The organism is Streptomyces sp. NPDC048383 (assembly GCF_040651775.1).
Taxonomy (GTDB): domain Bacteria; phylum Actinomycetota; class Actinomycetes; order Streptomycetales; family Streptomycetaceae; genus Streptomyces.
This window is the reverse complement of the sequence record NZ_JBEZKS010000030.1, coordinates 14,720-70,166: the sequence shown is the minus strand read 5'-3', so window position 1 is coordinate 70,166 and position 55,447 is coordinate 14,720. Positions and strand designations below refer to the sequence as shown.

The following is a 55,447-nucleotide window of genomic DNA, read 5'->3' as shown; positions in this document are numbered from 1 at the left end:
GGATGGTCGAGGAATGGTGCGGCGACAGCGGCGGCCGGCTCATCCCGCTGTGCATCATCCCGCTCTGGGACATCGACCTCGCCGTCGCCGAGATCCACCGCAACGCCGCCCGCGGAGTGCGCGCCGTCACCTTCTCCGAGATCCCCACCCACCTGGGCCTGCCGTCCATCCACTCCGGCTACTGGGACCCCTTCTTCGCCGCCTGCCAGGACACCGGCACCGTCGTCAACATGCACATCGGGTCCTCGTCCCAGATGCCCGCCGCCTCCCCCGACGCGCCGCCCGCCGTCCAGGCCTCCCTCAGCTTCAACAACGCCATGGCCTCGATGATGGACTTCCTCTTCAGCGGCGTCCTCGTCAAGTTCCCCACCCTCACGCTCGCCTACAGCGAAGGCCAGATGGGCTGGATCCCGTACGCCCTGGAACGCGCCGACGACGTCTGGCGCGAACACCGCGCCTGGGGCGGCGTCAAGGACCTCATCCCCGAGCCGCCGTCCACGTACTACTACCGGCAGATCTACTGCTGCTTCTTCCGCGACAAGCACGGCATCGCCTCGCTCGACGTCGTCGGCCGCGACAACGCCACCTTCGAGACCGACTACCCGCACGTCGACTCGACCTTCCCGCACACCAAGGAGGTCGCCCTCGACCACGTCCGGGGACTCGACGACGAGACCGTCTGGAAGCTGATGCGCGGCAACGCCATCCGCATGCTCGGCCTGCCCCTGGACCTCGACCGGCCCCGCCAGGGCCGCTGATGGACCTCACCCACACCGAAGAGGAACAGGACTTCCGGGCCCGCCTGCGCGAATGGCTCGGCAAGACCCTGCCCGAACTCCCCGCCAAACCCTCCCCGGACGACTGGCCCGCCCGCCGCGCCTACGACCTGGGCTGGCAGCGCCGGCTGTACGACGCCGGCTGGGCGGGCCTGCACTGGCCCGTCGACGCCGGCGGCCGCGGCGCCACCCCCACCCAGCACCTGATCTTCCTGGAGGAGACCGAACGAGCCGGCGCCCCGTACGTCGGCGCCAACTTCGTCGGACTCCTCCACGCCGGCCCCACCATCGCCGCCGAGGGCACCCCCGAACAACGCGCCCGCTGGCTGCCGCCCGTCCTGCGCGGCGACGAGGTCTGGTGCCAGGGCTTCAGCGAACCCGACGCCGGATCCGACCTCGCCGCCCTGCGCACCCGGGCCGTCCGCGACGGCGACGAGTACGTCATCACCGGCTCCAAGATCTGGACCTCGCACGCCGAGGTCGCCGACTGGTGCGAACTCCTCGTCCGCACCGACCCCCGGGCCCCCAAACACCGCGGGATCAGCTGGCTCGCCCTGCCGATGGACACCCCCGGCGTGAGCGTCCGCCCGCTGCGCACCCTCGCCGGATCGACGGAGTTCGCGGAGGTCTTCCTCGACGAGGTCCGAGTCCCCGTCGGCAACCGGGTCGGCGCCGAGAACGACGGCTGGCGCGTCACCATGGTCACCCTGTCCTTCGAACGCGGCACGGCCTTCGTCGGCGAGGTCGTCGCCTGCCGCCGCACCCTCGGCCGGCTCGCCCGCACCGCCAAGGCCAACGGACGCTGGGACGACCCCGTGCTGCGCCGCACCCTGGGCCGGCTGCACGGCGAGTTCGGCGCCCTGTGGCGGCTCACCCAGTGGAACGTCGGCGAGGCGCAGCGCTCCGGCGGCGTCCCCGGCGTCGGCGGCAGCGTCTTCAAGCTCGCCTACTCGCACGCCCGCCAGGAGCTGTACGAGGCCGCCGCGCAGGTCCTCGGACCGGACTCCCTCGTCCTGGACGAGGAATGGGTCCTGGACCGGCTCTCGTCCCTCTCGTACACGATCGCGGCGGGCACCTCGCAGATCCAGCGCAACATCGTCGCCGAGCGGATCCTCGGCCTCCCGAAGGGACCGTGAACGGCCGTGGACTTCCAGCCGACCGAAGACCAACGGGACCTCAAGGCGACCCTGCGCGACCTGCTCGCCCGCCGCTGGGGACGCGAGGCGCTGCGGACCTCACTGGACTCCGGGACCGCCCTCGACCGGAACCTGTGGCGGGAGCTGGGCGAGGCCGGCTTCTTCGCGCTGCGCCTGCCCGAGGCCGACGGCGGGGTCGGCCTCGGCCTCCCCGAGGCCGTGCTCCTGTTCGAGGAAGCCGGCCGGGCCCTGCTGCCCGGCCCGCTGGTCGCCACCCACCTGGCGGCCGGCACCGTACCGGGGGCCGCCGCGGGCACCACCGTCGTCACCGCCTTCGACCTGGGCGGCGACCTGATCAGCCACCTCGCGGAGGCCGACGCCGTCCTCGGCGCCCCGTCGCCGCCGCCGGGCGAACCGGTCCGCTCGGCGGACCCGCTGACCCCCCTGCACCGGGCCCGGCCCGGCGCCGGGACCCCGGCCGGCGACCTCGCCCCGTACCGGGACGCGGGAGCGCTGCTCACGGCGGCCCTCCAGCTCGGCAGCGCGCTGCGGACGCTGGAACTGGCCGTGCGGTACGCGGCCGAGCGCGAGCAGTTCGGCAGGCCGATCGGCGCCTTCCAGGCCGTCAAACACCTGTGCGCGGGCATGCTGGTCCGCGCCGAGCTGGCCCGTACGGCCGTGTACGCGGCGGCGGTGACGGCCGCCGGGGCCGAGGGCCCCGGCGGGATCGCCGCCGCCAAGCTCCTCGCGGACGCCGCGGCCGTGGCCAACGCCCGGGACTGCCTCCAGGTCCACGGCGGCATGGGCTTCACCTGGGAGGCGGACGTCCACCTCCACCTGAAGCGGGCCTGGGTGCGCGCGGAGCAGTGGCGCACGGCGGGGGAGGCGGAGGAACTGCTGGCCGCGGAACTGCTGGCCGCGGAACCGGCGGCTGCGGAAGTTGGACTTGGCGGCGCCGTAACGGGGTAGGAGCGTGTGGCGGTCGCTCACCGTGACCGCGGGGCACGGGAGGAACGGGGCGGGACGCATGTCCGATTACGGAGAGTTGATATCGGTTTGTGTCCTGGGCCCAGCCCGATCCGGGCCGAAGGCGGGGGTGTGCTCCGGTACGCTCCCACGAATGCGAGCGGTTGAGCGGCGCGAGCGTCGCACAGTATGCACCACGCCTACTCCTTCGCGCTGGAATATGCCCGAAGCGCTTGTTGTGGTGACTGTATGTCAACCATGCTGCACAGCACGGGGATCACATTCCGTGATCCCATCCTGTCGCGAGGCGAAGTGTCCGCCGGTTCGGATGGTGTGAGCGGTGCAGGTGCTTCAGGTACAGCTGGAGGTAGGACCGGACCCCGCCGAGGTCGGGCGGGCGCGCCGCTGGGCGCGGTCCCGGATGGCGGGGTGCGGTGTGCGGGACGACGAGCCGCTCGCCGAGACGTTGATCCTGCTGATCTCGGAACTGGTCACGAACGCGGTCGTGCACACGGGCTGTCCGGCCGTGCTGCGGATGCTGTTCGGCGGGCCGGGGGTGCGGGTCGAGGTCGCCGACTCGAGCGACCGGGCGCCGGCCCCCCGGCAGGCCGCCGGGGACGACACCGGCGGGCGCGGCCTGGAACTCGTCGACGGGCTCGCCGACCGGTGGGGCTGGCAGCGCGAGGGCGCGGGCAAGCGCATCTGGTGCGAGATCGACCGGGATGAGCCGAGCGGGACCGCACCCGACGAAAACTTTGCCCACCATCGGGAACCGCGCGTGTACCTCTAACGAGGTGTTGACGGATTGTCACCTGTTGATCACCCTGGTGGTGAGCGATTCGTGGCGAGGGGACGCCAAGGGCCCTGCCTTGACGAGTGCGGGTCGCGGGGTGGCGGCTGCCGTGCCGCGCTCGGGGTGTGCACGGACACACGCCGCCACCCGCTGGTCTTGAGGGGTTGCGTGCGGGGGCGGGGCGGGGGCGCCGGGGTGGCGCCGGTCAGCTGCCGGCTCCGCCGGGCGCCTTGGGGGTACGGGTGCGGCCGGGGGGCGCGATGACCCGTACGTCGCCCCCGCGGGACCGGAGCCAGTCCTCCAGCGCGGACCCGACGAGCGGGTGACGGCTGCCGTCCGGTGCGATCAGGCCGGCCGGGCCGAACACCGTCCCGGTCAGCCCCGTCACGCGGGTGCTGTCGTCCAGCAGCACCTCGAAGGAGTTCTCCCGCACCCGCGCCCCGCTGAGGTCCGCCCCGCGCAGGTCGGTGTCCAGGAGTGCGGCGCCCAGGACGCGGGCGCCGCGCAGGCTCGCGCCGCGGGCGTCGGCGCCGTAGAGCTCCGCGCGGACCAGGTCGGCGCCGTCGAGGACGGTCCCGCGCAGGTCGGCGCCGTCGAGGACGGCCCGTACGAAGCGGGCGCCGGTGGCGTCGGCGCCGCAGAGGTCGGCGCGCTGGAGGTCGCAGCGGTAGAAATCCGTCCCGACGAGCCGGGCGCCGGCGAGGCGGGTTTCGGTGAACAGGGTCTGCGAGAAGTCGGCGCCGGACAGGACCGCCCCGCCGAGGTCGAGGCCCGTCAGGTCGGCCGCGGCCGGGAAGCCGGCCCTCACCCACTCCCACAACCAGCGCGCGCCCTCCGGGTCTGCGGGCGGCAGCACCCGCCACGGCAGCACGACGGGTCGCCGACGCCGGTACCAGGGGGCGGGGGTCGGGCGGGCGGCGCCGTCCGAGCCGGTGCTGCTCGGGCCCGCGCCGTTCTCCGCGCCGTCCTCCGTGCCGTTCTCCGTGCCGATCTCCGCGCCGTCGTCGTCCACCGTCACGGCCCGGAAGCGGGCGTCCAGCGCCGCCAGTTCGGGGTCTTCCGCGAGGTCGGCGAGCTCGTCGCGGGAGGTCAGGACGTCCCGGTACAGGTCGAGTCCGTACCAGCGGACGGGCGGCCAGTCGGCCTCCATGCGGCAGATGAGGTCCGCCCACCGCCACAGCCGCGGGTCGGTGCCGGCGGGGGCGAGCGGCAGGCCGGCCACGACCTCGGGCAGCCCCTGCACCGGGGCGTGCGGGAACGCCGCCACCCCGGCCTGGGTGGCCAGTACCAGGCAGCCGGTCTCGTCGCCGTCCGGCTCCTCGATCCGGGCGAAGGTGGCGCCGCCGGTGGGGGTGAACACGCGCTCGATGTCGGGCCGGCCCCCGTCCAGCAGTACGGTCGTCCCCAACTCCCGGGCCAGGGACCGTCCGAGGGCCCCGGGGGTCGGTGGCTCCGTGACGGCGGGTACGGCGTAGATGGAGAGCGCGCAGGCCAGGTCGCCCCGGTCGAGGTACGCGTACCCGCAGGTGATCGGAGCGTCCCAGTTCCGTCCCTCGGCCTCGTGCTCGGGTCCGACGTCGACCCCCCGCGCACCCACCCCGAAGGCCTCGCCGAGGACCCGTACGAGGTCTGCCGGCGCGGGCCGTGCGGCGGTCAGGAACCCGTACGCGTGCCCACGCATCCCGCGCCGCCCCCTTCCCTGGTGTCCCGGCCCAGGATGCCGGACCGGCGGCGCGGGTGGGTGCCCCCGGCCCGGGGGGTGGGGGCCGGGGGCGGCTGGGGAGGCGTCAGGAGGAGCGGGTCAGCAGGGGCGGATGTGGTAGACGGGGGTCCAGTAGGCGGTGCCGGTGGACTTGGCGACGTTCGACCAGCGTTCGCTGCCGTTGTCGTTGTAGAACCGGGCCCGGGTGCCCGAGGTCTGGTTGTTGTGGAACGTGCCGTCGCCGATGCCCCAGAAGTCGTAGTAGCCGCACCGGTAGAAGTCGTAGGTGTCGCCCCGGCCGTCGGTGATGCACAGGTGGCCGTGCCCGCAGGCGAGCGCGGTGTTCGGGGAGGCCAGGTCGCGGGCCTCCGGCCGGCCCGGGACGGCGAGGGTCAGGGCGCCGCCGGCGGTGGTCATCCGGTTCGCGGAGACCTGGCGGGCCGCCGGGTCCTTCGCGAGGATGGCGTCGACCCGCTGCTGGAGGGCGGCCGCCTGCGGGGCGCTCAACCCCGCGTCGCGGGCCTGCCCGAGGTGGGCGGACCGGGCGGACGTCGAGTCGGTGGCGGTGGAGCCGGTGGAACCGGTGGCGTCGGAGGCGTGGGCGGTCAGGACGGGGCCTGCGATCAGGGCCGCGGTCGCGGTCATCATCGCCAGGATCTTGCGCGGTGACATGGTGGAACCCCTCTGATTCGGCGTCCGGGAAGCCGCGCGCCCGTGACGGCGGCCTGAAGACGCGTGACCATCCTTTCGAAGGTCACCCGGGGTCGAGAAGGGCGAAATCGGCCTCGCTGCGGCTCTTGTGGGCATACCTCAGGGTTCCCCGAGCCCCAGCAGCCCCGCCCGCAGTCCCACCGCACCCGGCCGGAACCCACGGGTGCGGCCCCCGCCCCCTTGCCCGGCCCGGGCTCCCCGCCCCACCGCCCGCCCCGCGGGCCCACCGCCGCGCCGGTGGCGCGAAGGGCGCGGAGCGCGGGCGGGGGCGACGGAACCGTACGGAACGCCGCGCCGCCGCGTCCGGGCGCGGGCCCCGGGAGGGGGTGGGTCAGAAGACGGCGATCGGGGCCACCGGGGTGCCCGTGCCGCCGACGAAGGGTTCCGGCATGGCGGAGAGGAGGAAGGAGTAGCGGGCCTCTTCCGCACAGGCTGTGGACAACTCCTCCAGGTTCCAGTTCTGACCCTGGTGCATGCCCATCTCGACCAGGTCCAGGGCGTGCACCGGCAGCCACAGGTTGTCGATCTCCGGCGGGAAGATCTCGAAGGTCAGGGTGTCGTTGGCGACGGCCGCGACGTCCCGGGCGTGGAACCACTGGGGGGTGCGGACGGACAGGCCGGGTGAGGGGAAGCCGTAGCCGTGCTTGTCGCCCGCCAGGTAGACCTGGATCTGGCCGGTGCGGACGAGGACGATGTCGCCGGCGCGGACCGTGACCCCACCGAACTCCTCCGCCTCCACGAGGTCCTCGGGGGTCACCGCGTGGCCGCCCGCCAGCCGGTCCACGCCCTTCGCGCGGGCCACGTCCAGCAGGACGCCGCGCGAGACGATGTGCCGGGCCTTGTCGATGCCGCTGAACGCGGCGCGGGAGTGCGCGGTGACGGAGGAGGCCGGGCGGCCGTTGTAGATCTTCCCCGAGTGCGAGACGTGCGTCAGGGCGTCCCAGTGGGTGGCCGCCTGGAGTCCCATCGTCACGGCGTCGTCGCTGCACGCCACCGTGCCCGGGCCGAAGATCTCCTGGTTGATCTGCACCATCGTGTGCAGCGGGTTGATCCGGCCCGGGATCATGCCGACCTGGACGCCGTCCTCTTCCAGCGGGAGCGCGAGCGGGACCCGGCGGCCCCTGCGGACGCCTGCGGCCGCGGCCCGGACGACCGGGTCGGTGATCAGGTTCAGGGTGCCGATCTCGTCGTCGGCGCCCCAGCGGCCCCAGTTGTTGACGCGCTTGGCGATGTCGTGGAACTCGGGGGGCAGGGACATGGGCCTCATCAGCTCCTGGTGAAGGTGGCGGCGACCGGGTCTTGTGCTGGTGCGTCGGGCTGCCCCTAGAATCTAACGGTCCGTCAGAAAACGCGGGAAGGGGCCGGCATGGGGAACTTCTTGGCAGGCAAGGTCGTCGCCGTCACGGGCGCGGGCCGGGGCATCGGGCGGGCCGTGGCGCTCGCCGCGGCCGCCGAGGGAGCCTCGGTCGTCGTCAACGACTACGGCGTCGGCATCGAGGGCGGGGAGCCGACCAGCGAGGTCGCCGCTTCGGTCGTGAAGGAGATCACCGCCGCGGGCGGGGAGGCCGTCGCCGTGGCCGACGACATCTCCACCATGGCCGGCGGCCAACGCGTCATCGACACGGCCCTCGCCCGGTACGGGCGCGTCGACGGGGTGGTGTGCGTCGCCGGCATCCTGCGCGAACGGATGCTCTTCAACATGTCCGAGGAGGAATGGGACCCGGTCCTCGCCACCCACCTCAAGGGCACCTTCACCGTCTTCCGCGCCGCCTCCGCCGTCATGCGCAAGCAGGGCACGGGCACGCTCATCGGCTTCACCAGCGGCAACCACCAGGGCTCCGTCGCCCAGGCCAACTACAGCGCGGCCAAGGGCGGAATCATCTCCCTCGTCCGCAGCGCCGCCCTCGGCCTCCACAAGTACGGGGTCACCGCCAACGCCGTAGCCCCCGTCGCCCGCACCCGGATGTCCGCGGGCGTCCCGATGGAGCTGAAGGAGATCGGGGAGCCCGAGGACGTCGCCGCCCTCGTCACCTACCTGCTCAGCGACCGGGCCCGCGCCGAGAACATCACCGGGCAGGTGTACACGATCGCCGGCCCGAAGATCGCCGTGTGGGCCCAGCCGCGCGAACTGCGCGCCGGGTACGCCGAAGGCTCCTGGACCCCCGAGAAGATCGCCGACTTCCTGCCCGGGACCGTCGGCACCGACCCGATGCCGATGCTCGCGCAACTGGAGGCGATGGCCCGGGCCGCCGCCGCCAAGGACCGGCCCAACGCGTGACCCGCGGCCCGGGGAGGGGCGGGGGCGGCCGAAGCACGGACGACCCCGGCCGTCGCACCACCGATCGCCGTCCCGCCGACGCCTGACAGGGAGACCGCATGGACTTCAGCCTCGGAGCCGGCGACGAGGAGCTGCGCGCCCGCGCCCGGACCTGGCTCACCGCCCGCCTCGACGGACCGTACGCGGACCTGCGCGGCCTCGGCGGGCCGGGCGCCGAGCACGAGGGGACGCAGCAGCGGCGCGACTGGGAACGGGAGTTGGGCCGCGGCGGCTGGATCGGGCAGGGCTGGGACGTCCCCGCCGGCGCGTACGGGCAGCAGCGGCTCTCCCTCACCGGCCAGGTCGTCTGGGCGGAGGAGTACGCGGCGCTGCGCGCGCCCGGCCGGGTCGGCCACATCGGGGAGAACCTCCTCGCGCCGACCCTGATCGCCCACGGCACCCCCGAGCAGCAGGCCCGGTTCCTGCCCGGCATCGCCCGCGGCGAGGAACTGTGGTGCCAGGGGTACAGCGAACCGGACGCCGGGTCGGACCTGGCGGGCATCCGTACCGTCGCCGTGCGCGACCCCGCGGACGGGCTGCCGCGCGTCACCGGGCAGAAGATCTGGACCTCCCTCGCCCAGGACGCCGACTGGTGCTTCGTCCTCGCCCGCACCGAGGCCGGCTCCCGCCGGCACCGGGGCCTGTCGTTCCTGCTGGTGCCCATGGACCAGCCGGGCCGCGTCGAGGTCCGCCCGATCCGGCAGATGTCGGGCACCGCCGAGTTCAACGAGGTGTTCTTCGACGGGGCGGTCGCCACCGAGACCGTCGGCGGGGAGGGCAACGGCTGGAGCGTCGCCATGGGCCTGCTCGCCCTGGAACGCGGCGTCTCCACCCTCGTCCAACAGATCGGCTTCGCCGCCGAACTGGAACGCGTCCTGGCCGACCACCTCGCCGCCGGCGCCCCGGACCCGGTCCTGCGCGAACGCCTCGTCCGGCAGTGGGCCGAACTGCGCACCATGCGCTGGAACGCGCTGCGCACGCTCGGCTGCGCCGGTGACCCGGGGGCGCCGAGCGTGGCGAAGCTGCTGTGGGCCGGCTGGCACCGGCGGCTCGGAGAGCTGGCGGTCGAGGTCCGGGGGGCGGCGGCGACGGCCGGGCCGGTGCCCTGGGCGCCCGACGTCCCGTACGAGCGGGGACTCGACGAGGCACAGCGGCTCTTGCTGTTCACCCGGGCCGACACGATCTACGGCGGCTCGGACGAGATCCAGCGGAACATCATCGCCGAGCGGGTGCTCGGCCTGCCTAAGGAGCCCAGGTGAGAGGCGTCGTGTTCGACGGCAAGCAGGCCCAAGTGGTCGACGATCTGGAGATCCGCGACCCGGGACCGGGGGAGGTGCTCGTCGCCGTCAAGGCGGCCGGGCTGTGTCACAGCGACCTGTCGGTGATCGACGGGACGATCCCGTTCCCGCCGCCGGTGGTGCTCGGGCACGAGGGCGCCGGGGTGGTCGAGGCGGTCGGCGCGGGCGTCACGCACGTGGCGGCGGGCGACCACGTCTCGCTGTCCACGCTCGCGAACTGCGGGGCGTGCCCGGACTGCGACCGGGGGCGTCCGACAATGTGCCGCAAGGCGATCGGGATGCCCGGTCAGCCCTTCCGTCGGGGCGGGAAGCCGCTGTTCCAGTTCGCCTCCAACTCGGCTTTCGCGGAGCGGACGATCGTCAAGGCCGTGCAGGCCGTGAAGATCCCCCGGGACGTGCCGCTGACCTCGGCGGCGCTCATCGGCTGCGGGGTGCTGACGGGCGTCGGGGCGGTGCTGAACCGGGCGAAGGTCGACCGGGGGGAGAGCGTCGTCGTCATCGGCACCGGCGGGATCGGCCTGAACGTCCTCCAGGGCGCCCGGATAGCCGGCGCGACGACGATCGTCGCCGTCGACGCGAACCCGGCGAAGGAGGCGGTGGCCCGGCGGTTCGGGGCCACCCACTTCATCGACGCGTCGGCCGCCGGGGACTCCTCGGCCGCCGTACGCGAGATCCTGCCGACGGGCGCGGACCACGCCTTCGAGTGCGTGGGCAACGTGAGGTTGATCCGGCAGGCCGTCGACCTGCTGGACCGGCACGGGCAGGCGATCCTGCTCGGGGTGCCGGGGTTCAAGGAGGAGGCGTCGTTCCTCGTCTCGTCCATGTACCTGGACAAGACGATCATGGGTTGCCGGTACGGGTCGTCCCGCCCCCAGCGCGACATCGCCCTGTACGCGGAGTTGTACCGGCAGGGCCGGCTGCTGCTCGACGAGCTGGTGACGGAGGTCTACCCGATCGAGGACTTCGCCAAGGCGGCCGACGACGCCCACCACGGGCGGGTGGCGCGCGGGGTGCTCACCTTCTGAGCGGGGGGTACGGGTCCGGCCCCGCGCCCCGGGAGGGGGCGGCGGGGCCGGGGTGCGGGGTGGGGTGCGGACCGGGGTGTGGGGTGGGGTGCCGTGAGGTGGCGTCGTCCTCCGTCAGGGGGCGAAGCGGCCGAAGCGGCCCTGGTGGAAGAGGAGCGGGTCGCCCTCGCCCTCGGCGCCCATGGCCGCGACGCGGCCGACGACGATGAGGTGGTCCCCGCCGGTGTGCACGGCCTGGATGCGGCAGTCGATCCAGGCGGGCACGTCGTCGAGCTGCGGCGAGCCGGTGACGGGCGCCGGCCGGTGGCCGACCCCGGCGAACTTGTCGGCTCCGCTGACGGCGAACCCCCGGCACAGCGCGCCCTGTTCGGCGCCCAGGATGTTGACGCAGAACACCCCGGCGCGGGCGATCCGCGGCCAGGTGGTCGACGTACGGGCCACCATGAAGGTGACCAGCGGCGGGTCGAGGGAGAGCGAGGCGAAGGACTGGCAGGCGAAGCCCGCCGGGCCGTCCTCGCCCTCGCCCGGCGGCGCGGTGATGACCGTGACCCCGCTGGCGAACCGGCCCAGTACGGCCCGGAACTCCGCGGGACCGACGGGCGCGCGCTCGTCCCGACCGACGGCCCGCAGCGCGGGCCGGGGCAGAGCGTCGACGGACTCCGGGGCCGCGGATGCGGGGGCGCCGGCTGACCTGAGGTATCGGACGACGGTGGCCGCCATCCCTGCGTGTCCCATCACACCCCCGATTGAAGCTGACGGGTCGTCAGATGGGAAGGGTCGCGTTGAGGTCGCGCGGGGGGTGCGGGGTCGTGCGGGGGTCCCGGCCGGTGGTGGTGCGGGTGGGGGGTAGGGTGCGGGCAGCAAGTGATTGAACTTGTTCAAAACTGGATGCGGGGGCGACGCCATGACGCACGACGAAACGGTCCGCCCGGCCACGTTCCTGGGCCGGGAACTTCCCGCGGCGGCGGCCATCTCCGCCGGACAGCCCCTCCTGCTCCTCGCCGCGGCCTTCGTCCTCACTGGTCTCGCGGGCCCGTACGACCACGACCGGGGCGAGGGGGCGTTCGGAGCCGTCCTCCTGACGGGGTTCCTCCTCCTCTCCCCGCTGCTGCTCCCCGTGCTCGGCCTGCTGCACGCGGCCCTGTTCGCCCTGCCCGTCACGGGTTCCGCGCACGCCCTGGGCCGGCGCGGCCGCGTACCGGCCGGCGTCTGGGCCGTACTGCTGACCGCCGCGCTCGCCGCGCTCTACGCGGCCGCCGGCCGGTGGCGGTTCGACCTCCCCTACGGGCCGACCTGGGCGTGGGTGGCGGGGACCGGGCTGCTCCCGGTGGCCGCCGCCCGCTACGCCCGCGCCCGCGACGTCCGCCCGTGGGGCATGATCCGCCGGGCCGCGGGCGTGACGGGTGCGGGCCTGCTGCTCCTCGGAGGCGGCCACGCCGCGGGCCTGGCCGGGCTCCTGCCGGAGTACCGGCCGCCCCGCCTCGCGGCGTCCGAGTACGCCGGGACGTGGACCGGCGACGGGGGCGCCCGCCTGGTGCTCCACCGGGACGGCACGATGAGCGCCGAAGCGCTGCCCGTGGTGGCCCGCGACGGTGGGATCGACCGGTGCACGGGCGACGGGACGTGGAGCTTCGACCCCGAGGCGGTGCCGGCGAACCGGGACGGGGTGTGGCTCGACATCCGGTCCTGTACCGGATCCGTACCCGCCTGGCGGATCTCGGGCACGACCGAGCGGCCCGAGCTGTTCACGTGGCTGTACGGCCCGGACGCCGACGTGCTGAAGGTCCTCCGGTCGGACGCGGACGCGGACGGGGCTCGGGCGTTCGGGTGAACCGGGGGCGTGCGGGGCGGCTCGTGCGGGGGCGCTCCGGCGGGCGGGGGCATCGTGGCCCGGGACCGTGCAGCGCCGTACGCCCTCAAGGAGGAACCCCATGCTCGGCACCGACTTCCGTACCGGCTCGCCCAACTGGCTCGACCTCGGCAGCCCCGACACCGCGGCGGCCGCCGCGTTCTACGGGGCGGCGCTCGGCTGGGACTTCGCCTCGGCCGGGCCCGAGGCGGGCGGGTACGGCTTCTTCCAGGTGGACGGGAAGACCGTCGCCGCGCTCGGCCCGCTCACCGAGGAGGGGGCGACGTCCGCGTGGATGCTCCACTTCATGACCTCCGACATCCAGGCCACCACCGATGCCGTGCGGGCCGGCGGCGGGGCGGTGCGGATGGAACCCGGCGACGTCATGGGCGAGGGGTGGCTCGCCCAGTTCACCGACCCGCAGGGCGCCGAGTTCGCGTGCTGGCAGCCCGGGGGGACGGGCGGGCTCGACCTCACCTCCGCCGAGAAGAGCCTGGTGTGGGCGGAGCTGCACGTCCCGGACCCGCTCGCGGCCCTCTCCTTCTACGGCGGGGTGTTCGGGTGGCGGCACTCCGAGATGGGGATGGCCGGGATGACGTACCGGGTGCTGTCCATCGCCGACGGGGAGCAGCAGGAGGGCACCTTCGGCGGGGTCGCTCCGCTGGGTGACGAGGGCGGGCGGATCCCGCGGTGGGTGCCGTACTTCAACGTCCCGGACGTCGACGGGGTCGCCGCGGCGGCGTTGGGGGCGGGTGGGTCGGTGCCCATGCCGGCCGAGGACATCGCCGGGGTCGGGCGGATCGCCTGGGTCGCCGACCCGGCGGGGGCGGTGTTCGCGCTGCTGAAGCCCGACCCACGGGGCTGATCGCGGGCCCCTCCTGGTCAGCGGCCCAGGTACTTGGGGGTGCGGCGCTCCACGAAGCCGGCCACGCCCTCGTTCGCGTCGGCGGTGGTCATGTTGAGTTCCTGGGCGGTGGCTTCGGCGGCGAGCGCGGTGGCCCGGTCACCGTCCAGGGAGGCGTTGACCAGCTGCTTCGTGAGGGCGAGGGCGCGGGTGGGGCCCTGGGCGAGGCGCTCGGCCCAGGCGCGGGCGGTTTCCTCCAGCTCGTCGGCCGGCACCACCTTGTTGACGAGGCCGAGGCGGGCGGCGTCCTCGGCGGGGACGGCGTCGCCGAAGAACAGCAGCTCCTTCGCCTTCTGCGGGCCGAGGAGGCGGGGCAGCAGGTACGCGCCGGCGCCGTCCGGGACGAGGCCGCGGCGGACGAACACCTCGATGAAGCGCGCCGGTTCGGCGGCTAGGACGAGGTCGCAGGCGAGGGCGAGGTGGGCGCCGATGCCGGCGGCGGTGCCGTTGACCGCGGCGATGACGGGTTTTTCGCAGTCCAGGACCGCGGTGATGAGGCGTTGGGCGCCGAGGCGGATCATGCGGGTGACGTCGCCGGCGATGCGGTTGCCTCCGGCGGTTGCGGGGGTGGGGCCGCTGCTGCGGAGGTCGGCGCCGGCGCAGAAGCCCTTGCCGGTGGCGGTGATGACGACCGCCCGGACGGCGGGGTCGGCGGAGGCGTCGGTGAGCAGGGCGATGACGCGTTCGCGTTGGTCCCGGGTGAGGGCGTTCATGGCCTCGGGGCGGTTGAGGGTGATCCAGGAGACGCTGTTCTCGATCCTGTGGCGGATCTCGTCCGAGGGGGTGAGGGTCACGGGTGCCTCCTGGGGGGCGGGGTGGGGTGGGGGTCCGGTTCGGGTTCGGGGTCCGGGGCGGAGCCCCGGCTGCGAGTCCCCGCCGGGCGGTCCGGGTCGGGCGTCCGGTTGTGCCGGGGAGTGGCCCCGTACCGACCGGCCAGGTCAGCGGCAGATGGCGAGGGCGTCCAGGGCCACCGCGCCCTGGCCCCGGGGGAGGACCATCAGGGGGTTGATGTCCAGTTCGGAGAGTTCGTCGCCCAGTTCGAGGGCCATCCGCTGGACGCGGAGGATGACTTCCACGAGCGCGTCGACGTCGGCCGGGGGTGCGCCCCGTACGCCCTCCAGGAGCGGGTGGCCGCGCAGTTCGGTGAGCATCGTGCGGGCCTGGTCCTCGCCGAACGGCGGCACGCGGACCGCCGCGTCCCGCAGGACTTCGACCAGGACCCCGCCGAGGCCGACGGTGACGGTCGGGCCGAAGAGGTCGTCCTGGGTGACGCCGACGACCATCTCGACGCCGCGTTCCACCATTTGGCAGACGAGGATCCCGTCCAGGGGGATGTTCTCGTAGCGGGCTATGTCGGTGAGTTCGCGGTACGCGTCGCGGATCTGGCTCGCCGAGGTGAGGGCGACCTTGACCAGGCCGAGTTCGGTCTTGTGGCCGAGTTGGGGGCCGGAGGCCTTCATGACGACCGGGTAGCCGACGAGTCCGGCCGCCCGTACGGCGGCCGCCGCGCTCGTCACCAGTTGCTCGCGCGGTACGCGGATGCCGTACGCGCGCAGGAGCTGCTTGGCGGAGTGTTCGCTGAGCTGCTGGCCGGGCCGCATCAGGGCCTGGGCCTTGCGGTACGAGGGGGAGGGGGTGCGGGGTGCCTCGTCGAAGGGGGAGCGGTAGGACGCGGTGAAGCGGTGGTGGGAGAGGTAGGCGCGGACGGCGGTGATGCAGTTGCCGAAGGTGCGGAAGGTGGCCACGCGGGAGGAGCCGAGGAGGGTGGTGCGGTAGGCCTCCTCGGTGCCGACCGGGGAGCCCCAGATCACGCAGATGAGCTTGTCGGTCTGCTCGGCGGCGTCCACCAGGTCCTGGGCGAGCTTGTCGCTCATCGGGGGGAACGGCCCGGTGATGGGACAGATCAGGACGCCGACGGACGGGTCCGCCAGGATCGCGTCGATGATCTTGCGGCCGCGCCAGTCGCCGACGGGGTGGCCGCCGTTGTCGACCGGATTGGAGACGCCGAGGTACGGCGGGATCCACTGGTGGAGTTCCGCCTGTTTGGCCTCGGAGAGGGTGGGGAGCGTGAGGCCCGCTTCGGTGGCCAGGTCGGAGAAGTGGGCGCCGGTGCCGCCGGAGATGGAGTAGACGACGACGCCGTCCGCCCGGGGCGGCCGGGCCCGGGCGAGGAGGGCGGCGGTGTCCTGGAGTTCGTCGAGTCCGTCGACGCGGATGACGCCGAACTGCCGCATGGCGGCGTCCACGACGGTGTCGGCGCCGGTCAGCTTGCCGGTGTGCGAGGCGGCCATCCGGGCGCCGGTCTCGGTGCGGCCGACCTTCACGGCGACGACGGGGACCCCGTTGCGGGCGGCCCGGTCGGCGGCGAGGAGGAAGGAACGGCCGTCCTTGAGGCCCTCCACGTAGCAGGCGATGGCCCCGACCTCGGGTTGTTCGGCGAGGTAGGAGATGAAGTCGGCGGTCTCCAGGTCGGCCTCGTTGCCGGTGGGAGCCCAGTGGGAGAGCCGGATGCCGAGTTCCTGGAGGGTGTAGACGGGCCGGCCCTGGTGCCCGGACTGGGTGATGAGGGCGATGGCCGGCCCGTCGAGGTCCTGGCGGAACTCCTCGAAGGCGTTGAGGTTGGTGTTCGGGCCGAGCAGGCGCAGCCCGGAGCGCCGTACGGCGGCGGCGAGCCGCGCCTGGGCGGCGGCGCCGGCCTCGCCGGTCTCCGCGAAGCCGGACGCGAAGGCGACGGCGAACCTGACCTTGGCCTCGGCCAGTTCCTCGACGACGGGCAGCGGATCGGCGACGAGGATCACCGCGAGGTCGACCTGTTCGGGCAGGTCGGCGACGGCGGCCAGGCAGGGCAGGCCGAAGACGCTCGGACGGGTGGGGTGCACGGGGTACACCCGGGCGCCGACGCGCTCGGCCCAGGCGAGGAGTTGGCGGGTGATGCCGGTGTTGGGTCTGCCGTCGGCGTCGGAGGCACCGATGACGGCCACGGACTCGGGCCGGAAGAACCGGTCCAGGTCGGGCACATCGGAGTGCAGGGGCCGTCCGCTGACGTCCAGGGCGATCGCGCCCTCGGAGGAGGGCGCGGCCGTGGAGTGGACGGCCGTCCTGGGGGTCTCCCCGCAGGCCTCGACACGTGCGCGGAAGTCGGTGGTGAGGGTGCCGTGAGTAGATCCAAGCATCGTTCCGCCCGCTCCTGCTCGATGAACCTCGATGGACCTCGGTGTACTTCGGTGGAACGCGAAGCAGTCCATAGCTGACGCGTAGTCAGATTACTGAACTGACGCGCCGTCAGGAACAGGGATGCGCAGGAAAGGTGGTGGAGGTGGTGTGTGTGCCCGAAGTTCGAACGGTGGCAGATCCGTTCGGGGGTGGTCCAGAGCGGTTTCGGCCTACCGACGCTTGCGGCGGGACAGGGACTTCGCGATCTTTTCGGCGTCCAGGGCCAGTTCGCGCAGCATGCCGCTGATCGGGTTCGTGTAGCCGGTGAAGTACAGGTCCGGAGCGCCCTGCGGGCTGCGTCCGCCGTGTACGAGGGGTCGACCGCGCCCGTCGAGGACGTCGAGGTGGCCGACCAGGTCCTCCAGGGCGCGCCGGTAGCCCGTCGCCGCGACCACCGCGTCCGGGGTGATCCGCGCACCGTCGGCCAGCACCACTTCGGCGCCGTCGAAGGAGACGACCGCCGCGACCGGCTCGACCCGGCCGCCGCGCACCGCGTCGATCAGGCCGACGTCCTGCACCGGGATCGCCCCTTCCCGGACCCTGCTGTACAGGCCGGTGGTGGGACGCGGGAGCCCGTACGCCGACAGGTCCGGCACGGAGAGCCTCGTGACGATTGCCCCGAGCCGGTCCACGAGCCGTACGGGCAGCCTGCGGACGAGGATCCCCGTGCGCTGGGAGGGCCAGCCCGCGGTCGAGCGCCGCAGGACGTGCGGGGCGGTCCGCACCGCGAGGCGCACCCGGGACGCCCCGCCGTCGGCCAGGTCCACGGCTATCTCGGCGCCCGTGTTCCCGACGCCGACGACCAGCACGTCCCGGCCCGCGTACGGCTTCGGTTCGCGGTACGCGGCGGCGTGCAGCAGTTCTCCGGTGTACGTGTCCGCGCCCGGCCAGTCGGGCAGCGCCGGGGTGTGGTTGAAGCCGGTCGCCACGACCACCGCCCGGGCCGCCAGCAGGCGCCCGCCGCTCGCGTGGAGGGTCCAGCCGGCGCCGTCGGCGGCCCGCTCGATCCGGGTCACCTCGACCCCGGTGACCAGCTCCAGCTCGTGGAACTCGGCGTACTTCTCCAGGTACCGGACCACGTCCGCCCGCGCGACCCACCGCCCGAACCGGCGCGGCACCGCCAGCCCGGGCAGGGCGGACAGGCGCCGGGTGGTGTGCAGGCGCAGCCGCTCGTAGTGGCCCCGCCAGGAGGCCCCGACCGCGTCGGACTTCTCCACGACGACGGCGCGCACGCCGCGCGCGCGGAGCGCGGCGGCGACGGCGAGGCCGCCGGGACCGGCGCCGATCACGTACACGGGGCGGGGCTGGGTGTTCATGTCGGGCTGCTCGGGCATGACGGGTGATCGTATCGACACTCAGAGTTGATGGGTCTCGGACAAGGAGTGAATCGATTGCGGAACGATCACGGGGGGCTGGATTGACCGTTATGGGGGAGTGCGGGTGGTGCTTCGTGGGGGTGGGGCCGCTCGGTCCGCCGTGTTGGTGCCGTGTTGGTGTCGTGTCGGTGCCGCGTTGGCGACGTGATCCTCGGCCCGCGTGGCCGTCGTCGCGCCGGCCGCCGTGGTCGTCGGCCCGTCGGCCCGTCGGCCCGTCGGCCCGCGTGGCCGTCGGCGTCCCGGCCGCCGCGGTCGGCGTTGCCTCGCGCCGGGGTGGGTGTCCCGCTGTCACAGTGGGGTCCCGTCCGTCCCGTGGGGGCTCGCGGCCGCCCGCGCCGGCCCCCGTTCCGGAGAGGAGCAGGTGAGTACCTGATGTGGCAGCCCGACGGGTGGGACGTACGCGTCCGCCTCGGAATCCTCACCCCGCACGCCGACGTCGGCCCCGAATCGGAGCTGCGCGCCATGGCCCCGCCCGAGGTGGGCCTGCACGCCGCCCGGGTGCCGTTCGCCGCCATGGCCGGCGGCGGGGTGATGGCCCCCACGATCCCGCTCGGCCCGGTGCGGGCCTTCGCCGAACCCCCGCACGTGGACGCCGCCGCCGAACTCCTCGCCGCCGCGCCCGTGGCCGTGATCGGCTACGCCTTCACCAGCTCCGCGTACGTCATCGGCGCGCGCGGCGAGGCGCACATGCTGGCCCGGCTCGGGGAGCGGGCCCACGGGTTGCCGGTCGTCGCCACCTGCGCCGCCGTGGTCGAGGCGCTGCGCGTGCTGGGGGTCGAGCGGATCGGCCTCGTCGACCCGCCGTGGTTCGACGCCACCCTGAACGACCTGGGGCGCGGGTACTACGAGGAGGCCGGGTTCGAGGTCCCGTACGCCGCCCCGTGCGGGCTCCCCGGCGAGCAGCGCGCGGTCCGGCCGAAGTCCCTGCACGACTGGGTGGCCTCGCGGCTGCCCGATACCGCCGACGCGGTCGTGATCGGCGGCAACGGGTTCCGTTCCGTCGGGGTGATCGGCGCCCTGGAGGCCACCCTCGGCCGGCCGGTGCTGACCGCCAACCAGGTCCTGCTGTGGGCCGCCCTGCGCGCGGCGGGCGCCTCCGCGGAGGGCGTCACCGGGTACGGGCGGCTTTTCGGGGGTCCGGGGGCGTGACCGGCTCCCGGGGCCTTGCGGGATCGGCCCCGATCCGCTGAACTGACGTACCGTCAGATCGGTGTGGGTGAGGGACGAGGGGTGGGGGCTGCCGATGCAGACCATCTGGCTCAGCGGAGCCGAATGGCTCGCCGTGCTGCGCATAGGCCTCGGGCTGTGGTGGCTGGAGAGCTGGCGGCACAAGGACAAGAAGGGCTGGTTCGAACGCGGCACCGGCATCGCCTGGGCCGCCGACGTCGCCGGCAAACACCGCTGGTCGTTCGTCAAGAGCGGCTTCACGAAGGTCGTCCAGCCCCGCCCCCGGCTCATCGCGTACGTCGTCGTCTACGTCGAACTCGCCCTGGGGCTCGGCCTGGTGTTCGGCTTCCTGACCCCGGTGGCGCTCGTGGGCGGCCTGTTGCTGAACCTGCTGTACCTGGTACTGATGATCCACGACTGGGCCGAGCAGGGGCAGAACGCGATGATGGCGCTGATCTCGCTCGTCGCGCTGTTCGCCATGAGCTGGCAGGCCTGGTCCCTCGACGCCTTGATCGGACTCTTCCTGTGACCGCCCCCGGTGCTCCAACCCCGGGCGCCGACCGCGCCCCCGCCCGCTCCGCCGCCGTCGCCGTCGTCCGTCATGACCTGCCCGAGGTGGACGAGTTCACCCGGCCGTACTGGGACGCCGCCGCCTCCGGCCGCCTGCTGCTGCGCCACTGTGCCGACTGCGGACGCCACCACCACTACCCGCGCGAGTTCTGCCCCTCCTGCTGGGCCGGCGAGGACCGCGTCACCTGGCAGGAGGCGAGCGGGAACGCCACCCTCTACACCTGGTCCGTGATCCACCGCAACGACCTGCCCCCCTTCGGCGGCCGCGTCCCGTACGTGGCCGCCGTCGTCGACCTCGCCGAGGGCCCCCGGATGATGACCGAGGTCGTCGCCTGCGCGCACGAGGACCTCCGCATCGGCATGCCGCTCCGGGTCACGTTCCGGGAGGCGACCGAGGACGTACGGGTACCGGTCTTCGAGCCGGCGGGTGGGGACGGGGACGAGGGCTCCGGTGGCGGCGCCGGTCACCACGGCGGGGCCTCGCGGTAGACGGTGGGCGGGGGCGGGGCCGGTAGCGGCCTACGGAGCACCGCCACGGCCTCCCCGATCCGGCCCAACGCCATGAGCAGCTCCGCGAGGGGCTTGCGGAGGTCCGGGTCGCCCGGATCCAGGACGGCCACGGCCTCCTCCGGCCGGCCGGCGCCGGCCAGCAGCCCGGCCACGACCTCCGCCGCGTACGTACTGCCGCCCTCCGGGTGCGCCCGGAGCTCCGCCACCGCCTGGTCCACGCGGCCGCAGGCCGCGAGGAGCGCGGCTCGCATCCGCAGCAGGTCCCACTCCTCGCAGTCGGGCGGATCCACGATGCCCGCGAAGCGGGCCAGCCCCTCCTCGGCGCGGCCCCGGTCGACGTACAGCGTGCACAGGGCGTCGAGGATGCAGTCCGAGTGCCCGCCCCGCGCGGCGGGCAGCGCCGCCAGGACGTCGATCGCCTCCTCACCCCGCCCGTGCCGGACGAGCAGCTCCGCCAGCCGCAGAGCGGCGTGCGAGGAGGCCGCCGCCGACGGGCGGTACACCTCGACCGCCCCCGCCACGTCCCCGCGTTCCTCCAACCACCGCGCGAGGAACCGTTCCGCGTTCCCGCCGGGTTCCTGCGCCGCGTACGCCCGCAGCTCCGCCGTTCGACCCAGCCGGGCCAACAACCCGGCCAGCGGATCCCGGCCGTTGACCGTCCCCGCGCCGGGCCCGTGCGCGCGCAGCAGCGCCACCGCCTCGTCGGTCCGGCCCTGCCGCTCCCGGACCGCCGCCAGCAACGCCGACGCGTCGGGCGGCTCGACGTACGGGGCCCCGCACTCCGTGTCGCCGCAGGCCGCGCAGGCGCGGCCCGGCGCGATGCGGTCCGCCAGCAGGGCCGCCACCTCCTCGTCCCGACCGAGTCCGGCGCTCACCTCCACCAGCGGCCCCGCGAGGAGCCGCTCCGTCACGTGCGGGCGCAGCAGCTCGTACGCCTCCTCGGCCCGGCCGGCGCGGGCCAGCAGCAGCGCGAAGTCCCGTAGCGCGGGGTGCTCCCCGGCCTCCGCGCGGGGGCGTACGAGGTCCAGGGCCTCCGCGACGCGACCCCACGCGCCGAGCAGCCCGGCGGCCTCCGCGACGGCCGTCCACCAGCCGGTCGCGACGTACGGGGCCAGCACGGAGCGCGCCTCGTCCTGCCGCCCCTCGGCGCCGAGGAACCGCGCCCGGGCGCGGGCGCAGAACCACTCGCCGTCCAACGCCAACTCCCGGACCGTGTCGGCGTGTCCGTGGTCCAGGAGGTACGCGACCAGGTCGGGCGGTACGCAACCCGCGTGCAGCCGGGTGCGCCGGTCCAGGTCGTCGGGGTCGAGGGCGGGGGCGTTCATGCGGCGAAGGGTAGAGGCGGGGGGCTTGGGCGTCGCCGGCCGGGGTGACGGGGGCGTCCGGGCTACGGCCAGAGCAGTTCGCGTACCCAGCCCGTGCCGTCGGTGGGACGGCGGTAGCGCAGGCGGGTGTGGCGGCGGGCGGCGTCACCCTGGAAGAACTCCACCTCCGTCGGGGTCAGGACGTACCGGGTCCAGGTCGGTGCGGGCGCGTCCGGATCCGTACCGGCCCGCTCCCAGGACTCCGCCGAGACCCGCGCCAACTCGGCGGTGGAGGCGAGCACTTCGCTCTGGCGCCCGGTGAGCGCGGCGGCCAGCGCCCCGCGCGAGCGGACCGCCAGGTCCGCCCGGCTCTCCTCGGGCCCGCAGGCCGTGACCGGGCCCCGGACGCGGACCTGCCGGCCCACCAGCGGCCAGTAGAACCCGAGGGCGGCCTCCGGGTGGGCCGCCAGCTGGACCCCCTTGGCGCTGGTGGCGTGCGACGCGAAGTGCCAGCCCCGGTCGTCGGCCTCGTGCAGCATCAGGGTCCGTACGTCGGGCCGCCCGTCGGCGTCCACCGTGGCCAGGCTCATCGTGTGCGGCTCGGGCTGCCCGGCCCGCGCGGCCCCGACGAACCAGTCCCGGAACAGGGGCAGGGGCTCGTCCGGCGCGGCCTCGGCGTCGAAGCGGGGAAGCGGGGTGTCCCACACCCGCAGGGAGTGCAGGGTCTCGTGGAAGTCGCTGGTCATGGGACCAGGTTAGGGCGGGGGTGGGGGTGTGCGGGGTGTCCTTGATCGGGATCAGGGAGGGGTTTGGGGGTCCCCCAAAAGAACGGTCACGGGGCAGAAGCGGCAGGGGCGGGTCCCCCAGGGGCGGGGCGAGGGGAGGGGCGCCGGCCGGTAGGGCATACGGGCACGTCACAGCACCTCTCCACGCCCGGCAGGCGGGTGTGTGCAGAACCTTTTACCCTCTCCGGACCGGTAGGACCGGCCCGGGGAGCGGGTGGGCGGGCCGGACCCTCCGGCTGCGCCCCCGCAGCACCGTCCGCGCGGTCCGAGATCTGCGCGAGCGGGCCCAGCGTGTCGGCATGCTGAAGGGCTGACCCTTCTGCCCGGCCCCTCGTCACGTCACTGAGGGGCCGGCGCGGCGCTGAGAGACGATGAGGCCGGCGGGAAGCCGCCGAACCCGCTCCGGTTCCGCTGACTTGGGCCCGGCCCCCTCACCCCCGCCCCAGGATCACCGTTCCCGAGGAGCAGAACCAGCCTCCCGTGCCCGAGGCGAGGGCCACCTCCGGGAGGTGGCCCTCGCGTCTGCGGACCTGGCCGGGGCCCGATTCGCCTCGCAGTTGGCGTACCGCTTCGACCAGGAGGAACAGGCCGCGCATGCCCGGGTGGCAGGCCGACAGGCCGCCGCCGTCCGTGTTGACCGGGAGGTCGCCCTCTCGGAGCAGGCGGCCCTTCTCGACGAAGGCTCCGCCTTCGCCCTTGGAGCAGAAGCCGAGGTCCTCCAGGGTCACCAGGGTCATGTACGTGAAGGCGTCGTAGATCTCGGCGAGGTCCACATCGGCCGGAGTGAGGCCCGCGCGGGCGAAGGCGAGGCGGCCCGAGACGGCGGCGGGGGAGACGGTGAAGTCCTCCCACTCGGACATGGTCGTGTGCGAGACGGAGGTTCCGGCGCCCAGCACCCAGATTGGGGCCTTCGCCGTGTCCGGTACGTAGTCCTCGGCGGCCAGGAGCACGGCGCAGCCGCCGTCCGAGCGGATGCAGCAGTTCAGCTTCGTGAAGGGGTCCGCGATCATCTCGGACGACAGGACCTCGTCCACGGTCAGCGGGGTGCGGAACATCGCGTCGGGGTTGGTCGCGGCGTTCGCGCGGGCCTGGACGGCGACGGAGGCGAGCTGTTCCAGGGTGGTCCCGTACTCGTGCATGTGCCGGCGGGCGGCCATCGCGTACTTGGAGATCAGCGTGTGCCCGTACGGGACCTCGAACTGGAGGGGGCCGCGGGCCCCGAAGGAGAGGTTCGCGGTGCGGCGGCGGGCCTTGATGTCGGCGCGGGCGGTGGATCCGTAGACGAGGAGCACGGCGTTGGCGTGGCCGGCGGCGATGGCGTCCGCCGCGTGGGCGGCCATGACCTCCCAGGTGGAGCCGCCGACCGAGGTGGAGTCGACCCAGGTCGGGCGCAGGCCGAGGTACTCGGCGACCTCGACCGGGGCGAGGGTGCCGAGGCCGGCGGAGGCGAAGCCGTCGATGACGGAGCGGTCCAGGCCGGAGTCGGCCAGCGCCCTGCGGGCGGCCTGCGCGTGGAGGGCGTACGGGGTCGGGCCGTCGACCCGGCCGCAGTCGGAGAGTGCGACGCCGACGACCGCGACCCGGCGGCGGGGCGTGGGGGAGGAGGGGAGTCGGGGTGGTCCAGACGGTCCAGGCATGAGGCGACGGTATATCTGACGGTACGTCAGACGCCAGACGCCAGACGCCAGACGCCAGACGCCGGACGCCGGACGCCGGACGCCGGACGCCAGACGCCGGACGGCGGACGGCGGACGGCGGCGACCGCCCGCCCGGTCCGCCCCGATCCGCTCCACGCACCCCCGGCCTCCGCACCTCCGATCCCCGGCCTCCCGCGCCCCGCACCCCCGGCCCCCGCACCCCCGGCCCCTGCACCCCCGGCCTCCGCCCCCCGATCCCCGGCGACTCCACCCCCCTCCTGTTCTCTTTCGTCGCGCCCGTCCGCGACGTACGGCTGACGCGGGCGGCGTTCCGGGGTGGCTACGGTCGGCGCATGACTTCCTCCTCGTCCTCCTCGTCCCCCTCCGCCTCCTCCGGCGGTTGGTCCGGGGTGCTGGGTGTGCCCGGCGGCGCCCTGCTGGTGGCGGGCGCCACGGGGCTGCTGCACGAGTGGTTCGGTTTCATCCGCTTCCTGGGGTTCACCCGGCACCTCATTCCCGCCGGTCACGAGGTCCTCGGCTACGCGCTCATGACCTTCGTCGGCTGCGTCCTCCTCGCCGGCGCCGAGGCGGTCCGGCGGCGCGGCCGCGGCTGACCCGCGGGACCGGCCGCACACCCCGCCCGCACACCCCGCCCCTCGCCCCCGTCCCCACCTCCCCGCCGAACCCCCCGTCGCCCACCCCTGTGCATCTCGACGCCGCCGCCCTAACATGACGGCCCGTCAGATACGGGGAGGAGCCCGACGATGGACGCCGCCTTCACCGCGGAGCAGGACGAGATGCGCCGCACCCTGCGCGAGATCCTGGGCAAACACTGCGGCCCGGACGAGGTCAAGGCCGCCGCCCGCACCGCCGCCGGACACGACCGCGAGCTGTGGCAGCGGCTCGCCCGGCAGCTCGGCCTGCCGGGCATCGCCGTCGCCGAGGAGTACGGGGGCGTCGGGTGCACCCCCGCCGACCTGGCGCTCGCCTGCGAGGAGACCGGGCGGGCGCTGCTGCCCTCGCCGTTGCTGGCGACCGCCGTACTGGCGGCGCCCCTGATCACCGCCCTCGGCACCGCCGCCCAGCGCTCCGCGCTGCTGCCCGCGCTGGCCTCCGGGGAGCTGGGCGCCGCGCTCGCTGTCCCGGGTCCCGCGCTGGCCACCGCGCTCGCGCTGACCGGCGACAACACCCCCGGGGAGTGGGCCGGCGGCGGCCGGGCCGGCGGGGTGCAGGCCCGCGCCGACACCGCCGCCGCCCCCGACGGGTGGCGGCTCTACGGGGAGGTCGCGCAGGTCCTGGACGGCCACAGCGCGGGCCTGCTCCTGGTCGCGGCGCACACCGGCGGGTTCGCCCGGAGCCGGACCCTGCTGTTCCTCGTACGGGAGGACGCGCCCGGCCTCGTACGGTCCCGGCAGACCACCCTCGACGAGACCCGGCCGCAGGGCCGGATCCAACTGCGCGACGTGCCCGCCGAGCTGCTCGGGGACGCGGACGGGGAGGGCGGCGTGCTGTCCGCGCTCGCCGCGACGGGGCGCACCGCCGCCACGGTCCTGGCGGCCGAGGCGGTCGGGGCGGCGGACCAGGCGCTGGCCCGCACGGTGGACTACGTACGCCGGCGCGAGCAGTTCGGCAGGGCCGTCGGGTCCTTCCAGGCCGTCAAGCACCGGCTCGCCGACCTGTACGTACGGGTCCAGGCGGCCCGTTCCGCGGCCTACTACGCGGCCTGGGACCCGGAGCAGGGCCCGCTGGCGCTCGCGCAGGCGCTGGAGGCGCTGCGGGTGACGGCGGGCGAGGGCATCCAGCTGCACGGCGGGATCGGCTTCACCTGGGAGCACGACGCCCACCTGTACTTCAAGCGGGCGGCGGCCGACGAACTGCTCTTCGGTCCGGTCCACCGGCTGCGGGCGCACGCGGCGCACACCTCGGGCCTGTTCGCACCGCCCGCCGGAACGGGCGCGACCACCACCCCCACCACCACCCCCACCGAACCGGAGAAGGCGGCCGTCTGATGGCAGTGGCTCAGGGCGTCGGCGTGAAGCTGATGCAGAAGGTCTCCTCGACCATGCTGTTCGCCAGGATCGCACCGCACTTCATTCCCGCGCTGGACAAGGCGGTGCACCGGCTGACCCGCGGCAAGGTGCTGCTCAGTGCGCGGATGCTGCCGGGCGTGATCCTCACCGCGAAGGGCGCGAAGAGCGGCGAACCGCGCACCACGCCGCTCGCGTGCATGCCGCAGGACGGGGGGACGAGCTGGTTGTTGATCGGTTCCAACTTCGGCCGCCCCGGCCACCCGGCCTGGACCGGGAACCTGCTCAGGCATCCGGACGCGGACGTGAACTGGCAGGGGCGGGACGTCGCCGTACGGGCCCGGTTGCTGGAGGGGGCGGAGCGCGCGGCGGCGTGGCAGGCGGTCCTGAAGTTCTGGCCGCCGTACGCGACGTACCAGGCGCGCATCGACCGCGAGATCAGGCTTTTCCGTCTGGAGCGGCGCTGACGGGAGCGCCGGCGGGGGCGGGCCTGTACGGAAGACGGTCCAAGAGGTCGGAGCCGTCGGAGCCGTCGAAGCCGCCAGGTCGCGGGGTCGGGAGGTTCGGGCAGGTCGGAAGCGCAGGCCAGGTCAGGAGGTTCGGGCAGGTCGGAGCGCAGGCCGGGTCGGAGGGCAGGGGGGAAGGGCGGGTCGGGCAGGGCGGACCCCCGGGTGGGCCCCCGGCGGTCCCCGGGAGGTTCCGCCGCTACTTGGTGGGCTTCTTGCCGGTGATGCCGAGGTGGACGAGCAGGGCCAGGTTCGGCTTGAGCTCGGCCTGCTTGACGCCCCAGGTCTGGAAGCCCTTCTGGTGCGAGGCGACCGCGGCGAGCATCGCCACCAGCGAGCCGGCCATCGCCGCCGGGCTGAGGTCCTTGTCGACCTTGCCCTTGGCCTGGAGCTCCTTCATCGACTCCGTGAGGGAGTTGGTGACGGAGTTCAGGATCTTCATGCGGATCTTGTAGAACCGCTTGTCGCCCTCGGCCGCGCCGAGGTCGACGACCCTCAGGATCGCGTCGTTGCGCCGCCAGAACTCCAGGAACCCTTCCACGAGTTCCTCGGCGGCGGCCCAGCCGGCCTTGCCGACCCAGTTGCGGCCCTCGACGAGCGCCGTCAACTGGGCGCCCTCCGTGGCCATTTCCTCGGCGATCTCCAGGACGGCGCCTTCGACGTCCGGGAAGTACTGGTAGAAGGTCGCGGGGGAGGTGCCGGCCTTGCGCGCGACGTCGATCACCTTGACGTCGCGGTACGGCGAGGAGCTGAGCATCTCGCTGAGGCAGTCGAGCAGCTTCTGCCGCGTCGCCTGGCCGCGCCGGCCGGCGACACGCCCGTCGACGGTGCGTACTTGTCCTGTCATGTCGTCAGCTTACCGAGGGGGGATGGGCGCGCTATTCGGCCGCCTGCAAATGGGGTGACGAGGCCCCCGGCCTGCGCGGGAGCGCCCGCGCGCGGTCCGCGGGGGCGGAATTCGGCCGGGCGCGGGCCGCTCCCGCGCGGGAGCGGCCCGGCTCCGCTGTGGGGACGAGCCGGGCCGTACCGTGGGATATCCCCCGAATAGTCTTATGAACAGGCTGTGGACAACTTTTCGGGCGGATCATTGCGGAGAGGTGTGCACCACCGCGATCTCCACGGACATCGCAAACCGCAACATAAGCCACCTGACCCCCGGCTCCCCGCACGACCCCGCGCAACGGAAGGACCCGGCTCATGGCCGCATTCGCGGAAGGCTCGCCCTGCTGGGTCGACGCCTCGCTCCCCGACGTCGAAGCGGGCAAGCGCTTCTACGGTGAGCTCTTCGGCTGGACCTTCGGGGACGGCGCGGGGGCCGCGTACGGCCACTACACGCAGGCCTACAGCCGCGGTCGCAACGTCGCCGCCCTCGCCCCCAAGCCCGACGGCCGCATGCCCACCGTCTGGGGCGTGTACCTGTACACCTCCGACGCCTACGCCTGCGCCGCCCGCATCCGCGCCGCCGGCGGCCAACTGGTCATGGACCCGCAGCCCGTCGGCCCGTACGGGACCGCGGCGATGGCCGCCGACCCCGGTGGCGCCGTCTTCGGCCTGTGGCAGCCGGGCACCCACCACGGCTTCGACGCCCAGCGGGAGCCCTACACCTACTGCTGGTCCGAGGTGTACACCCGGGCCCGGGACGCCGTGGACGTCTTCTACGGCCGCGTCTTCGGCTACGTCGCCGAGGACCAGGACGACCCCGCGACCGGCGACGAGTACCGCGTCTGGTCGCCGCCCGGGAGCGTCCCCGGCAGCGACACCGCCGTCCTGGGGCGCAGCCCGATCACCGACGCCTTCCCCGAGGTCATGCCCGCCCACTTCCTCGTGTACTTCGCCGTCCCCGACTGCGACCAGAGCGTCGCGACGGTGCGCCGGCTCGGCGGTCGGGTCACCGCCGATCCCTTCGACACGCCGTACGGCCGGATCGCCGTCGTCGCCGACAATCAGGGGGCCGTCTTCGCCCTCCTTTCGGAGCCACGTGTGAAAGCCCACCCGGAGCCGGGGCCGGACCAGGCGCGGGCCTGACAGAATCGAGGTTGCGCGACTCCTGGCTGTGCCGGGTGAGACGCTGCACGGAGTGGGACGCCGCCCCGGCGGGCCGGTGCCCGAGGGCGGGGCGCGGTCCCGCGAAGGACGCCGCACGGGCAGACCGCCGTGCCGGTGCGCGTGCCGATGCGTGTTCCTGCGTACCGGTGCGCGCGGGTAGGGAAGAACGGGTCCGGCGGGGACCCGTACGGGGAGGTGTGGAGGCGAGTGGTGGAGCAGCTGACGCAGCACGACCCGAGACGGATCGGCCCCTTCGAGGTGCTGGGACGGCTCGGCGCCGGCGGCATGGGGCTGGTCTATCTCGCGCGGTCGGCGTCCGGACGGCGCGTCGCGATCAAGACGGTGCGCACCGAGCTCGCCGAGGACCAGTTGTTCCGGGTGCGCTTCACGCGCGAGGTCGAGGCCGCGCGCGCGGTGTCCGGGTTCTACACGGCGGCCGTCGTCGACGCCGATCCGCGGGCCGCGGTGCCGTGGTTGGCGACCGCGTACGTCCCGGCGCCCTCGCTGGAGGAGATCGTCAACGAGTGCGGGCCGATGCCCGCGCAGGCCGTGCGCTGGCTCGCCGCCGGGATCGCGGAGGCGCTGCAGTCCATCCACGGCGCCGGCCTGGTCCACCGCGACCTGAAGCCGTCCAACGTCCTGGTCGTCGAGGACGGCCCGCGCGTGATCGACTTCGGCATCGCGAGCGGGGTCTCCAACACCCGCCTGACCATGACGAACGTCGCCGTCGGCACGCCCGCGTACATGTCGCCGGAGCAGGCGAAGGACTCGCGGAGCGTCAAGGGCGCCAGCGACGTCTTCTCGCTGGGCTCGACCCTCGTCTTCGCCGCGACCGGGCATCCCCCGTACCACGGGGCGAACCCGGTCGAGACGGTGTTCATGCTGCTGCGCGAGGGCCCCAACCTGGACGGTCTGCCCGAGGAACTGCGGCCGCTCATCGAGTCCTGCATGCAGATGGACGCCACCCAACGGCCCACCCCCGCCGACCTCCAGGCGCAGCTGGCCCCGCACCTCTTCGAGGGCGGAGACGAGAGCGGTACCGCGTCCGCGTGGCTGCCCGAGCGGGCCGTCGCGATGATCGAGGCCCGGCGCGCGGGGCACCGTACGCCGCCCGCGCCCGTCGTCCCCGCGCGCGGACCGGTCCGCGCTCCGGCCGCCGGGCCCGCCTCCGGCGCGGCCACGCACCGCAGGCCGCGCGGCGCCGCCGACCCGTGGGTGGACCCGCGGACGGGGCAGGCCGCCCCGCCGCGCCCGGACCGACCGCCGGTACCGGCCGCGCCCGGTGACCCCGTACGGCTGGGCGCCTCCCCGGTGCCGATCGGGCCCGGCCCGCGGGCGACCGCGGCGGCTCCGGTCGGGTACGCGGGCGCGCACTCGGCGACGGACTGGGTCCGCCCGCCGCACGGCTCCCCGGCCCCCTCGGGGGTCGTTCCGGGGCCGTCGGGGTCTCCCGCGTCCTCCGTGGGGACCGTTCCGGCGCCCGGTCCGTCCCCGGACAGCGGCCGTTGGCGGCCGTGGCGCTTCCGCATGTCCAACGAGGTCTGGGGCACCCCCACCGTCGCCGGTGACCTGCTGTACGTCACCTCCTTCGAGGTGCACGCGCTGGACGTCGGCAGCGGCCGCCGCCAGTTCAAGACGCGGGACGTCGCCTGGTCCATGGCGGTCTCCGACGGGCGCATCCACGCCTCCGACGGGCCCTCCCTGTACGCGCTCGACGCCGCCGACGGCGCCGAGCGGTGGCGGCTGTCCACCGAGGCCTGGGTGTACGCGCTGCGCGCCGACCGGGGCACCGTGATCACCGCCACGCGCGGCGGCGGCGTCCAGGGCTGGGAGGCCTCCAACGGCCAGAAGCTGTGGGAGCTGACCGGCGCGCAGAGCGACTTCGAGACCCCGGAGGCCGCCCCCGTCCTGCACGAGGGCACCGTCTACGTGTGGCAGGACGCCCGGCTGCGGGCGCTGGACGCCCGCTCCGGCCAGGAGGCCTGGTCGTACCCGGTCGGGGACGCGGCGTCCTGCGGCAACGTCCCGGTCCGCGTCACGCCGGCCCCCGACGGCAACGTGTACGTCGCCGCCGGCACCCGCGTCCTGTCGGTGGACCGGGCCTCGGGCCGGGTCCGCTGGCACTTCGAGGCCCCGGCGGTCTTCCTGGCGCCGCCGGCGTTCGCGCCGGGCGCGGCGGTCACCGGGGGCGGCGTCTATCTCGTCGACTACCTGGGCACCGTCTACGCCCTGGACGCGGCCAACGGCAAGGACCGCTGGCGCATCGCCACCGAGCCGCGCCCCTCGGGGGACGCGGTCATCGTGGCCAACGGCAACGTCCACCTGGGCGCCGGCAGCGCCCTCTACACGCTCGACGCGGTGACCGGCACGCCGAAGTGGCGGTTCGCGGCGGGCGGCGGGATCACCGGCGCGCCGGCGGTCGCGGACGGCCGGGTCCACTTCGGTTCGGCGGACCACTGCCTGTACACCCTGGACGCGGCGGGCGGCCAGCTCCGCTGGAAGCTCGCCACCGGCGGGGAGATCACGGGCGCCCCGGTCGCGGAGGCGGGAGTGGTCTACGCGTGCAGCAAGGACCGGTGCGTCTACGCCCTGGACGCGGCCAAGGGCACGGGCACCCGTACGGGCGGATGACCTGCGCGGACGGCGGGGCTGTGGCCCCTCCAGCTGCCCCACGGCACCGGGAGTGACAGGATGGACCCCATGAGCAACGTTTTCTTCGACATCAACATCAACGACAAGCCCGCGGGCCGCATCGTCTTCGAGCTCTTCGACAAGGTCGTTCCGCAGACCGCGAAGAACTTCCGCGAGCTGGCCACCGGCCAGAACGGCTACGGCTACGCGGGCTCCGGCTTCCACCGCATCATCCCGCAGTTCATGCTGCAGGGCGGTGACTTCACCAACCACAACGGCACCGGCGGCAAGAGCATCTACGGCGAGAAGTTCGCCGACGAGAACTTCGAGCTGAAGCACGACCGTCCGTACCTGCTGTCGATGGCGAACGCGGGCCGCAACACCAACGGCTCGCAGTTCTTCGTCACCACCGTCGTCACCTCCTGGCTCGACGGCAAGCACGTCGTCTTCGGCGAGGTCGTCGAGGGCCAGGAGCTCGTCAAGCAGATCGAGGCCCTGGGCTCCCAGTCCGGCGCCCCCAAGGCCAAGGTCGAGATCGCGGCCTCCGGCGTCGTCGACGCCGCCTGACCCACACCGTGCCGGTCGGCCCCGCCCCCCGTCGAGGGGGGTCGGGGCCGCCGCCGTTTCCGGGGACCGGTGGGGGCGGGTACGCGGCGCGGGGATCCGGGGTCCTGAGCCCGGGGGCGCCTACGCGCGGGGGTCGCGCGGGCCCGGGTCCTGCGGACCGGGGCCGTACGGGCCGGGGCCCTGACCGGGGTCCTGGTCGGGGTACTGCGGGCCGGGGCCCTGGCCGGGGTACTGGGGCCGCGGGTCCTGCGGGCCCGGGTGCTGCGGGCCCGTGCCGTACGGGCCCGGGTGCTGCGGGCCCGTGCCGTACGGGCCCGGGTCCTGGGGTCCGGGGTCCCGCCGGGGGCGGTCGTCCGGGTGCCAGGGTTCGGTCTGCGGGGTGACCGGCCGGTCCTGCCAGCCCGTGACGGCGCCGGGCGTACCGGCGTCGCGGGGCAATGGGCGCCGGTCGCGGCGGACGCGGCCGCGCATGACGAACGCGCCGAGCAGGATCAGCGCGCCGCCGGCGAAGGCGGTGGCGACGCCGGGACCGAGCCCCTGACCGTCGCCGCCGACCGACAGGCTGCCGGCCGCCTGGCCCTGGCGGACCATCCACAGCACCGCGAAGCCGAGGACCACGATCCCGGCGAGTGCCATCAGCAGCCGCGAGCGCAGGACGGTCGCGGCCAGCGCGAGGAGGGCGGCGCACAGGAAGGGCAGCATCAGCGAGCCCAGCAGCGCGGCCCCGTCGGGGGTGATGCCGGAGCCCGAGAACAGCTCCTCGACGCGGTAGTCGCGGCCCCGTCGGCCTTCGTACCAGGCGCGGTACGGGCTCCACAGGGCGGCTGCCGCGCCGGCCAGACCCATCAGCGAACCGAGGACGTTGCGGATCATGCCCGGCCTTCCGGGTAGACGTCGTGATCGGCAACGCTACTGCCGGGTCCCGGCCCCCGCACGCCGGACGGGGCGGGCGGGGGTCGGGGGGCCGGGGGGCCCGTGTCAGGACTTGGAACGGGCCGTTTCGACGCGGGCGCGCAGGGCGTCGTTCATCGCGGTGAAGTCGCGGGCGGTGTTCGCGAGGAGCTTGCCGAGGAAGGGCACCAGCAGGCCGCCGAAGCGTTCGCCGTGCTCCAGGCGCGTGGTGCGGCCCGGGCCCTCGGACAGCCGGAGCCAGTGCTCGCGGTCGAACAGGCCGCGGATGAGGAACCGGCCCTTCCAGCGGAACTCCACGGCCGGGTTGACCACGAGGACCGTCGGGTGGAAGGCCGTCGGCTTCCCGCCCCGCGAGTACAACGTCAGATCGAGCCGCGCGCCCGGCACGGTCTCGCCCAACGCCTGGCGGATGTACGGGTTCCAGGTGCAGTAACGGGGCAGGTCGGTCAGGGTCGCCCAGACTTCTTCGGGCGTCGCGTCGATGACGATCTCGGTGGCGATGGTGCGCACTGGTGCCGTGCTCCTCATGGTGGTCGGTGCTCACCGAAGGGACGCGGGGAATTGCGGCCGGCCGCCGGGTTCGGTCCGGGGATGCAACCACGAATTCGCCGGTCAGGGGCCGGTCGCGGGGGCGTCTTCGCTGGTGGCGAAGAGAGCGGAGGGGGGCGTTCCGGCCGTGGGGTGGCGAATGCCGATACGTCGGGCGGCCCGTCGGGGGTCGCCGCGGGCCCTCCGGCGCCCGGTGGCGGCTGGTAGCGTCGCGCCGTCCTACAGGGAGGGGTTCGCGACATGGTGACCGGAAGGGGCAGCCGCATCAGGCTCGCCGCGGTACTCGTGGCGGTGGTCCTGGCGCTCACGGGATTCTCGTCGAGCGGCGGCAGCGGCGGCGGAAGCGGAAGCGGCGGCAAGAGCAAGAGCGGGGGCGGCTGCTCCAGCTCGAAGAGCAAGTCCAAGAGCAAGAAGACCCACAGCGGCGGCGGCAGCGGCGGCGAGAGCAGCCCGACCGCCTCCCCGTCCCCGCTCGGCACGCCGGCGACGGCCGTGGTGATCACCTGCGTCGGCGCGGGCAAGCCGTCCACGACCGTCGAGGTCACCTCCCGACTGGACCGCACGGCCACCTTCGAGGTGACCGTGGACCGGACGGGCGCCGCCGGCGCGCTCGTCGAGACGGCCCGCGCGACGGTGACCCTGGAGGCCCGCCGGACCGGCACCCTGGTCATCGCCCTGGTCGCCGCGCAGCGGGGCGCCGAGGTGACGGACTGCCGGATCACCTCGGTCGTCGAGGTGCCGTCGTCCGCCTCGCCGTCGCCCAGCGCCGGCGCCACCGACACGGACGACGACGGCTCCAAGCGGCGGACCAAGCCGCCGGCGAAGCCCACCAAGCGTCCCCGCAGCTGATCAGCGCAGGCGGAACTCCGCTCCGGGCCGCCGGGCCCCGAAGAGTTCCGCCTGCCGCTCCGGGGGCAGGTTGCCCAGGCCGATCAGGGCCGGGGCCTGGTCCAGGGCCTGCTGGAGCGCGGCCCGTTTCGCCGACCACAGGGCCCGTACGGTGCCCTGCACGGCCTCCGTCGGGTACCCGGCCAGGGTCCGCGCCGACCGCAGCGCCGCCCCGAGCAGTTCCTCGGGCTCCGCGAGCTCCGAGACCAGGCCGATCTCGTAGGCCCGCCGCGCGGAAAGCCGTTCCGCCGTGCCCATCAGGGACATCCGGGCGACCTCCCCGAAGGGCATCCGCTGCGCCATGTAGACGGCCTCGTAGGCGCTGACCATCCCGTACGAGGTGTGCGGGTCGAAGTAGGTGGCGGTGGTGGAGGAGACGACGAACTCCGATTCGCCGAGCAGGTAGAACGCGCCGCCGCAGGCCATCCCGTTGACGGCGGCGACGACCGGCTTCCACAGGTCGCAGGTCTTGGGGCCGATCCCCAGCAGCGGATCGTCGAGCGAGTACGGGGACGCCGGCTGCGTCACCTCGGCGGAGCGGTCGATGCCGGTGCAGAACGCGGCGCGGCCCGCGCCGGTCAGCACCACCGCGCGGACCTCCTCGTCGTGGCGCAGCTCCCGCCAGAGCGCCGTCAGCGCGGCGGCCGTCCCCAGGTCGACGGCGTTGTGCCGGTGCTCCCGGTCGAGGGTGACGACCGCGACCCCGGTGTCCCCGTCCCGCTCGACCCGGGGCGTCACGGCTTCTCCAGGATCCAGCGGGGCACGCTCATCCCGCCCGTCCGCGTGAACGCGACCTGGACGCGGGCCCCGATGCGCAGCCGCGCCGGGTCCACCGAGTCGAGGGGCGCGTCGGCGGAGGTCACCAGGTTCCCGGCCAGCCGGATCAGCGGATCCTCGACGAGCTCGACGAGGATGACGTTGTACGGGGCCTGCGCGGCGTACGCGGGTAGCAGCGGCGGGTGCGGCCGTACCCAGGACCAGATCCGGCCGCGTCCGCTCATCGGGCGCCACTCGCTGTCGAAGGACTGGCAGTGCGGGCAACACGGCCGGGGCGGGAAGCGCAGCCGGCCGCAGCCGGCGCAGGCCTGGACGCGGAGTTCGCCGCGGTCGGCGTACTCCCAGAAGGGGGCGCCGTCCGCGTCGGGGACGGGGAGCAGCAGTGCGTCGTCGGTGGCGGTCATGGCGGGGTCTCCTCAGGCTCGCAGCAGGACCGCGGACGTGGGGACGCCCTCGCCGGCGGTCACCAGGCAGGTCGCGGCGTCCGGTACCTGGGCGGTGGAGATCCCGCGCAGCTGTTTGACGCCCTCGTTGATGAGGTTGAAGCCGTGGACGTAGGCCTCCGAGAGGCCGCCGCCGCCGGTGTTGATGGGCAGCCGGCCGCCCATCTCCAGGGTGCCGCCCTCGGTGAAGGCGGCGCCCTCGCCGCGCCCGCAGAAGCCGTAGCCCTCCAGGGAGAGCGGGATGAGCGGGGTGAAGGCGTCGTAGATCTGGGCGACGTCCACGTCCTGCGGGCCGAAGTCGGCCTGCTTCCAGAGGTGTCGGGCGGCGGTCCAGGCGGGGCCGGTCAGCGGGTCGTCGTTCCAGTAGTTGACCATTCCGTGGTGCTGGGCGGGCAGGCCCTGGGCGACGGAGTGGACGTAGACGGGTTTGTGCCGGCAGTCCCGGGCGCGTTCGGCGGAGACGATCACGCAGGCCAGGGCGCCGTCGGTCTCCAGGCAGTTGTCGAAGAGGCAGAGCGGGTCGCTGATCATGCGGGCGGTCATGTACATCTCGCGGGTCAGCGGGCGCTCGTACATCATGGCGGCCGGGTTCTCGTTGGCCCGGTTGCGGCAGGCCATCGCGACGTTGAAGAGGTGTTCGCGGGTGGCCCCGTACTCGTGCATGTAGCGGCGGGTCAGCATGCCGATCTCGTCGGCCGGGCGCAGCAGTCCGAAGGGGCGGGTCCACTGGCCGGGGGTGGGCAGTTGGACGGCGGTGTTCTTCCAGGGGCGGGGGCCGGAGCCGCGCTTGCGGGAGCGCCAGGCGACGCCGACGGTCGCCTGGCCGGTGGCGATCGCGGCGGCGAGGTGTCCGACGGTGGCGCAGGAGCCGCCGCCGCCGTAGCCGACCTTGGAGAAGAAGGTGACGTCGCCGGCGCCGATGGCCTTGGCGACCTCGACCTCGTCGGTCTCCTCCATCGTGTAGGAGGCGAACGCGTCGACCTCGCCGGGGGCTATGCCGGCGTCGTCGAGCGCGGCCAGGACGGCCCGGCAGGCCAGTTCCTTTTCGGTGCTCGGCAGTTGTTTGGCAAAGGCGGTCTGGCCGATGCCGACGATTGCCGTAGCGTCCTTGAGCGTTGCCGCCATCGCCACCTCCGGGGGGTGCGCCAGTACTGACAGCCGCGAAGGCTACAGCTAATCTGACGGATAGTCAGCTATGGGGTCGCGAGGAGGGGCGGGCGATGGTCGAGGGCGGACACGAGGTCATGGACGCGAACGGCTGCGAGGGCGGGGTCGGCAGCGGGGTCGACGCGGGGCTCGGTGCCGGGGCTGACGCGGGGGTCGGCCCCGGGGTCGACGCGGTTGCCGGCGCCCGGGCCGGCTCGGGCGGTGCTCCCGACGCAGGAGCCCCCGACGGCCTCTACGGCCGCGGTGACCTGCGCTGGGGCAGCGTCGCGGGGCTCGTGCGCGACGCCGCCGCCCGATACGCCGACCAGGAGGCCGTCGTCGACGGCCGCGTCCGGATCAGCTACGCGCAACTCGGCGACCGCGTCGAACGCGCCGCCGCCGCCTGCCTCGCCGCCGGGATCGAACCGGGCGACCGGGTCGCCGTCTGGGCGCCCAACACCCTGGAATGGATCGTCTCCGCCCTCGGAGCCGTCTCCGCGGGCGCGGTCCTCGTCCCGCTGAACACCCGCTTCAAGGGCGCCGAAGCGGCCTACGTCCTGCGGCGCAGCCGGGCCCGGCTGCTGTTCGTCACCGGCACCTTCCTCGGCACCTCCTACGTGGCCTCCCTGCGCCGCGCCGCCGCCGAAGGCCCCGGCACCGGACCGCTGCCCGGCCTGCCCCACCTGGAACAGGTCGTCGTCCTCGCCGAGGACGCCCCCGAGTCCTTCCGCACCTGGAAGGACTTCCTGACCGCCGGCGACGCCGTCCCCGCAGCCCGGGTGCGCGAGCGGGCCGCCTCGCTGCGCCCCGACACCCCCTCCGACATCATCTTCACCTCCGGCACCACCGGCAGCCCCAAGGGCGCCGTCATCACCCACGCCCAGACCCTGCGCTGCTACGACGTGTGGAGCGAACTCGCCGGACTCCGCGAGGGCGACCGCTACCTCATCGTGAACCCGTTCTTCCACACCTTCGGCTACAAGGCCGGGATCATCGCCTGCCTGATGCGCGGCGCCACGATGGTCCCGCAACCCGTCTTCAACGTGGACACCGTCCTCGCCAACGTCGCCGCCGAGCGGATCTCCGTGCTCCCCGGCCCGCCCACCCTCCACCAGTCCCTGCTGGACCACCCGCAGCGCGAGAACCACGACCTGTCCGCCCTGCGCCTGGTCGTCACCGGCGCGGCCGTCGTCCCGCTGCAACTCGTCGAACGGCTCCGCGCCGAACTGCGCATCGCCACCGTCCTGACCGCCTACGGCCTCTCCGAGGCCAGCGGCATCGTCACCATGTGCCGCCGCGGCGACCGGCCCGACATCGTCTCCGCCACCTCGGGCCGGGCCATCCCCGGCACCGAACTGCGCATCGTCGGACCGGGCGGGGACACCGAACCGGCGGGCACGGCCGGCGAGGTCTGGGTGCGCGGCCACCACGTCATGCGCGGCTACTTCGAGGACCCCGAGGGCACCGCCCGCGCCATCACCCCCGAGGGCTGGCTGCGCACCGGCGACGTCGGCGTCCTCGACGCGGAGGGCAACCTGCGCATCACCGACCGGATCAAGGACATGTTCATCGTCGGCGGGTTCAACGCCTACCCCGCCGAGATCGAGCAACTCCTCGGCCTGCACCCGGACATCGCCGACATCGCCGTGATCGGCGTCCCCGACGCCCGGCTCGGCGAGGTCGGCAAGGCGTACGCGGTCCGCCGGCCCGGCTCCACCCTCACCGCCGAGGACCTCATCGCCTGGTCCCGCCGGGAGATGGCCAACTACAAGGTTCCCCGCGCCGTGGAGTTCGTCACCGAACTCCCGCGCAACGCCGGCGGGAAGGTGCTGAAGGCCCAGCTCAGGGCGCGCCCGCAACACGTTTGACGGGACCCGCCGGCCGGCCGCGTTAGCCTGCACGGGTGAGCGCGCACCCCACCGTCGTACGGTTCCTCCTCGCGTCCCGCGTCCGGATCGCGATCGGGGCCGCGGCGGCCGTCGCCCTGGCCGTCGTGGCCGCCGTCCTCCTGCCCGCCGAACCGCCCGGCGGCGCCGCCGACGACGCGCCGGCCGGGCGGCGCGGGAACGGGCTGACGGCCGCCCTGTCCACGCCGTTCAGCGCCTTCACCGAGGGCTACGACTGCTACCGGATCCCCACCCTCACCACCACCAAGGGCGGCGCGCTGCTCGCCATCGCCGAGGCCCGCACCGCGGGCTGCGACGACATCGGCGACATCGACCTCGTCATGAAGCGCTCCACCGACCACGGCCGTACCTGGGGCCCCATGGAGGTCGTCCGCGGCGCGGGCGACCCCGGCGCCCACGGCAACCCCGTCCCGGTCGTGGACTCCGCCTCCGGCCGGATCTCCCTGCTGCACGCCTATAGCACCTGGGCCTACGACGACACCGGCAACCGGGTCCGCGGCCCGCGCGAACTGCGCCTGGCCCACAGCACCGACGACGGCGCGACCTGGAGCGCCGAGCCCAACCCCCAACCCCACCTGAAGGCACCCGGCCTGGCCTGGATCTCCGTCGGCCCCGGCCACGGCATCCAACTCACCCCCACCGCCCCCGACCGGCCCGGCCGCATGGTCGTCAGCGCCGACTACCGCACCGAGTCCAACGAATCCGGCGCCCAGCTGCTCCACAGCGACGACGGCGGTCTCACCTGGGCGGCCGGCGCCCGCTGGGGCGCCCCCGAGGGCACGCCCGCCCCCAACGAGCCCGCCCTGACGCAGCTCCCCGACGGCCGGATCTACGTCAACGCCCGCTCCACGGCCACCTGCGGCACCTCCGACCACCGGATGTCCGCCCTCGTCGAGGACCCCGCCGCGCCCGACTTCCCGGCCCCCGGCTTCACCCCCGTCGCCGGCCTCTCCGCCCCGCCCGCCTCCGGCTCGCTCCTCCAACTGCCGGATGGCCCGCTGCTGTTGTCGGCGCCCAGCCGGCCCGGCGCCGAGTTCTCCGACCGCTGGACGCTGGCCGTGCGCACCTCCACCGACCAGGGGCGGACCTGGTCCACCGACGGGGCCGTCGTCCTGCGCGAACGCGCCGGGTACTCCGACATGGCGGTGCTGCCCACCGGCGAGATCGGCATGCTCTACGAGACCGCCAACGGCACCCCGCACGGCTACGTCAAGTTCACCGCCTTCACCCCGCGGGCGCTGGCCGCCGCCGCCGAGGACCTCACCCCGCGCCTCACCCCCGACGCCACCCCGTACCGCAACCACGCCGTCGTGCACGGCGGACCCCGCCTCGGGAACCGGCCCGGCGGCGGCAGGACCATGCGCTTCGACGGCAAGGACGACTTCCTGCGCCTGATCGACTGCCCCGACGAACTCCGCCTCGGCGACGGCGACTTCGCCGTCGCCACCTGGGTCAAGTACAAGACCCGCGGCCAGGACCGGGACGGCGGCGCCCGCCTGCCCCTCGTGTGGGGCTACGGCCAGGGTCCCGACGCCCCGCAGTTCCGCATCGAGGCCGACCCGGAGACCGGCCGCCTGGAAGGCACCCTCAACGGCGGCACCGGACCCGTCTCCGTGGCTTCCCGCGACGCCGTCGACGACGACGCCTGGCACCACGTCGTCTTCCAACGCGAAGGCGGTCGACTCCAACTCTCGGTCGACGACGACACCCCCGCCGTCACCGAACAACCCCCCGGCAGGCTCGACTTCCGCCCCACCGGGGCCTTCACCATCCACCTCGGTACGCAGCCCGACCAGAAGGCCTTCTACGCGGGCGCCCTGGACGACGTACGGATCTACGGGCGCGCCCTGTCCGCGAACGACCGGGCCCGCCTGCGCACCGGCAGCGACGTCAGCGACCAGGAGAGGGTACGGCTCACCTTCGACCGGATCGGCTGATCAGCCGGCCGGCGCGGCGGGCCGCCGGGCCAGCACCAGGCGCCAGCGCGGGCTGCCGTCCGGCCGCCGCCCGAAGTGCTCCAGGGGGACCGTCCCCACGGTGAAGCCCGCCGCCGTCAGGTCCGCGCGGACCGGTCCGAACGGGAACGTGCGGTAGTACATGACGAACGGCGGCCGCCACACGGCGTTGCGCACCCGCATCGCCGCGTCGAAGCCCGTGACCGCCCACCACACCGGGGAGCTCGGCGGGATCGGGGCGCCGATCGGGAAGGCGAAGAGCCCGCCGGGGCGCAGGGTCCGGCGCACGCCGGCGAACAGGGCGGGCCGCTCGGCCGGCAGGAAGTGGCCGAAGGCGCCGAAGCTCACCGCGAGGTCGTAGGAGCCGTCGAGCGAGCGCGGCGGCGCCAGCGCGTCGGCCCGTACGAGGTCCACCCCCTCGGGGTGCGCCCGCGCGGCCTCGGCCAGCATGCCCGCGCTGAGGTCGATGCCCGTGACCCGGTCCCGGCACAGCCGGCGCAGCATCGGCAGGCCGGCGCCGGTGCCGCAGCAGACGTCCAGCCCGGAGCCGAAGGAGCCCTCGTACCGGGCCAGCGTCTCCTCGACGGCGTCGAGCATCCGGTCGGGGGTGCGGAACGGCGTCCCGTCGAACTTGGGCGCGAGGAGGTCGTAGCCGCGCTCGACGGAGGAGAGGGCCTGCACGGCCAGTTCGCCCAGGCTCGGGCCCTGTGAGGTGAACACGCCCCCACCTTAGGGCGCGTGGCCGCGCGGCGGCGGGATGGCGGTCGGTGGGGGTCGGGCGTCGGTCGGCGGTGTTGGCCGGCGGGCATCGGTTCTCGGCCGTCCGCCGTCCGCCGTCCGCCGTCGGCCGTCCGCCGTTCCGGACATGGACGTGCGGCGGCCGCGGTGGTCCCCCTCCTGGCCACCGCGGCCGCCGTTCCCCCGTACGTTTCCCCCGTACGTCCCCCACGTCCCCCGTGGGGTTTGCTCCGCACGCCCCCCGTACGTTTCCCCCGTACGTCGTGCGGTCGTGCCCCGTGCGTTGCCGCTACGGGCGTGTGCCGGACGCGTGGTTGTCCAGCGTCACGATCTCCTCGCCGCCCGCCTCGGCCGAGGCGTCGAGCGGCGGCTGCGCCGGCGGGTCCACCGGCGGCTTGCTGCCGATGCCCGAGGCGTGGTTGTCGAGCGGTCTGATGTCATCGTCGAGCGGTGAGGCGTTCTCGGGCGTCGTCATCGGCTCTCCTGGGGGTGGGTCGGACCCGTTCGGCGATTCCCCCGCGGCCGCCGAACGGGTGGTCCTCCATCGTCGACCCGAATTCCCCCCCGGGTGCTCCGGGTCGATGAACCCATCGTGCCGGGCGGCGATAAACGAACGATGAACGCCGCGTCCATCCGGCGAAAGGCCCTGGTCGGCGCCGGTCAGGCGGCGACTTCCGTCGCCAGCAGGGCCCGTACTTCGGCCAGTTCGGCGGAGCCCAGCTGGGCGAAGACGGTCTCCGCGTCCCGCCAGCAGGCCCGCGCCCGGTCGGCCTGGCCGAGGGAGCGCAGCGCCTTGCCCAGGACGGTCAGCACCGTCGCCCGGCGCCATTCCCCACCGATCCCGCGCAGGGCGATGGCCTGCTCGGCGTGCTTGGCCGCCTGCGTGGGCCGCTGCGCCGCCAAGTGGGTCTCGGCGAGCCGGAAATGGGTCACGCCCTCCCACAACGGCTGCCGGTTCTCGTGGAACAGCGACAGGGCCTCGCCGAGCTGTGACAGGGCCTCGGTGAGCCGGCCCGCCTGGGTGAGCGCGATGCCCAGCGCGTAGCGGCCGTTGGCCAGGCGCAGGGTCAGGCCCATCCGGTCGTAGACGGCGATGCCCTGCTGCGCGAGGTCGATGGCGCTGGACAGCCGGCCCAGCCCGACGTGGATGCGGGAGAGGTTGCACAGGGCGCTGGCCTCGCCGACGCGGTTGCCGTCGGCCCGGAAGTTCTCGATGGCCTCCAGCAGGTAGCGCTCGCCGTCGGCGTACCGGCCCTGGTAGAGCGCGATGATGCCGCGGTCGTTGGGCGCCCAGCAGTTCGGCAGCGGGTCCCCGGCCGCGCGGGCCAGGTCCATGGCCTGCCGGGCCTCGTCGTCGGCCTCCGCGAACCGGCCCGCGAACAGGTGGACCATGGTCAGCGTGGTGCGGGCGCGGCCCTCGGCCCGCGGGTCGCCGGCCGTCCGCGCGGCCTCGCGCAGGGTCAGGGCGGCGGACTCGTACTGCTTGGAGTTGGCGCCCGACTCGGCGAGGTCCTTCGCCGCCCACAGCAGGTCCACGGCCCGGCGCAGCGCGTCACCGCGCGGGCCGTGGGGCGCCCCGGCGTCCGGCCGGTGGTCGGCCCGCGCCCCGGCGCCCGGCCCGTCCTCGGCCTGCGCGGCGGCTCGTACGGCGGCCTGGCGCACGCAGGCCAGCAGCGGGCCGGCCTCCGCGAACAGCCAGTCCAGCGCGGCGCGCGGGGCGGCCAGGACCAGGCCCGGGTGTCGGGTCGCGGACAGGTGGGCCGGGAGCCGGTCGCCGGGGCGCTCCAGCTCGTACACCCGGGAGGCGGTGGCCAGGTAGAAGTCCAGGAGCCGGTCGCGGGCGGCGTCCGGCGCGTCCGGGGACCGCTCGTCGCGGTCGGCGCAGGCACGCGCGTAGAGGCGTACGAGGTCGTGGAAGCGGTAGCGGCCGGGCGCGGCCGACTCCAGCAGGGAGCAGTCGACCAAGGCCTCCAGGAGGTCCTCGGTGTCGTGCTCGGGCAGGTCGAGGACGGCGGCCGCGGCGCGCAGGGAGATGTCCGGGCCGTCGGCGAGGCCCAGCAGGCGGAAGGCGCGCTGCTGGGCGGGTTCGAGCTGGCCGTAGCCCAGCTCGAAGGTGGCCTTGACGGCGAGGTCCCCGGCCTGGAGTTCGTCGAGGCGGCGACGCTCGTCGGCGAGCTTGGCGGCGAGGACGGAGACGGTCCAGGTGCGGCGGGCGGCCAGCCGGGAGGCGGCGATGCGGATGGCGAGCGGCAGGAAACCGCAGGCGCAGACGACGTCGAGGGCGGCCTGCCGTTCCGCGCCCACCCGTTCGCCCCCCACGATCCGGGTGAACAGCTGTAACGCCTCGTCCGGACTCATCACGTCGAGGTCGACCAGGTGCGCCCCGGCGAGCCCCGACATGCGGACCCGGCTGGTGACGAGGGCGGCGCAGCCGGCGGTGCCCGGCAGCAGCGGACGGACCTGGGCGGCGTCGCGGGCGTTGTCGAGCAGGACGAGGACGCGGCGTCCGTCGAGGAGGGAGCGGTAGAGCGCGGCGCGTTCGGCGGGGGAGTCGGGGATGGAACTGTCGGGGGCGCCGAGCGAGCGCAGGAAGCAGCCGAGGACGGCTTCGGGTTCGACGGGGCGCGGGTCGGTGCCCTGCAGGTCGATGTAGAGCTGGCCGTCGGGGAAGAACGGCCGGGCGGCGTGGGCGACGTGCACGGCGAGGGTGGTCTTCCCGACGCCGCCTATGCCGGCCAGCGCGGAGACGGCCATGACCTCGCCCCCGGCCCCGGCGAGGATGTGCCCGAGTTCGCTGACGAAGGCGGCCCGGCCGGTGAAGTCCGGTACGGTGGCCGGCAGTTGGGCCGGGCGCACGGCGACGGGGGTGGCGGCCGGCGTCGGGTCCTCGGCGCGGGCCAGCTCGGTGTCGGCGCGCAGGATCCGCTGCTGGAGGGCGGCGAGCTCGGGGCGGGGGTCGACGCCGAGTTCGTCGGACAGCAGTCGGCGGGTGTCGGCGTACACGGCCAGGGCCTCGGCCTGCCGGCCGCTGCGGTACAGGGCGAGCATCAGCAGCTCGCGCAGCCGCTCCCGCAGCGGGTGCGCGGCCGTGAGGGCGGTCAGCTCGGAGACGGCCTCGGCGTGGTGGCCGACCTCCAGGTCCAGGTCGAGGCGGGCCTCCAGTAACTGGAGGCGCCATTCGGCGAGCCGGGTCCGCTCGGTCTCGGCGTGTGGGCCCGGGACTCCGGCGAGGGGCTCGCCGTCCCACAGGTCCAGGGCGCGGCCGAGCAGGGTCAGGGCGAGGGCGCGGTCCCCGGCGCAGCGCGCCCGGTCGGCGTCGGCGGCGAGGCCGCGGGCGATCGCGAGGTCGAGGGCCTCGGGCCGGCGCAGCCGGATCGCGTAGCCGCCGGCGTCGGTGACGAGCAGCCCGGGATCGAGGACCTTGCGCAGCCGGGAGGCGTAGGTGCGGATGGTCGCCAGGGCCTGCTGCGGCGGGTCCTCGCCCCAGATGGCGTCGATCAGCTCGGGTGCGGTGGCGGTGCGGCCGTCGCGCAGCAACAGCGCGGCGAGCAGGGCGCGTTGCTGGGGGCTCCCGGAGGGCAGCGCCTGCCCGCCGCGCCAGGCCCGTACGGGCCCGAGGACGGCGAACCGGTCGTCGCCGGGGGCGGGTTGGGGAGCGGCGGGAGCGGGAGCGAGGAAGGGGGCGGGGGAGGGGGCGGAGGCGGCCGGCGCCGGGCCGGACGGCGCGGGTCCGGCCGGGCCGGAGGTCGTCCGGGCCGCCTCGGGGTGGTTCCGCTGGTGCGGGATGGCCGGTATGCCGTCCATCGGTCGTCCCCCTGCCTTCCGTCGTTTGGGGGCCAGTCTGCCCTGTCTTGCGCGTACACGTCAGTCCGCAGCGGACCGTTCCGCCGCCAACTAGCTGACGGTTCGTCAGATCGGCGCTACGGTGTGAGGCATGGAGACCTTCCCGAAGATCATCTCGGTGGACGACCACACGGTGGAGCCCCCGCACGTCTGGCGGGACAGGCTCCCGTCCAAGTACCGGGACATCGGCCCCCGGATCGTCCGCGCCCCCCTCAAGGAAATGACCTTCCTCGGCGGCAAGTTCGCCCCCGTCATGGGAGCCCCCGGCGACGACGGACCCGTCGGCGACTGGTGGGTGTACGAGGACCTGCACCGGCCGCTCACCCGCCTCGACACCGCCGTCGGGTACGACCGTGACGAGATCAAGCTGGAAGTCATCACCTACGACCAGATGCGCCCGGGCTCCTTCTCGGTTCCCGAACGCCTCGCGGACATGGACGTCAACCACGTCCAGTCCGCCCTCTGCTTCCCCACCTTCCCCCGCTTCTGCGGCCAGACCTTCACCGAGGCCAAGGACCGTGAGCTGGGCCTGCTCGGCGTACAGGCCTACAACGACTGGATGGTGGAGGAGTGGTGCGGCCCCGAAGCCCGGGGCCGACTGATCCCGCTGACCCTCGTCCCGCTGTGGGACGCCCGCCTCGCCGCCGCCGAGGTCCGCCGCAACGCGGCCCGCGGGGTGCGCGCCGTCGCCTTCTCCGAGATACCGCCGCACCTGGGCCTGCCGTCGATCCACACCGACGACTGGGACCCGTTCCTCGAAGCGTGCGACGAGACCGGCACCGTCATCGCCATGCACATCGGCTCCTCGTCGCGGATGCCGTCCACCTCGGCGGACGCGCCGCCGGCCGTCGGCTCCACCATCACCTTCGCCAACTGCTGCTTCTCGATGGTCGACTGGCTGATGAGCGGCAAGTTCGAACGCTTCCCCCGACTCAGGATCATGTACGCCGAGGGCCAGATCGGATGGATCCCGTACATCCTGGAGCGCGCGAACGTGGTCTGGGAGGAGAACCGCGGCTGGGGCGGGGTCGCCGACAAGGTGCTGCGCCCGCCGTCCGAGTTGTTCGCCGAGCACGTCCACGGCTGCTTCTTCGACGACGCGTTCGGCTTGAAGAACCTGGACTCCATCGGCGTCGGCAACGTCCTCTACGAGACGGACTACCCCCACTCGGACTCCACCTGGCCGAAGTCCCGCGAGGTGGGCGAAGCCCAGATGGGCCACCTGGACCCGGACGTCGTGGACCGCATCGTGCGCGGCAACGCTATCGACCTGCTGGGGCTGACCCCGGACGGGTTGTGGGCGGGTCCGGGGGCGTAGGGGGCTCGGGCGAGGGGGCGGGCTGGGGGCGGCCGGGTCGGGCTGCAGAAACGATATCTCTTGACGTAGATCTTGATATCGTTTAAGTGTGGCCGGTCAGGTCCGCCCCTACGGAAGAGGTTCCCCGTGGCCCGAACCGTGATCGACGTCAATGACGACCTGCTGGCGGAGGCCGCGAAGATCTTCGGCACGAAGACGAAGGTCGCCACGGTGAACGCGGCCCTGGAGGACGCGGTCAAGCGCCGCAAGCGCGAGGAGTTCCTCAATTGGCTCGCCGAGGGCGGGCTGCCGGACCTGACCGGCCCGGTGGAAGAGGCGGTCGTCGAGACCGAGCGCGTGCGGGACAGGGCGGCATGACCGAGCGCTTCCTGATCGACAAGTCAGCCCTTGCCCGGTATCCCAAGCCGCCCGTCAACGAGGTCATCCATCCGCTCCATACGGCCGGCGTCCTTGCCGTTTGTGGTGCGGTCGAGCTGGAGGTGATGTCCAGCGCCCGGTCCAAGGCCGACGCGGACCGCGTCCGCGCCGGTCTCGGCGCCTTCGACTGGCTGTCGACGCCGGACGAGGCCTGGGACCGGGCGCTGAGGGTGCGGGAACAGCTGATCGTGGCGGGGAACTGGAAGGCCGTATCGCTCCCCGACCTGATCATCGCGGCCACCGCCGAGCGTCATGGAGCCACCGTCCTGCACTACGACGGCGACTTCGACACGATCGCCGCCGTCACCGGCCAGCCCACGCGCTGGGTCGTCCCGGCGGGCACGGCGGACTGACCTTCTCGGGGTGTCGGGTGACGGCCGGGTGTCGGCCGTCATGGGGCGGCCGTTCCGGCCGTGGCGGCGGGATCGGGCCGGCCGCAGGCCTCCGATCTTGCACCTCGGGCCGCCCCCGGGGCATGCTTCGCCGGGGCAAAGCGGGGAGGGATCGTGGCGGTGGACAAGCGGACCGTGGTGACTGCGGTGCTGTGCGCGTTGGCGGCGCTGGGCGCCTCCGCGGCGGTGGCGGAGTTGGCGCCACCACCCGAAGCGGCACCGTCCGCCCGGGCCAAGGCGGCCGCGCCTTCGGGCGCGCCCTCGGGAACCCCGACCGGGCCGTCGCGATCGCAAGCGTCGAAACCGTTGCTGGCGGACCAACTGCCGCCGGCCGTGACCCCGCAGCCCGGCGGACCCGCCGCCTACACCGGCGCCCTGTTCACCGGTGGCCTGGACGGCCAGCACTTCTGCACCGCGACCGTGGTCCGGAGCCCCGGCAGGAACCTGATCGTCACCGCCGGACACTGCCTCCTCGCGGGCAAGCAGCGCGACAGCGCCGGCGGAGCCGTCTTCGCACCCGCGTACGCGAACGGCGTTGCCCCGTACGGGACGTGGAAGATCGAAGAGGTCTTCGAGGACGACCGTTGGGCCGAGGACACGAACGACGACTACGACCTCGCCTTCGCCCGCCTCGCCCCCGACGACAAGGGTCGCTCCATCGAGGACGTCACCGACGCCGCCGCCCTGGACGCCTCCGGCCGCGCCGGCGAGGAAGTCACGGTGACGGGCTACCCGTCCGACCGCAAGGTGCCCCGCACCTGCACGTCGACCACCGTCCGGCTCAGCCCGACGGAACAGCGCTTCGACTGCGCCGACTTCCCGGGCGGCACCAGCGGCAGCGCCTGGATCAGCCGCGACAGCAAGATCATCGGGATCCTGACGGGCGGCGACACCGACGACGTCTCGACGAGCACCATCCTGGGCGACTACGCCGCCCAGCTCTACGAGAAGGCCACCACCACGACCGGCTGACCCGCCCGCCGCCCGACCTGACACGGGTGGGCGGGTGGATGGGTCGATGCGCGGCGGGGCCCGGTACCGGTCCGGCGGGGTGCCGGAGCGGACGGGGTGCGTGACGGCTCCGCCGATCAGGCCAACAGGCCCAAATGGACGGGCTCCAGGGCCCGGTCGGAGAGCAGGGCCGGCAGCAGCGGGGGCCAGAGGGGCTCGCCGAGGGTGGCCAGGCGCTCCCGGGAGACCCACTGCCAGTGGATGTCGGGGGCTTCGAGCACGGGTTCACGGGTGGGGCCGGTGGTGACGTAGATGTACTCGTGCTGGCGCACCGGAACGCCCTGATGGGTGAAGTCGTGCTCCCAGGTGCACAGCAGCCGCTGCGGCTCCAGATCGGTCCACCCGGTCTCCTCGCGCAACTCGCGCCGCACGCACTCCTCGGGCGTCTCGCCCGGATCGATCCCCCCGCCCGGCGGCAGCCAGTGGATACCGACCTCGATGTTGTTCTCCCGGAACAGGAACACCGATCCGCTCGGGGAGAGAACGACAATGCGGGCCGCCTGACGTGGAGTTCTCATCGGTTCAGCGTACGACCGGGGGGCCGGGGAGAGGGAGGGGTGTGCGGTCGCGGGGTGCGGTGGGTGGGGGGTCGGAGGCGGGGTCTTGGGGGAGGGGGCCCCGCCCCGAGCGACCCCACCCCCGACCCCGCCACCCCACGTGCCGCCGCCCCTACCCCGTCCGGAGGGCCAGCGTCGGGGAGAGGCGGGAGGCGCGGACCGCCGGGTAGAGGCCGGCCAGGGTGCCTATCGCCAGGGTGGCGGCGAAGCCGCCCGTCACGGCCCAGAGGGGGACCACCCAGGGGAGGTCGCCCGCGCGGGCGTATGCGGCCGTCGCGGCTGCGCCCAGGGCGATGCCCGCGAGGCCGCCGAGGCCGGACAGGAGGAGGGATTCGGTGACGAACTGGATCCGGATGTGGCCCTTCGTGGCGCCGAGCGAGCGGCGCAGGCCGATCTCGTGGCGGCGTTCCAGCACCGAGATGATCATGGTGTTGGCCACCCCGACCCCGCCCACCAGGAGGGCGATGCCGCCCAGGCCGAGCAGGAGGGTGCTGAAGGCGCCCTCGGTGGCGGCCTTCGCCTGGAGCGCGGCCGACGGGTCCGTCACCGACACCGCGCTCGGGGTCTTGGGGTTCGCCGTCCGGGCGATGAGGTCGCGGACCTCCGCCACCCGGTCGTCCGCCGAGCGTTCGTACACCGCCGTCGGGTTGCCGTCGAAGCCGAGGAGCTCCTCCGCCGCCGTCCAGCCGACCAGGGCCGAGCGTTCGATCTCCGGGGCCAGCGGCACCGGTTCGAGGATGCCGGTCACCGTGAAGTAGCGGCCGCCGATGAAGACCTGCTGCCCCGGCGCGGTGATGCCCAGCCGCTGCGCCGAGACGTGTCCGAGGACCACCGACGGGTAGCGGCCGGTGGCGCCGTTCAGCCAGGCGCCGCTGCCCGTGCGGGCCCGCAGGGTGCCGAGCAGGTCGTCCTTGACGGCCTTGACCGCGATGCCGCCCGTTTCACCGGCCGGGATGTTCTCCGACCGGCGGACGGACTGCGCCACGTCACCGGTCGTCCCGACCGACAGGACCCCGTCGATCCGGCCGATCATGGCGGGGGCGTCCGGGGGGAGCGTGGTGTCCTGACCCGTGAACATGCCCTGCCCCGGGGTCGCGACGAGCATGTTCGTCCCGAGCTTGTCGAGCTCGCGCAGCAGCTTCGCCTGGCTGGACGAGGAGATCCCGACCACCGCGATCATCGTCGCGATGCCGATCGCGATGCCGAGCGCCGACAGGAACACCCGCATCGGCCGCGAGCGCAGCCCCGCCGAGCCCGCGTGCAGGACGTCCCGCGGGGTGAGTCGGGGCGGGACGAGTCGGGCGCGCCGGCCCGCACGGGTCCTCGTACGGGAGCCCATCAGGCGGCCTCCGTCCCGGACGGGTTCCACAGGTCGGCGACGATCCCGCCGTCGCGGATGCGGACCTGGCGGGGCAGGCTCGCCGCGATCCCGTGGTCGTGGGTGATCACGGCGATGGTGGCCCCGTCCTCGTTCAGTTCGCGCAGCAGCTCCATCACCGACCGGCCGGACGCCGTGTCCAGGGCGCCGGTCGGTTCGTCGGCGAGCAGCAGGTCGGGCCGGCCCGCCACCGCGCGGGCGATGGCCACGCGCTGCTTCTGCCCGCCGGACAGTTCGTGCGGCCGGTGGTCCGTACGGTCGCCGAGGCCGACCCGCTCCAGGGCGGCCGCCGCGCGGCGGCCGCGTTCGGCCCGGGGCAGGCCGGAGTAGAGCAGGCCCTCGGCGACGTTCGCGAGGGCGCTGAGGCCCGGTACGAGGTGGAAGGACTGGAAGACGAACCCGACGTGGCGCGAGCGCAGCGCCGACAGGGCCCGGTCGGACAGGGTCGCGATGTCGTGGCCCGCGATGGCGACGCGGCCGGCGGTGGGCCGGTCCAGGGTGCCGACGATGTGCAGCAGGGTGGACTTGCCGGAGCCGGACGGGCCGACGAGGGCGAGGAGTTCACCGTTCATGACGGTCAGGTCGATGCCTCGCAGGGCGGTGACCCCACCGGGGTATTCCTTGGTCACCCCGGCCAGTTCGACGACGGGGTGCGCGTGCGCCTCCCCCGCCCGGACGGCCCCGGCCCCCGGGACCGCTTCGGTGATCGGTTCCGTCACAGCTTCGGCACCCCCACCCGCATGCCCTCCTTGAGGGCGTCGCCGGTCACCTCGACGCGGCCGTTGCCGAACATGCCGAGTTCGACCTTGACGTCGCGGGCGCGCCCGTCCTCGACGACCTGGACGCCGAAGCCTCCGCCGGGCAGCGCCAGCAGCGCGTTGACCGGTACGGACAGGACGCCCTTGCGGGTCTCCCCGGTGAGCCGCACCGACACGGGCGACTGGTCGGGGCCCTTGACGTCGCCCGGGCTGTCGAAGGTGACGCTCACCTCGACCTTGGCCTTCTTGTCGCCGCCGCCCGCACCACCCCCGCCCCCGCCGCCGCCCCCGCCGCCGTTCGGGTCGTCGGTGCCGGCCGTGCCGCCGACGGCGTCGATCTTCCCGGAGGCGCCGGCGCCGCCGGGCAGCCGTACGGTCACCTTGTCGCCGATCCGCGCCGCTTCCGCCTTCGCCGCCTCCAACTGGAAGCGGGCGATCCGCTCGGTCCCGGTCACGGTCAGCACCGGCTTGCCCGGTCCCGCCTCGTCGCCGACGGCCGAGTCGTTCCGCTTGATGCGCTGGGGGCCGCTCGCGAAGGCGATGTCCTCCCTCGCGACCTCGCCCGTCTCCGGCACCTTGTGGGCCTTCTGCCAGCGCTTCACCGCAGCCGTCGTGCCCGTGGTGAAGGTGCCGTCCGAGGCGTCGAGACCGGTCCCCCAGCCGAGGGCGATCAGGTTCCGCTTCAGCTGCTTGACGTCGTCGCCCCTGTCGCCCGCCTTCAACGGCCGGTACATGGGCGTGGACCCGTACATCAGCCGCACCGGCTTCCCGTTGATCTCGTACAGCTTCGCGTCCCGCTCGACCGCCGAGCCCTCCGGGGAGGTCCAGGTCAGCACGCCCGGGCCGGGCGCGCTCAGCTTGCGTTCCAGCGCGTAGCCGAGGGTGCCCTCCACCTGGAGGCCCGCGCCGAGGTCGCCGCGCTGTACGGGGGCGGTCGCCGGGGGAAGCCCGTCGGCGCGCTCCTGCCGTCCGCCGTCGTCCCGGGGCTGGGCGAGGACGGCGTACCCGCCGCCCGAGGCGGCCAGGACGACCGCCAGGGTGCCCGTCAGCCACCTGCCGCGCCGCGCCATCAGGCCGCTTCGCACTTCTTCTGGGCCTCCTCGAAGGCCTTCTCCTGTCCCTTGGGGATCTCGATGCCCGACTTCATGCCGCCGGGCAGGTACTCGGGGTCCTTGAGGTCCACGCCGTTCCCGCGCATGCACTGGATCCAGCGCAGTTCCTTGTCCTTCTCCTCCTGCGTCGGCTCCTTGCCGGCGCCGGGGGCGTTCATCCCGCAGGCCTTCATCGCCTCTTCCATCTTCTGCGGGTCCGCGCCGCCGCCGACCGTCATGCCGTTCGGGTTCTGGCCCGGCTCCGGGTCCGGCGCGTCGATGCCGTGCTCGCGCAGGCACTGGCGCATCTTCACGGCCGCGTCCGCGTCGGCCCCGCCGTTGGTCCTGCCGACGCCCGCGCCTGCGCTGCCGCCGCTCGCGGAACCGCCCTTGCCGTCGCCGTCCTTGCCGTCGCTCCCGCCGGACGTGCCGCCGTTCGTGCAGGCGGTGACGAGGAGGGTCAGGCCGGTCAGCGCGGCGGCCGTGGTCATGGTCAGGGATCGCTTCATGGCCCGAGCGTGCGGGAAAGGGGGATTTCGCTTCTCTCTCGCAGTCCGCTTACAACGGCGAAATGTTCTCCTCCTGTAGAGAGGACGCCATGCGAGTTCTGGTGGTGGAGGACGAGGCGTTCCTCCGGGAGATGATCGCCGAGGGGCTGCGCCGTGACGCGCTGGCCGTCGACGAGGCGGCCGACGGCCTGGAGGCGCTGAACCGCCTGCGACTGGGGGACTACGACGTCCTCGTCCTGGACCGCGACCTGCCCGGGCTGCACGGCGACGAGGTCTGCCGTCAGGTGGTGCGCGAACGGTTGTTGACGCGGGTGCTGATGCTCACCGCCTCCGGGACCGTCCGCGACCGCGTGGAGGGTCTGGGGCTGGGCGCCGACGACTACCTCACCAAGCCGTTCGCCTACGACGAGCTCCTCGCCCGGGTCCTGGCGCTCGGCCGGCGCGCCCGGCCGGCGCTGCCGCCGGTCCTGGAACGGGCCGGGCTGGCTTTGGACACGGCCCGCCGCTCCGCCGCCCGCGACGGGCACCGGCTGGCGCTCTCGCGCAAGGAGTTCGCCGTGCTGGAGGCGCTGCTGCGCGCCGAGGGCGCGGTGCTGAGCAGCGACGACCTGATCGAGCGGGTGTGGGAGGAGGGCACGGGCTACAGCACGAACGCGGTCCGGGTCACCCTCAGCAAGCTGCGTGCCAAGTTGGGCGAGCCGCCGCTGATCGAGACGGTCCCGGGCGCGGGCTACCGGATCACCGGTCCGCGATGAGAGCGGTGCTCCACTCCGAGCGCGCCCGTCTCACCGCGCTCTACGGCACGCTGCTCGTGCTCGCGGGCGGCGGGCTGGTCGCGCTGGTCAACGTGCTGCTGCGCAAGGGGCTCGGATCGCGGGTCAGCGGCGCCGTCACCACCGTGATGCCCGGCATCCCGGTCGACGGCCGGGACCCCGCCACGGGCGAGACGGTGTTCGTACCGGCGCAGAAGCTGCCGCCGGGCGTCGCCCCGACCGAGGCGCAGCTCGCGCGGTGGGCGGCGACGCGCAACGTGTCCCGCGCCGCCGAACAGGCCGCGCTGCACGAGCTGACGGTGGTGTCCCTGGTCGCGCTCGCGCTGTTCGCGGTGCTGTCGGTGTGGCTGGCCTGGTGGATGGCGGGCCGGGTGCTGCGCCCCGTCGGCGTGATCACCGAGAAGGCGCGCCGGCTGTCGGGGGCGAACCTGCACGAGCGGATCGCCCTGCGGGGCCCGCCGGGCGAGCTGAAGCGGCTGGCGGACACGTTCGACGGGATGCTGGACCGGATGGAGGGTCTGGTCACGGCGCAGCGCCGGTTCGCCGCGAACGCGGCGCACGAGCTGCGGACGCCGGTCGCGGTGCAGCGGGCGGCCGCCGAGATCGGGCTGGCGGGGGATCCGGAGCCGCAGAAGGTGGCCCGGATCCGCGAGCGGCTCATCGCGGTGGCCGACTCCAGCGAGCACCTGATCGAGTCGCTGCTGCTGTTGGCGGTCTCCGAGGAGGGCCTGGAGTCGGCGCAGCCGGTGGACCTGGCGGCGCTCGCGACGACGGAACTGGCGGCGGCCTTCCCGGGCGAGCCGGCCGGCGCGGACCCGGGCACGGCGCAGGGCACCACCCGGAATGCCCCGCCCGCCCCCGCCCCGGGCCCCGGGCCGGGGGACGTCCCGGACGCCCTGGTCCTCGTACGGGACCTCGCGCCGCTCACCGTGAGCGGGGACGGGGCGTTGCTCGGGCACCTGGTGCGGAACCTGGTGGCGAATGCCGTACGTCACAACCGGGCGGGCGGTCGGGTGGTCGTGGCGACCTCCGCCGACGGGGTGTTGACGGTGTCGAACACCGGGCCGCGGATCGCGGCGGCGGACGTGCCGCGGCTGCTGGAGCCGTTCCGGCGGCGGGCCGAGCGGCGTCATACCGCTGGTGAGGGCGCCGGTCTGGGTCTGTCGATCGTCGCCTCGATCGCGCGGGCGCACGGCGCGGAGCTGCTCGCGCGGGCCAACCCGGAGCCCGAGGGCGGGCTGACGGTACGGGTCCGCTTTCCGGTGGCACCGGGACCCGGGAGGGCGGGCGTTCGGCGGATCTGAAGATCACCTGATGTACGGTCGGTTCAATGAGCAAGCACGCCCGAGCCCGCTCCCGCACCCGTACGCGTCCGTCCGCCGCAGGCCGACCGCAACGGGCCGTCACCGTGGCCGCGTTCCTCGGACTGTTGGCCTTCGGCGCCGGCTGGCTGTACGCGCTGCACGAGCCGCCCGGCGCCCCGGCTCCGCAGACCCGCTCGGACGCGCGCCCGCAGACCGCCGACCGGGCGGCGCGGACCGTGCAGCGGACCGACCCGTTCCAGGGATTGCCCGGCATCAGCGCGGACACCCGCGCCCGGATCCCGGCGGACTCCCGGCAGCTGGTGCTGGTCACGGGCAAGGCGAAGGGCTCCTCGGAGTCGGCGGTCGCCCTGTACACGCGGCCCGCGCCGGGCGCGGACTGGACGCGGTCCGCGCAGTGGGCGGGCCGCAACGGCGCGAAGGGCTGGTCGACGGAGCGCGCGTACGGGGACCTGACGTCCCCGCAGGGCGTGTTCTCCCTCACCGACGCGGGCGGTCTGCTGCCCGCCCCGCCCGGCACCCGGCTGCCGTACGACCGGGACGCCTCGTTCGTCGCGTCGGGCCGGGGCGTGAACGGCGAGTCCCTGGCGGGTTCCTTCGACTACGTCGTGGCGATCGACTTCAACCGCAAGCAGGGCGTGTCCCCGCTGGACCCGGAGAAGCCGGACGGCGAGGGCAAGGGCGGCAACATCTGGCTGCACGTGGACCACGACGGCCCCTCGCAGGGCTGCGTCGGCATCCCGAAGGACGCGATGCGGACCCTCCTGACGACCTTGGACCCGGCGGCGAAGCCGATCATCGCGATGGGCCCCGAGGGCTTCTGACCGTACGGACGGGCCGGGTGCGGCGTCGCGCGACGCCGCCCCCCCCCCCGGCGCGGTGCCGGCCCCCCCCCCCCCCCCGGCCCCCCCCCACCCCCCCCCCCCCCCCCCCCCACCACCCCCCCC

The 55,447-nt window shown here is 74.2% G+C and carries 52 protein-coding genes (1 of these 52 only partly in view); 28 read left to right on the top strand and 24 right to left on the bottom strand.

From position 1 onward, the window contains the following. From AB0D46_RS21165 to AB0D46_RS21150, 4 genes are all read left to right on the top strand, one after another. Window positions 1–758: the 3' portion of an amidohydrolase family protein gene (locus AB0D46_RS21165; protein WP_362879480.1), read on the top strand. The gene continues 460 nt to the left of window position 1, outside the view; only the last 758 of its 1,218 coding nucleotides appear in the window; the start codon falls outside the window, past its left edge; the stop codon is at window positions 756–758. After that, window positions 758–1,912: an acyl-CoA dehydrogenase gene (locus AB0D46_RS21160; RefSeq protein ID WP_362879478.1), complete on the top strand. Its 1,155-nt coding sequence runs from the start codon at window positions 758–760 to the stop codon at window positions 1,910–1,912. Before AB0D46_RS21165 ends, AB0D46_RS21160 begins: the two co-directional genes overlap by 1 nt. 6 nt (window positions 1,913–1,918) lie before the next feature. Further along, window positions 1,919–2,881: an acyl-CoA dehydrogenase family protein gene (locus AB0D46_RS21155; RefSeq protein ID WP_362879476.1), complete on the top strand. Its 963-nt coding sequence runs from the start codon at window positions 1,919–1,921 to the stop codon at window positions 2,879–2,881. A gap of 337 nt (window positions 2,882–3,218) precedes the next feature. Beyond that, the gene (locus AB0D46_RS21150) at window positions 3,219–3,668 is read left to right on the top strand and encodes an ATP-binding protein (RefSeq protein WP_362879474.1); all 450 of its coding nucleotides are present in this window, start codon (window positions 3,219–3,221) and stop codon (window positions 3,666–3,668) included. Window positions 3,669–3,876: 208 nt separating this feature from the next. Here AB0D46_RS21150 and AB0D46_RS21145 read toward each other — a convergent pair whose 3' ends face one another. From AB0D46_RS21145 to AB0D46_RS21135, 3 genes are all read right to left on the bottom strand, one after another. Further along, window positions 3,877–5,352: a pentapeptide repeat-containing protein gene (locus AB0D46_RS21145; RefSeq protein ID WP_362879472.1), complete on the bottom strand. Its 1,476-nt coding sequence runs from the start codon at window positions 5,350–5,352 to the stop codon at window positions 3,877–3,879. A gap of 120 nt (window positions 5,353–5,472) precedes the next feature. After that, on the bottom strand, window positions 5,473–6,045 hold the full coding sequence (locus tag AB0D46_RS21140; protein ID WP_362879470.1) for a hypothetical protein: 573 nt from the start codon (window positions 6,043–6,045) through the stop codon (window positions 5,473–5,475). Window positions 6,046–6,415: 370 nt separating this feature from the next. After that, on the bottom strand, window positions 6,416–7,342 hold the full coding sequence (locus AB0D46_RS21135) for a cyclase family protein (protein WP_362879468.1): 927 nt from the start codon (window positions 7,340–7,342) through the stop codon (window positions 6,416–6,418). A gap of 108 nt (window positions 7,343–7,450) precedes the next feature. On the opposite strand from AB0D46_RS21135, the gene AB0D46_RS21130 reads away from it, so the two are divergent. From AB0D46_RS21130 to AB0D46_RS21120, 3 genes are all read left to right on the top strand, one after another. Further along, a complete protein-coding gene (locus AB0D46_RS21130) occupies window positions 7,451–8,362 on the top strand; it encodes an SDR family NAD(P)-dependent oxidoreductase (RefSeq protein ID WP_362879466.1) in 912 nt (303 codons plus the stop codon). 98 nt (window positions 8,363–8,460) lie between these two features. Continuing rightward, window positions 8,461–9,660 (top strand): acyl-CoA dehydrogenase family protein, encoded by a 1,200-nt coding sequence (locus AB0D46_RS21125; protein WP_362879464.1) that lies wholly within the window; start codon window positions 8,461–8,463, stop codon window positions 9,658–9,660. Then, on the top strand, window positions 9,657–10,724 hold the full coding sequence (locus AB0D46_RS21120) for a Zn-dependent alcohol dehydrogenase (protein ID WP_362879462.1): 1,068 nt from the start codon (window positions 9,657–9,659) through the stop codon (window positions 10,722–10,724). The genes AB0D46_RS21125 and AB0D46_RS21120 overlap by 4 nt, the downstream gene beginning before the upstream one ends. A gap of 114 nt (window positions 10,725–10,838) precedes the next feature. On the opposite strand, the gene AB0D46_RS21115 is transcribed toward AB0D46_RS21120, so the two are convergent. Continuing rightward, window positions 10,839–11,459, bottom strand: a complete 621-nt coding sequence (locus AB0D46_RS21115) for a flavin reductase family protein (protein ID WP_362879528.1) — start codon at window positions 11,457–11,459, stop codon at window positions 10,839–10,841. A 169-nt stretch (window positions 11,460–11,628) separates the two neighbouring features. Here AB0D46_RS21115 and AB0D46_RS21110 point away from each other — a divergent pair, with 169 nt between their 5' ends. Together AB0D46_RS21110 and AB0D46_RS21105 are read left to right on the top strand one after the other, a co-directional pair. Then, the gene (locus tag AB0D46_RS21110) at window positions 11,629–12,555 is read left to right on the top strand and encodes a hypothetical protein (RefSeq protein ID WP_362879460.1); all 927 of its coding nucleotides are present in this window, start codon (window positions 11,629–11,631) and stop codon (window positions 12,553–12,555) included. A 100-nt stretch (window positions 12,556–12,655) separates the two neighbouring features. Further along, a complete protein-coding gene (locus tag AB0D46_RS21105; RefSeq protein WP_362879458.1) occupies window positions 12,656–13,438 on the top strand; it encodes a VOC family protein in 783 nt (260 codons plus the stop codon). Between the two features lie 17 nt (window positions 13,439–13,455). Here AB0D46_RS21105 and AB0D46_RS21100 read toward each other — a convergent pair whose 3' ends face one another. From AB0D46_RS21100 to AB0D46_RS21090, 3 genes are all read right to left on the bottom strand, one after another. Next, window positions 13,456–14,190, bottom strand: coding sequence for an enoyl-CoA hydratase-related protein (locus AB0D46_RS21100; protein WP_362879526.1), 735 nt, complete (start codon window positions 14,188–14,190; stop codon window positions 13,456–13,458). A 225-nt stretch (window positions 14,191–14,415) separates the two neighbouring features. Further along, window positions 14,416–16,650: an acetate--CoA ligase family protein gene (locus tag AB0D46_RS21095; protein WP_362879456.1), complete on the bottom strand. Its 2,235-nt coding sequence runs from the start codon at window positions 16,648–16,650 to the stop codon at window positions 14,416–14,418. Window positions 16,651–16,860: 210 nt separating this feature from the next. Beyond that, entirely contained in the window at window positions 16,861–18,024 is a 1,164-nt protein-coding gene (locus tag AB0D46_RS21090) for an NAD(P)/FAD-dependent oxidoreductase (protein ID WP_362879454.1), read from the bottom strand. 414 nt (window positions 18,025–18,438) lie between these two features. On the opposite strand from AB0D46_RS21090, the gene AB0D46_RS21085 reads away from it, so the two are divergent. The 3 genes from AB0D46_RS21085 to AB0D46_RS21075 all read left to right on the top strand — a co-directional run bounded on the left by AB0D46_RS21085 (window position 18,439) and on the right by AB0D46_RS21075 (window position 20,292). Beyond that, entirely contained in the window at window positions 18,439–19,215 is a 777-nt protein-coding gene (locus AB0D46_RS21085) for a maleate cis-trans isomerase (protein ID WP_362879452.1), read from the top strand. Between the two features lie 94 nt (window positions 19,216–19,309). Then, window positions 19,310–19,762 (top strand): DoxX family protein, encoded by a 453-nt coding sequence (locus AB0D46_RS21080; protein ID WP_362879524.1) that lies wholly within the window; start codon window positions 19,310–19,312, stop codon window positions 19,760–19,762. Window positions 19,763–19,839: 77 nt separating this feature from the next. Further along, a complete protein-coding gene (locus tag AB0D46_RS21075) occupies window positions 19,840–20,292 on the top strand; it encodes a Zn-ribbon domain-containing OB-fold protein (protein WP_362879522.1) in 453 nt (150 codons plus the stop codon). Here the strand turns inward: AB0D46_RS21075 and AB0D46_RS21070 are convergent. From AB0D46_RS21070 to AB0D46_RS21060, 3 genes are all read right to left on the bottom strand, one after another. Then, window positions 20,268–21,638 carry a tetratricopeptide repeat protein gene (locus AB0D46_RS21070; protein ID WP_362879450.1) on the bottom strand — a complete coding sequence of 457 codons (1,371 nt, stop codon included), beginning with the start codon at window positions 21,636–21,638 and terminating at the stop codon, window positions 20,268–20,270. The two genes, AB0D46_RS21075 and AB0D46_RS21070, sit on opposite strands and share 25 nt — an antisense overlap. Before the next feature lie 62 nt (window positions 21,639–21,700). Continuing rightward, a complete protein-coding gene (locus AB0D46_RS21065; protein WP_362879448.1) occupies window positions 21,701–22,363 on the bottom strand; it encodes a pyridoxal 5'-phosphate synthase in 663 nt (220 codons plus the stop codon). Window positions 22,364–22,833: 470 nt separating this feature from the next. Further along, window positions 22,834–24,039: an acetyl-CoA acetyltransferase gene (locus AB0D46_RS21060; protein WP_362879447.1), complete on the bottom strand. Its 1,206-nt coding sequence runs from the start codon at window positions 24,037–24,039 to the stop codon at window positions 22,834–22,836. A 353-nt stretch (window positions 24,040–24,392) separates the two neighbouring features. Here AB0D46_RS21060 and AB0D46_RS21055 point away from each other — a divergent pair, with 353 nt between their 5' ends. The 3 genes from AB0D46_RS21055 (at window position 24,393) to AB0D46_RS21045 (ending at window position 26,533) form a co-directional block, all read left to right on the top strand. After that, window positions 24,393–24,653, top strand: a complete 261-nt coding sequence (locus AB0D46_RS21055) for a hypothetical protein (protein ID WP_362879445.1) — start codon at window positions 24,393–24,395, stop codon at window positions 24,651–24,653. Window positions 24,654–24,803: 150 nt separating this feature from the next. After that, a complete protein-coding gene (locus AB0D46_RS21050) occupies window positions 24,804–26,048 on the top strand; it encodes an acyl-CoA dehydrogenase family protein (RefSeq protein WP_362879444.1) in 1,245 nt (414 codons plus the stop codon). Continuing rightward, entirely contained in the window at window positions 26,048–26,533 is a 486-nt protein-coding gene (locus AB0D46_RS21045; RefSeq protein WP_362879442.1) for a nitroreductase family deazaflavin-dependent oxidoreductase, read from the top strand. Before AB0D46_RS21050 ends, AB0D46_RS21045 begins: the two co-directional genes overlap by 1 nt. 238 nt (window positions 26,534–26,771) lie before the next feature. On the opposite strand, the gene AB0D46_RS21040 is transcribed toward AB0D46_RS21045, so the two are convergent. After that, the gene (locus AB0D46_RS21040) at window positions 26,772–27,419 is read right to left on the bottom strand and encodes a TetR family transcriptional regulator (RefSeq protein WP_281208757.1); all 648 of its coding nucleotides are present in this window, start codon (window positions 27,417–27,419) and stop codon (window positions 26,772–26,774) included. Window positions 27,420–27,769: 350 nt separating this feature from the next. Between AB0D46_RS21040 and AB0D46_RS21035 the strand changes: the two genes are divergently transcribed. From AB0D46_RS21035 to AB0D46_RS21025, 3 genes are all read left to right on the top strand, one after another. Beyond that, window positions 27,770–28,597: a VOC family protein gene (locus AB0D46_RS21035; protein WP_362879440.1), complete on the top strand. Its 828-nt coding sequence runs from the start codon at window positions 27,770–27,772 to the stop codon at window positions 28,595–28,597. 228 nt (window positions 28,598–28,825) lie between these two features. Beyond that, a complete protein-coding gene (locus tag AB0D46_RS21030; RefSeq protein ID WP_362879439.1) occupies window positions 28,826–31,249 on the top strand; it encodes a PQQ-binding-like beta-propeller repeat protein in 2,424 nt (807 codons plus the stop codon). A gap of 69 nt (window positions 31,250–31,318) precedes the next feature. Then, entirely contained in the window at window positions 31,319–31,816 is a 498-nt protein-coding gene (locus AB0D46_RS21025; protein ID WP_362879437.1) for a peptidylprolyl isomerase, read from the top strand. Window positions 31,817–31,936: 120 nt separating this feature from the next. On the opposite strand, the gene AB0D46_RS21020 is transcribed toward AB0D46_RS21025, so the two are convergent. Both AB0D46_RS21020 and AB0D46_RS21015 read right to left on the bottom strand, forming a co-directional pair. Beyond that, window positions 31,937–32,689, bottom strand: coding sequence for a hypothetical protein (locus tag AB0D46_RS21020; RefSeq protein ID WP_362879435.1), 753 nt, complete (start codon window positions 32,687–32,689; stop codon window positions 31,937–31,939). 105 nt (window positions 32,690–32,794) lie between these two features. Continuing rightward, a complete protein-coding gene (locus AB0D46_RS21015; RefSeq protein ID WP_362879434.1) occupies window positions 32,795–33,238 on the bottom strand; it encodes an SRPBCC domain-containing protein in 444 nt (147 codons plus the stop codon). A 279-nt stretch (window positions 33,239–33,517) separates the two neighbouring features. On the opposite strand from AB0D46_RS21015, the gene AB0D46_RS21010 reads away from it, so the two are divergent. Further along, a complete protein-coding gene (locus AB0D46_RS21010; protein WP_362879432.1) occupies window positions 33,518–34,126 on the top strand; it encodes a hypothetical protein in 609 nt (202 codons plus the stop codon). Here the strand turns inward: AB0D46_RS21010 and AB0D46_RS21005 are convergent, their stop codons facing one another. Genes AB0D46_RS21005 through AB0D46_RS20995 form a run of 3 tightly spaced genes read right to left on the bottom strand, consistent with a single transcriptional unit; the run spans window position 34,127 to window position 36,510 of the window. Then, window positions 34,127–34,903, bottom strand: a complete 777-nt coding sequence (locus tag AB0D46_RS21005; RefSeq protein ID WP_362879431.1) for an enoyl-CoA hydratase/isomerase family protein — start codon at window positions 34,901–34,903, stop codon at window positions 34,127–34,129. Next, a complete protein-coding gene (locus tag AB0D46_RS21000; protein WP_362879430.1) occupies window positions 34,900–35,346 on the bottom strand; it encodes an OB-fold domain-containing protein in 447 nt (148 codons plus the stop codon). The genes AB0D46_RS21005 and AB0D46_RS21000 overlap by 4 nt, the downstream gene beginning before the upstream one ends. 12 nt (window positions 35,347–35,358) lie before the next feature. After that, window positions 35,359–36,510, bottom strand: coding sequence for a lipid-transfer protein (locus AB0D46_RS20995; protein WP_362879429.1), 1,152 nt, complete (start codon window positions 36,508–36,510; stop codon window positions 35,359–35,361). 95 nt (window positions 36,511–36,605) lie between these two features. Between AB0D46_RS20995 and AB0D46_RS20990 the strand changes: the two genes are divergently transcribed. After that, window positions 36,606–38,399 carry a FadD3 family acyl-CoA ligase gene (locus AB0D46_RS20990; RefSeq protein ID WP_362879427.1) on the top strand — a complete coding sequence of 598 codons (1,794 nt, stop codon included), beginning with the start codon at window positions 36,606–36,608 and terminating at the stop codon, window positions 38,397–38,399. A 35-nt stretch (window positions 38,400–38,434) separates the two neighbouring features. Then, complete coding sequence (locus tag AB0D46_RS20985; RefSeq protein ID WP_362879426.1) at window positions 38,435–40,375, top strand: sialidase family protein; 1,941 nt, start codon at window positions 38,435–38,437, stop codon at window positions 40,373–40,375. Here AB0D46_RS20985 and AB0D46_RS20980 read toward each other — a convergent pair whose 3' ends face one another. The 3 genes from AB0D46_RS20980 to AB0D46_RS20970 form a co-directional block, all read right to left on the bottom strand. Continuing rightward, window positions 40,376–41,113: a class I SAM-dependent methyltransferase gene (locus AB0D46_RS20980; protein WP_362879424.1), complete on the bottom strand. Its 738-nt coding sequence runs from the start codon at window positions 41,111–41,113 to the stop codon at window positions 40,376–40,378. 307 nt (window positions 41,114–41,420) lie between these two features. Next, window positions 41,421–41,606, bottom strand: coding sequence for a hypothetical protein (locus AB0D46_RS20975; RefSeq protein ID WP_362879422.1), 186 nt, complete (start codon window positions 41,604–41,606; stop codon window positions 41,421–41,423). Window positions 41,607–41,791: 185 nt separating this feature from the next. Then, the gene (locus tag AB0D46_RS20970; RefSeq protein ID WP_362879420.1) at window positions 41,792–44,935 is read right to left on the bottom strand and encodes a BTAD domain-containing putative transcriptional regulator; all 3,144 of its coding nucleotides are present in this window, start codon (window positions 44,933–44,935) and stop codon (window positions 41,792–41,794) included. A 130-nt stretch (window positions 44,936–45,065) separates the two neighbouring features. Between AB0D46_RS20970 and AB0D46_RS20965 the strand changes: the two genes are divergently transcribed. The 4 genes from AB0D46_RS20965 (at window position 45,066) to AB0D46_RS20950 (ending at window position 48,073) form a co-directional block, all read left to right on the top strand. Then, window positions 45,066–46,292, top strand: coding sequence for an amidohydrolase family protein (locus AB0D46_RS20965; RefSeq protein ID WP_362879418.1), 1,227 nt, complete (start codon window positions 45,066–45,068; stop codon window positions 46,290–46,292). A 126-nt stretch (window positions 46,293–46,418) separates the two neighbouring features. Continuing rightward, complete coding sequence (locus AB0D46_RS20960) at window positions 46,419–46,649, top strand: type II toxin-antitoxin system VapB family antitoxin (RefSeq protein ID WP_362879416.1); 231 nt, start codon at window positions 46,419–46,421, stop codon at window positions 46,647–46,649. After that, window positions 46,646–47,062, top strand: coding sequence for a PIN domain nuclease (locus AB0D46_RS20955; RefSeq protein WP_362879414.1), 417 nt, complete (start codon window positions 46,646–46,648; stop codon window positions 47,060–47,062). Before AB0D46_RS20960 ends, AB0D46_RS20955 begins: the two co-directional genes overlap by 4 nt. A gap of 159 nt (window positions 47,063–47,221) precedes the next feature. Continuing rightward, a complete protein-coding gene (locus AB0D46_RS20950) occupies window positions 47,222–48,073 on the top strand; it encodes a trypsin-like serine protease (RefSeq protein WP_362879412.1) in 852 nt (283 codons plus the stop codon). 116 nt (window positions 48,074–48,189) lie between these two features. Here AB0D46_RS20950 and AB0D46_RS20945 read toward each other — a convergent pair whose 3' ends face one another. The 5 genes from AB0D46_RS20945 to AB0D46_RS20925 form a co-directional block, all read right to left on the bottom strand. After that, window positions 48,190–48,630 (bottom strand): NUDIX domain-containing protein, encoded by a 441-nt coding sequence (locus AB0D46_RS20945; RefSeq protein WP_362879410.1) that lies wholly within the window; start codon window positions 48,628–48,630, stop codon window positions 48,190–48,192. 151 nt (window positions 48,631–48,781) lie between these two features. Then, complete coding sequence (locus tag AB0D46_RS20940; RefSeq protein WP_362879409.1) at window positions 48,782–50,008, bottom strand: ABC transporter permease; 1,227 nt, start codon at window positions 50,006–50,008, stop codon at window positions 48,782–48,784. Next, the gene (locus tag AB0D46_RS20935) at window positions 50,008–50,754 is read right to left on the bottom strand and encodes an ABC transporter ATP-binding protein (protein WP_362879520.1); all 747 of its coding nucleotides are present in this window, start codon (window positions 50,752–50,754) and stop codon (window positions 50,008–50,010) included. Before AB0D46_RS20935 ends, AB0D46_RS20940 begins: the two co-directional genes overlap by 1 nt. Before the next feature lie 8 nt (window positions 50,755–50,762). Continuing rightward, entirely contained in the window at window positions 50,763–51,890 is a 1,128-nt protein-coding gene (locus AB0D46_RS20930; RefSeq protein WP_362879407.1) for an efflux RND transporter periplasmic adaptor subunit, read from the bottom strand. Continuing rightward, a complete protein-coding gene (locus AB0D46_RS20925) occupies window positions 51,875–52,405 on the bottom strand; it encodes a hypothetical protein (protein WP_362879406.1) in 531 nt (176 codons plus the stop codon). Before AB0D46_RS20925 ends, AB0D46_RS20930 begins: the two co-directional genes overlap by 16 nt. A gap of 89 nt (window positions 52,406–52,494) precedes the next feature. On the opposite strand from AB0D46_RS20925, the gene AB0D46_RS20920 reads away from it, so the two are divergent. Genes AB0D46_RS20920 through AB0D46_RS20910 form a run of 3 tightly spaced genes read left to right on the top strand, consistent with a single transcriptional unit; the run spans window position 52,495 to window position 55,324 of the window. Further along, window positions 52,495–53,160, top strand: a complete 666-nt coding sequence (locus tag AB0D46_RS20920) for a response regulator transcription factor (RefSeq protein WP_362879404.1) — start codon at window positions 52,495–52,497, stop codon at window positions 53,158–53,160. After that, entirely contained in the window at window positions 53,157–54,482 is a 1,326-nt protein-coding gene (locus AB0D46_RS20915) for an ATP-binding protein (protein ID WP_362879402.1), read from the top strand. The genes AB0D46_RS20920 and AB0D46_RS20915 overlap by 4 nt, the downstream gene beginning before the upstream one ends. 26 nt (window positions 54,483–54,508) lie before the next feature. Continuing rightward, window positions 54,509–55,324, top strand: a complete 816-nt coding sequence (locus AB0D46_RS20910; protein WP_362879400.1) for a hypothetical protein — start codon at window positions 54,509–54,511, stop codon at window positions 55,322–55,324. The last annotated feature ends 123 nt before the right edge of the window (window positions 55,325–55,447 follow it).

Bases quoted from the DNA above. Each gene is read 5' to 3' on its own strand.
- AB0D46_RS21080 (WP_362879524.1), top strand. From the start codon at position 19,310: ATGCAGACCATCTGGCTCAGCGGAGCCGAATGGCTCGCCGTGCTGCGC.
- AB0D46_RS21040 (WP_281208757.1), bottom strand. From the start codon at position 27,419: ATGACAGGACAAGTACGCACCGTCGACGGGCGTGTCGCCGGCCGGCGC.
- AB0D46_RS20975 (WP_362879422.1), bottom strand. From the start codon at position 41,606: ATGACGACGCCCGAGAACGCCTCACCGCTCGACGATGACATCAGACCG.
- AB0D46_RS21130 (WP_362879466.1), top strand. From the start codon at position 7,451: ATGGGGAACTTCTTGGCAGGCAAGGTCGTCGCCGTCACGGGCGCGGGC.
- AB0D46_RS21035 (WP_362879440.1), top strand. From the start codon at position 27,770: ATGGCCGCATTCGCGGAAGGCTCGCCCTGCTGGGTCGACGCCTCGCTC.
- AB0D46_RS21125 (WP_362879464.1), top strand. From the start codon at position 8,461: ATGGACTTCAGCCTCGGAGCCGGCGACGAGGAGCTGCGCGCCCGCGCC.
- AB0D46_RS21070 (WP_362879450.1), bottom strand. From the start codon at position 21,638: ATGAACGCCCCCGCCCTCGACCCCGACGACCTGGACCGGCGCACCCGG.
- AB0D46_RS21160 (WP_362879478.1), top strand. From the start codon at position 758: ATGGACCTCACCCACACCGAAGAGGAACAGGACTTCCGGGCCCGCCTG.
- AB0D46_RS20990 (WP_362879427.1), top strand. From the start codon at position 36,606: ATGGTCGAGGGCGGACACGAGGTCATGGACGCGAACGGCTGCGAGGGC.
- AB0D46_RS20995 (WP_362879429.1), bottom strand. From the start codon at position 36,510: ATGGCGGCAACGCTCAAGGACGCTACGGCAATCGTCGGCATCGGCCAG.
- AB0D46_RS20910 (WP_362879400.1), top strand. From the start codon at position 54,509: ATGAGCAAGCACGCCCGAGCCCGCTCCCGCACCCGTACGCGTCCGTCC.
- AB0D46_RS21115 (WP_362879528.1), bottom strand. From the start codon at position 11,459: ATGGGACACGCAGGGATGGCGGCCACCGTCGTCCGATACCTCAGGTCA.
- AB0D46_RS20955 (WP_362879414.1), top strand. From the start codon at position 46,646: ATGACCGAGCGCTTCCTGATCGACAAGTCAGCCCTTGCCCGGTATCCC.
- AB0D46_RS21045 (WP_362879442.1), top strand. From the start codon at position 26,048: ATGGCAGTGGCTCAGGGCGTCGGCGTGAAGCTGATGCAGAAGGTCTCC.
- AB0D46_RS21100 (WP_362879526.1), bottom strand. From the start codon at position 14,190: ATGAACGCCCTCACCCGGGACCAACGCGAACGCGTCATCGCCCTGCTC.
- AB0D46_RS21000 (WP_362879430.1), bottom strand. From the start codon at position 35,346: ATGACCGCCACCGACGACGCACTGCTGCTCCCCGTCCCCGACGCGGAC.
- AB0D46_RS21065 (WP_362879448.1), bottom strand. From the start codon at position 22,363: ATGACCAGCGACTTCCACGAGACCCTGCACTCCCTGCGGGTGTGGGAC.
- AB0D46_RS21135 (WP_362879468.1), bottom strand. From the start codon at position 7,342: ATGTCCCTGCCCCCCGAGTTCCACGACATCGCCAAGCGCGTCAACAAC.
- AB0D46_RS21020 (WP_362879435.1), bottom strand. From the start codon at position 32,689: ATGATCCGCAACGTCCTCGGTTCGCTGATGGGTCTGGCCGGCGCGGCA.
- AB0D46_RS20970 (WP_362879420.1), bottom strand. From the start codon at position 44,935: ATGGACGGCATACCGGCCATCCCGCACCAGCGGAACCACCCCGAGGCG.
- AB0D46_RS20925 (WP_362879406.1), bottom strand. From the start codon at position 52,405: ATGAAGCGATCCCTGACCATGACCACGGCCGCCGCGCTGACCGGCCTG.
- AB0D46_RS21085 (WP_362879452.1), top strand. From the start codon at position 18,439: ATGTGGCAGCCCGACGGGTGGGACGTACGCGTCCGCCTCGGAATCCTC.
- AB0D46_RS21145 (WP_362879472.1), bottom strand. From the start codon at position 5,352: ATGCGTGGGCACGCGTACGGGTTCCTGACCGCCGCACGGCCCGCGCCG.
- AB0D46_RS21025 (WP_362879437.1), top strand. From the start codon at position 31,319: ATGAGCAACGTTTTCTTCGACATCAACATCAACGACAAGCCCGCGGGC.
- AB0D46_RS21050 (WP_362879444.1), top strand. From the start codon at position 24,804: ATGGACGCCGCCTTCACCGCGGAGCAGGACGAGATGCGCCGCACCCTG.
- AB0D46_RS21060 (WP_362879447.1), bottom strand. From the start codon at position 24,039: ATGCCTGGACCGTCTGGACCACCCCGACTCCCCTCCTCCCCCACGCCC.
- AB0D46_RS20965 (WP_362879418.1), top strand. From the start codon at position 45,066: ATGGAGACCTTCCCGAAGATCATCTCGGTGGACGACCACACGGTGGAG.
- AB0D46_RS20945 (WP_362879410.1), bottom strand. From the start codon at position 48,630: ATGAGAACTCCACGTCAGGCGGCCCGCATTGTCGTTCTCTCCCCGAGC.
- AB0D46_RS20940 (WP_362879409.1), bottom strand. From the start codon at position 50,008: ATGGGCTCCCGTACGAGGACCCGTGCGGGCCGGCGCGCCCGACTCGTC.
- AB0D46_RS21010 (WP_362879432.1), top strand. From the start codon at position 33,518: ATGGTGACCGGAAGGGGCAGCCGCATCAGGCTCGCCGCGGTACTCGTG.
- AB0D46_RS21105 (WP_362879458.1), top strand. From the start codon at position 12,656: ATGCTCGGCACCGACTTCCGTACCGGCTCGCCCAACTGGCTCGACCTC.
- AB0D46_RS21095 (WP_362879456.1), bottom strand. From the start codon at position 16,650: ATGCTTGGATCTACTCACGGCACCCTCACCACCGACTTCCGCGCACGT.
- AB0D46_RS20920 (WP_362879404.1), top strand. From the start codon at position 52,495: ATGCGAGTTCTGGTGGTGGAGGACGAGGCGTTCCTCCGGGAGATGATC.
- AB0D46_RS21090 (WP_362879454.1), bottom strand. From the start codon at position 18,024: ATGCCCGAGCAGCCCGACATGAACACCCAGCCCCGCCCCGTGTACGTG.
- AB0D46_RS20915 (WP_362879402.1), top strand. From the start codon at position 53,157: ATGAGAGCGGTGCTCCACTCCGAGCGCGCCCGTCTCACCGCGCTCTAC.
- AB0D46_RS21055 (WP_362879445.1), top strand. From the start codon at position 24,393: ATGACTTCCTCCTCGTCCTCCTCGTCCCCCTCCGCCTCCTCCGGCGGT.
- AB0D46_RS21140 (WP_362879470.1), bottom strand. From the start codon at position 6,045: ATGTCACCGCGCAAGATCCTGGCGATGATGACCGCGACCGCGGCCCTG.
- AB0D46_RS21110 (WP_362879460.1), top strand. From the start codon at position 11,629: ATGACGCACGACGAAACGGTCCGCCCGGCCACGTTCCTGGGCCGGGAA.